The sequence below is a fragment of the Olsenella urininfantis genome, from assembly GCF_900155635.1.
Lineage (GTDB): Bacteria > Actinomycetota > Coriobacteriia > Coriobacteriales > Atopobiaceae > Olsenella_G > Olsenella_G urininfantis.
This window is the reverse complement of sequence record NZ_LT732540.1, coordinates 605,185-662,855: the sequence shown is the minus strand read 5'-3', so window position 1 is coordinate 662,855 and position 57,671 is coordinate 605,185. Positions and strand designations below refer to the sequence as shown.

Below are 57,671 nucleotides of genomic sequence, written 5' to 3'. Positions count from 1 at the left end.
GGTATCAGGGGCTCTCGCGTAGATTGGCCTAGCTGTTGGGACCCTCGCCGATGACCTCATCAAAGTTGACGGCGATGTCGTGCTTGGTAGGCACCCACTCGACCTTCTTGAACAGCGCCGCAACCGTGATGGGAATGTAGGTCATCATGAAGAGCGGGAAGGTGAAGAGGTTGGTGAAGATGCGCCACTTCTTCTTGGCATGTATGTGCTTGCGCTCGCTGATGGTGGTGATGACGGCCAGCAGGAAGAACACCACGTACATGGACGCGAAGGTCATGATAAGGGACCCCACGCACATGGCAAGCTCGCCCTCCGTGGCAATGAAGCCGTGGCTCAGGTATCCGATGATCAGATACGCGGCGTTCACGAAGGCGGAGACCAGCGTCAAGATCATGCCCGGGGCAACCGTCATGAGCATGTCGTAGGAAGAGAAGCGACCCTTGCCGATCCCTGTGAGAAGGTTTCTGCAGTAGGAGAAGAACACCTGGTAGAAACCCTTGGTCCAACGCATGCGCTGGATCCAGGACGCCTTGAAGGTAAGGGGCTGCTCGTCGAAGAACTCCGCCGGGGCGTATCCGATCTGTATGCCATGCGCACAGCAGAAGGTTGAGAACTGGATGTCCTCGGTGAGGGTGTGGAAGCGCCAGCCGTGCATTCCGCGGATGATGCTCGCGGCCACAAGCCAGCCCGAGCCAGAGATGGCGCAGCTGGTGCCCAACATCATGCGGGCGTTGTTGAGGAACTTGGCCTCGCGCAGGAACCACAGGGCGTAGGCCGAGCTGATCCAGCTGGAGTCGAAGTTCTTGGAGTTGCGATAGCTCGTGCAGACGAGGTAACCGGCGTCGAAGGCCTGGTTCATGACCTCCACGTAGTCTGGGGCGATGATGTTATCCGCATCCATCACGAAGAAGCCCTCGAACTTGTCGCCGTAGTCGTTGAGGATGCGGTCGAAGGCGTAGTCAAGCACCCAGCTCTTGCCCTTGCGCGCAAGGTCGTTGCGCTCCCAGGTGATGGCGCCCGCCTTCATGGCCTCGGCGGCGGTTGCGTCGGTGCAGGCGTCCGCCACCACGAAGCACTCCACCACGCCATCGTACTTCTGGCTCAGGATCGAGCGCACCAGGTTGCCGATGACGGGCTCTTCGTTGTGAGCGGCAATGACGAAGGCAAAGGAGTGGTTCCTCTTTGCCTTGGGCAGGACCACCGTGCCCCGCAGGGCCACGCGCACGATGTACACCAGCTGGTAGAAGTAGGCCAACGTGAAGAACAGCCAGATGACGCCGTTGAAGATAACGATGGGCGTGATGCCCAGCCTGGAAAGATCCAAAGCTCAACCCCCCACTTTGCACGGAGGCATCAGGAGGGGTCATCCATACCAAGCTGGGGGCAGATGCGCTCCCCCACCTCGCTACGACCCATCGAGCTGCCTTTCAACTCCTCCAGTATACCGAGAAGATCGTCCGGCAGCCTGTCGGCGCGCACTATATGCTCACCCGTCCGCGGATGGTCGAAGGCAATGCGCCAGGAGTGCAGGAACTGCCTTTTGAGGCCGAGGTTTCGCTGGTCGTCCCCACGGCCGTAGAGCTGGTCGCCCACCAGGTGGTGTCCCACATGGCGCATGTGCACGCGAATCTGGTGGGTGCGACCGGTGTAGAGGTGGCACTCGAGGAGGCTGTAGCCCTCGTCCCTGCGGCCCGCCTCGAAGCGCTCCAGGGTGGTGAAGGTGGTTATTGCCTCACGAGCGAGAGGGTCGTCTGAGACCGCCATGCGCAGGCGGTCCCTTGACGAGCGCGCGATGCCCGTGGTGATGGTTCCTGAGCCTGGTGCCACATAGCCCTGCACCAGGGTGATGTAGCGGCGGTCAAGCACCCGCAGGCGGATGAGGTCCTGAAGGTCCTTCTGGGTCTGGTCGTCCTTGGCCGCAACCATGAGCCCCGAGGTGTCCATGTCAAGGCGGTGCACTATCCCGGGGCGGTCCTCCCCCTGGAGCAGGCCCAGGTGGGCGTACCCGCAATGGGCGACCAAGGCGTTTGCCAGCGTGTCGTCCACGTGTCCCGGGCTGGGATGGCAGACCAGGCCCGCCTGCTTGGAGAGGACCAGGAGGTGCTCGTCCTCGAAGCGTATGTCCAGGGGGATGTGCGGGTTGGCCGGCAGCTGGCCGGGCGCGGGCTTTGGCTCGGGCACGCTGGCCGCCACACGGTCCCCCAGCACGACGCGCTCGGACTTGCTCTTGGCCGGCGTGCCGTTTATGGTCACGCGCCCACCCTCGATGAGCTGGGCGCAGGCGGAGCGAGAGGGCAGGCCCTCCTGCTGGGCCAGGAAGCTGTCCAGGCGCAGCCCGTCCGTGTCTGGCCCAACCAGAAAGTTACGCAGCAGCGCCATGGCCCCTCCCCTCGCGCCAGCAGGCGAGGGTGGCGCCCGCAGGCGCCACCCCTTCGAGACTAATGTGTCGGCTTGCCCTCTCGGTGGCCGTCCCACGACCACCAGAGGACGATGCTCACCGCGATGCCCAGTGTCACGAAGATGTCCGCGACGTTGAACACGGGGAAGCTGATGAAGCTCGTGGCGAGGAAATCCGTGACGGACCCCTGCCAGAGTCGGTCGATCATGTTGCCCATGCCGCCCCCCGCCACGCAGGCGGCGGACGCCACCAGGGCCATGGGAAGGTCCTCTCGCCAGACCAGGACACAGGCCAGGACCAGCACGAGGAGGGCGATGAGCACGAAGAGGGGCGCCGCGCCCTCCCCCATGCTGAAGGCCGCGCCGATATTCTCCACGTGCGTGAGATCCATGACGTGCGGTATGAGCACGAGGCGCTCGCCCAGGCCCACCACCGTGCGCACGGCCGCCTTGGTCGCCTGATCGAGCAGGACGGAGGTGCACACCACAAGCCAGAAGAGCAGCTCGCGCATGCCGCGCTCGGATGCGGTCCTGTCTCCCACGGCGCCGCCCTAGCCCTCTGAGCCCAGGCCGGTCATGACGTCGTGGCAACGCTCGCAGAGGCCATCTGCGCCCAGCTCGCGCCAGTTCCAGCAGCGCGGGCACTTCTCGCCGTTCGCGGGCAGCACCTCGCAGGAGAGAGCGTCGCCCTCGTGGACGCAGACGTCGGAGCAGACGAAGGCCTCCGCAAGGTTAATCGGGGCCTCCCCCGCCAGCAGCGCGAACGACTCGGCGGGCAGCATGAGCTCCGCCCTGGTCGCCTGCGTGGTCTTCTCGCTCACGACGCCGCTTGCCAGGGCGCTATCGTAGGCCTTGGTGTAGGATGCGCGGGCCTCCACCAGGGCGGCGTAGGCAGGGAGCAGGGCCTCGTACTCCTCGGCCGCCATGGGCGACTCGTACCAGTCCAGCAGGGCCGCGTACCTCTGGCCGTCACGCAGGGACTCGGGCAGGTAGGCCATGACCTCGTCGGTGGTGTAGGCGAGGATGGGCTGGAAGTCGTGCACCAGCATGGAGAGGACCTGGGACCAGACGGTGAGCGCGCTGCGGCGGGCGAGGCTGTCCTTGCCGTCGCAGTAGGTGCGGTCCTTGGTGGCGTTGAGGTAGTCGTTGGAGAGCTCGGTGATGATGTAGTCGTACAGCGTGCGGTAGACCACGTTGAAGCGGTACTCCGAGTATGCCTTGGCCACCTCGTCGTGCACCTGGCACATGCACGCCAGCGCCAGCCTGTCGTAGGGCAGGAGCTCGTCTGTGGGCAGGCCGTCACGGGCGAGGTCGAACTGGCCCTCCAGCTCTCCCAGGAGGAAGCGGAAGGTGTTGCGGATCTTTCGGTAGGCGTCGCCCACGTGCGAGAGGATCTGGTCGTCGCAGGGCACGTCGGTGGAGGTGTCCACGGAGGCGACCCAGAGGCGCAGGATGTCGGCGCCACGGGCGTCGCACTCCTTGTTGGGGTCGATGACGTTGCCCAGGGACTTGCTCATCTTGCGACCCTGGCCGTCAAGGGTGAATCCCTGGGAGACGACCGCCTTGTAGGGAGCCACGCCATAGGCGCCCACGGAGGTCATGAGCGAGCTCATGAACCAGCCGCGGTGCTGGTCGGAGCCCTCGAGGTACATGTCTGCTGGGAACTGCAGGCTCTCTCGGTGCTTGCACACGGCGGTGTGGCTCACGCCGGAGTCCCACCAGACGTCCAGGATGTCTGGGTTGGGCCTGAGGTGATGGCCTCCGCAGCTGGGGCAGACGCAGGCCTCACCCAGGTAGCTGGCAGGATCGTCCGTGAACCAGGCGTCCGAGCCCCTCTCGCGGAAGAGCTCTATGACCTTGTCCAGCGTGGCGTCGTTCATGACCGTCTCGTCACAGTCCTGGCAGGTGAAGGCCGGAATGGGCACGCCCCAGTTGCGCTGGCGAGAGATGCACCAGTCCGGGCGACCCTCCACCATGGAGCCGATGCGCTTGACGGCGTGCGCCGGATAGAAGCTCACGCGAGAGAGCTCCTCCTGAGCCTGCTGGCGCAGGCCCGTCTTGTCCATGGAGACGAACCACTGGCTGGTGGCCCGGAAGATGACCGGGTTCTTGCAGCGCCAGCAGTGAGGGTAGCTGTGGCTGATGTCCTCGTGCAGGATGAGGGCACCGCGCCCGTCGAGCCACTCGATGATCTTGGGGTTGGCCTCGTTGACCTCCATGCCGCCCCAGGGGCCACCGGTACCCATGCCCTCGCCCTTGTAGAAGCGTCCGTCATCGTCCACGGGCATGACCACGGGAATGCCGAACCTCATGCCGGCGAGGTAGTCGTCCACGCCGTGGCCGGGGGCGCTGTGCACGATGCCCGTGCCGTCGTCCAGCGTGACGTAGTCCGCGTAGATGAACTCGCCCGTCTCGCCCTGGTCGCCGAAGATGGGCTGCTTGTAACGGTTATGGGCAAGCTCGACGCCATTCATGCGCCAAGGCTCGCCGTCCTGGCCGCGCACGAGCTCCACGCCCTGGTAGCCAAACTTCTCGCAGCACCTCTCCCGCAGGGCCTCCGCCATGATCTCTGCGCGGCCATCCACCAGAACGGCAACGTAGCTGGCCTCGGGATGCAAGATGACCGCGTCGTCGGCGGGCAGGGTCCAGGGGGTGGTGGTCCAGATGTCCACGAAGAGCCTGCCGGCAAATGCCTCGAGGCCCGCGGGCACTGTGGTCATCTCGAAGCGCACGAAGATGGCGGGAGAGACCTCGTCGCCGTACTCGATCTCTGCCTCGGCGAGGGCCGTGTGGCAGTGGCTGCACCAGTGCACGGGCTTGCGGCCGCGATAGATGGCCCCCTTGTCGAAGATGGCCTTGAAGATCTCCACGTCGGTGGCGTCGTAGTCGTTCACGTAGGTGAGGTAGGGGTTGTCCCACTCGGCCAGCACGCCCAGGCGCTTGAAGCCCTGGCGCTGGGTGTCAACCTGCTCGACGGCCATCTTGCGGCAGAGCTCGCGGATCTTCTCGGTGGGAAGCTGGTTGAATTTCTCGGTGCCGAGCATCTCCTCGACCTTGTGCTCAATGGGCTGGCCGTGACAGTCCCAGCCGGGCACGTAGGGAGTCTGGTACCCGCGCATGGACCAATAGCGGTTGATGATGTCCTTCGAGATCTTGTTCTGGGCGTGCCCCAGGTGGATGGGCCCGTTGGCGTAGGGGGGGCCGTCGTGGAGGACGAACTTCTCGTGACCCTCGTTCTTCTTCATCATGAGGCCGTAGACGTCGTTGGCCTCCCACTCCGCAAGCCTCTTGGGCTCGTTCTGCGCGAGGCCTGCCCTCATGGGGAAGCCTGTCTGCGGGAGGTTGGTCGTCTTCTTGTACTCGTTTGCCACCCTTGCGCCTTCCTTTCGTGTCGCCGTGCGCCCGCCATGCGGGGCACCCCTCGGACGCAAAAAAGCGCCCGTCCCTCCTGCTGGGACGAAGCGCTTGCACGACACTTCGCTTGTGACCACCCAGCGAGCGGAAATCCGCCAAACTCGGCTGGCCTGTGACGGCGGCCACTCCGACGACGCCTACTTGCAGGCGCACGCCGGCGCTGCGTTGGGGCCGCGGCTCCGGGGTGATCTTCTCCAGGACACGGCCGCGGGCTCTCAGCTCCCCCGCTCTCTGTTGACCGCGCTGCCCCGGGTACTCGTCCCCTTCACAGCCTTTGTTGGGGCGATGATAGCACGCCAGCGGCAGCCTTTGGGACGCAGGCGGCAGTTTGGGCGGGACGCACACGTTGTGCACGCGCCGATGCGGCCGTGGGCTTCGCCCCGACCGCCAGTCAGCCGCAGATGCCCTCGGGTCGCGGTGTCCCGGAGAGCCTCAGGCTGCCGGGACGCGGCTTATCTTGTCTCTTGCCGCAGAGTTGGGCCGAATTGCCCGCAAAAGTGGGGCGAGAGACAAGATGACCGACTCTGCGGGAGCTGGGCTCAGGATGGCTGGACCCAGGATGGCTGGACCGACAGGGGCGTCGATCAAGAGAGGGTGGGGCCAGCGGTCCCAATGCGGCAGGAGGCCTTCCTGGCAGACTGCTCTTCGGGCCGGCTGCGGGCCTTTGGACGCCCGCGAACGCAAGACGGGTCGGCGCGCTGACTGGCAATCTCCTTCACGGGGTATCTACCGACCCACAGAGCCTGGAGCCAAAAGATGAGGTGGTGCGGTGTCTCGCGAGGCGAACCAGAGGATTAGCACCCTCCTTGAGGAGGACGAGGCAGCGCGCATGCTCACGCACGCCCGCACGAAAGCCGACGCAAGCAAGCTCCAAAGACTCAAATGCGCCGGCAGGCTCATCTCCCCCCACCGCGGCCTTTACGTACGGCCCGAGGCATGGAGCGCGCTGGGCGAGCGAGACAGGGCCCTCCATCTGATGAGGACGCTCTCTCGCAGGCATCCAGGTTGGGTGTTCTGCGATATATCTGCCGGCGCGGCGCACGGCCTGTCCGTTCCACTGAAGTCGCTTTCCCGCCTCCACATCCTCACCCCTGCGCACGCCCCAACGAGAAGCACGGACGAGATCTGCCGGCATGCCTCAAGCGCCCGCGCAAGCGTGATGGTGGACGGCATTCGCATGACCACCCTGGAGGAGACCACGTTCGACTGCCTGAGGCGCATGGGCCTCCGGGACGGCCTGGCGCTTGCGGACTCGGCGTTGCGAAGGCTGGGCCTTGACGACTGGGAGCGCCTGGCAGATCGGGTCGTCGTGCGCCACCGCGAGGAAACGGGCCTGCGAAAGGCGCTGGCCGTGCTGCAGCTTGCGGATGCGCGGGCGGAGAGCGGAGGCGAGTCCATAGCTCGCGCGACCATGCTTGAGCTTGGCTTTCAGGCTCCGCGACTACAGGTGGAGATAGAAGACCCCCTGAACGCAGGCCGAAGCTATCGCGTCGACTTCCTGTGGACCCTTCCCGACGGACGCAGGGTGGTCGGCGAGCTCGATGGGCACGAGAAGTACCAGAATCCCGCAATGATGAGCGGCCGCAGCGTGGTGGAGGTACTCGCCGCAGAGCGCCTGCGCGAGAGCCGCCTGAGCGCCGCGGGGCTCACGGTCATGCGCTTCTCATACGCCGACGTATGCAACCTGCGCTTCTTCGAGCGGCTGCTGGAACAGTACGGCATCCCGAGGCCAGGGCGCCCCTCTCGCCTGCGCAAGCCCTACCGCGAGGGATGGCGCGCGCTGCGCCTTGGCAAACGTACGCTTCGCTGGAAGAGGGATTGGCCAAGCCCGCACCCAGGGAGCCGTGCTACCAGCAGTCGCGCCAGGGCCGCGGGCTAATCTTGCCTCTCGCCGCACTTTTTTAGCAATTAGGCTCATATTCTGCGGCAAGAGACAAGATAAGGCCAGCGGAGAGTCCGGCGGGAGCTTTGACGGAGGCCCGCAGGCACTTTCGGCGGAGGCCCCAACTGAGGCCTGGCCAAGAGAAGAGGCGTCCGGAAAGGCGCAATCGTCTGCGGGCTACTACCGCGTGCGGAAATCCACAGCTTGCGCATTGAGCCGAAGCGTGCCGTCTGCGACAAGTAGAGGGGACACGCACCTCAAATGCCAAGGAGGACCACATGTCGCAGCATCTGCGGCCCAACGATGCCGAGCAGCTCAAGTACCTGCGCCTGCTCTCGCAGAGCTTTCCCACCACGCAGTCGGCCTTCACCGAGATCATCAACCTCGAGGCGATCCTCAACCTGCCCAAGGGCACCGAGCACTTCATGAGCGACGTCCACGGCGAGTACGAGGCGTTCGTGCACATACTCAACAACTGCTCCGGCGTCATACGCGAGCAGGTTGACCGCATGTTTACCGACGAGCTGGGCCTCTCGCAGCGCGCGGACCTCTGCACCCTCATCTACTACCCGCGCGAGAAGCTCAAGCGCCTGAGGCGGCAGCAGGTAACCACCCCCGCCTGGTACGACACCACCCTCATGCAGCTGGTGCGCCTGGCGCGCTGGCTCTCGGGCAGCTACACCCGATCAAAGGTCCGCCGCGCCATGCCCGTGGCCTACGCCTACATCATCGACGAGCTCCTGCACGCCTCCGCGCAGGGCGAGACGAGCCGCCACGAGTACCATGTGCGCATCATCTCCTCCATCATCGACACGGGCAGCGCGGATGACTTCATCTGCTCCCTTGCCTCGCTGATCAAGCGCCTGGCGGTTGACCACCTGCACATCGTGGGAGACTTCTTCGACCGCGGCTCGCATGCGGACCGCATCATCGAGCACCTCATGGGCTATCCCTCCCTGGACGTCCAGTGGGGCAACCACGACATCTGCTGGATGGGGGCTGCGGCTGGGTCTGAGGCGTGCGTGGCGACCGTGGTGAGGTCAAGCGTACGCTACAACTCCCTTGACGTGCTCGAGAGCGCCTATGGCATCAGCCTGCGCGAGCTGGCGCTCTTCGCCGAGAAGACCTATGTGGGCTATGATGTCATCAGCCCCATGGAGAAGGCCATCGACGTCATCCTCTTCAAGCTCGAGGGCCAGGTCATCATGCGCAACCCGGACTTCCAGATGGAGTCGCGACTGCTGCTTGACAAGACGGACGTGGACGACGTCAGCGTGCGCATAGGAGAGACCGACCACCGCCTGCGCACCCAGGACTTCCCCACCCTGAACACCGCGCGCCCCTTCGAGCTCTCGGACGAGGAGCGCCAGGTTATGGACGGGCTCACGAGCGCCTTCCGCGAGTCCGACCGGCTCAGGCGCCACGTGGGCTTCCTCTTCGAGAAGGGCTCGATCTACCTGGTGCGCAACGGGAACCTGCTCTTCCATGGCTGCATCCCGCTTGAGGAGGACGGCAGCTTCAGCCCCGTGCTCTGCGAGGGCGTTGCCTACAGGGGCCGTGCGTACCTGGACTTCTGCGACCGCATCGCCCGGCGCGCCTGGCACCAGGCGGACCAGGTGAGCCTGGACTGGATGTGGTACCTCTGGTGCGGCAGGCACTCCCCCCTCTCGGGGCGCGTGGTGAAGACCTTCGAGCGCGCCTTCGTGAAGGACCGCAAGACCTGGGTGGAGCCAGAGGACCCCTACTACCGCCTCACGCACGACCCCGCGGTCTGCGACCGCGTGCTGGCGGAGTTTGGCCTTTCGGGAAGCCACTCCCACATCATCAACGGCCACACCCCCGTAAAGGCCAAGAGCGGCGAGAGCCCCATGCGGGCAGGCGGGAAGCTGCTCATCATCGACGGGGGATTCTGCTCCGCCTACCACAGGAAGACCGGCATCGCAGGCTACACGCTCATCTCTGGCGCGACGGGCATGCGCATCAAGGCTCACCGCCCCTTCCAGAGCGTGGAGGCCGCCCTGGACGAGAACGCAGACATAGAGAGCGAGGTCACGGTCATCGAGCACGAGCCTCGGCTGCTGCGCATAGACGACACCGACACCGGGGCCGACATACGCGAGCAGATCCTGGAGCTGAGGGCGCTGCTGGAGGCATACCGCAGCGGCGTGCTGCCCGAGAGGGGCTAGCCTGCTTTTTGAGGAGGTATCCGGGAGACGCCGCGCGTTTCCTCTCGCCAGAGATCGAAGGGCACCCGCATGGGTATCAGGGGCATACGGAGCCAGGCAACCCATCGGCGCACGGCAATCGTGGCGCCAGGAGATGACGAGAGATGGAAATGGACAACAAGAAGAAGAGGCAGTCGATGATCTTGTACCTGATCATCGCCGCTGCCGCAGTCATTGCGCTGAGGACCTTCCTGTTCCCCAGCATCATGAACGGGCAGATCCAGGAGACCAGCTACAGCGAGTTTTTGGGCATGGTCGACAAGAAGGAGGTCAAGCAGGTCAAGCTTGACACCAGCACGGGCGACATCACCTTCACCACCGGCTCGGGCATGGACAGCAAGGAGTTCCACACGACGCTCTGGCCAAACGACGACAGCCTGGTGAAGCGCCTGCAGGACTCAGGCGCCACCTTCTCGGCGCAGATTCCCAGCCAAAGCGCGAACATGCTGCTCTACCTGCTCATCAACCTGCTGCCGCTCATCATGATCTTTGGCGGCGCGTGGCTGCTCAACCGCCGTCTCAAGAAGGCCATGGGAGAGGATGGGCCCTCCATGAACTTTGGCGGGGGCTTTGGCCTGGGAGCCGGTGGCCTTGGCCGCTCGGGCGCCAAGGAGGTCAAGGGCGAGGAGACCGGCATCACCTTCTCTGACGTGGCCGGCCAGGACGAGGCCAAGGAGTCTCTCGAGGAGATCGTGAGCTTCCTCGAGCACCCCGAGAAGTACGCCGCCATCGGTGCGAGGTGCCCTCGCGGCGCCCTGCTCGTCGGCCCTCCGGGCACGGGCAAGACCCTTTTGGCCAAGGCCGTCGCCGGCGAGGCGAAGGTCCCGTTCTTCTCGATCAGCGGGTCTGAGTTCGTGGAGATGTTCGTGGGCCGCGGCGCCGCCAAGGTGCGAGACCTCTTCAAGCAGGCCAAGGAGAAGGCCCCCTGCATCATCTTCATCGACGAGATCGACACCGTGGGCAAGAAGCGCGATGCGGGGCTCAACACCAACGACGAGCGGGAGCAGACCCTCAACCAGCTGCTGGCCGAGATGGACGGCTTCGACAACCACAAGGGCATCGTGGTGCTCGCCGCGACCAACCGCCCCGACTCCCTCGACGCGGCGCTGCTGCGCCCTGGCCGCTTCGACCGTCGCATCCCCGTGGAGCTGCCTGACCTCACCGGCCGCGAGGCCATCCTCAAGCTGCACGCGGGCGACGTGAAGATGGAGGGCGGGGTGGACTTCGCCGCCGTGGCGCGCCAGACCCCGGGGGCGTCGGGGGCGGACCTCGCCAACATGATCAACGAGGCCGCGCTGCGTGCCGTGCGCATGGGTCGCACCCGCGTGACGCAGACCGACATAGAGGAGTCGGTGGACACCGTCATCGCCGGCGAGAAGAAGAAGTCCACGGTCCTCTCGGAGCACGAGAAGGAGGTAGTGGCCTACCACGAGACGGGACACGCCATCGTGGCGGCGGTACAGGACGGCAAGGCGCCCGTCTCCAAGATCACCATCGTGCCGCGCACCTCGGGCGCCCTGGGATTCACCATGCAGGCCGAGGAGGACGAGCGCTACCTCACCACCCGCGAGGAGTACAAGCAGCGCATCGCCGTTCTCTGCGGCGGGCGTGCGGCGGAGGAGCTGATCTTCGGCCACATGACCTCTGGCGCCGCCAACGACATAGAGAAGGCGACCAAGATCGCCCGAGCCATGGTCACCCAGCTGGGCATGTCCGAGAGGTTCGGCATGATGGCCCTGGGCGAGAGTCGCAACCGCTACCTGGGAGGCGGCTCAGAGCTCACCTGCTCCGAGGGCACGGCGCGCGACGTTGACGAGGAGGTCAAGACTCTTGTCGAGGAGGGGCACTCCACCGCTCTCAAGACCTTGCGGGAGAACCGCTTCAAGTTGCACGAGATCGCCCACTACCTCCAGAAGAAGGAGACCATCACCGGCGAGGAGTTCATGAACATCCTCAACCGCGACGACGGCTTCGCCCCCAGGTATCCGCAGGAGTAGCGTCAGGCAATGGGGCGGCTCCCTCCCCCATCGGTCGATGCCTTCCTGCGGGAACACGTGCAGGCGGCGCGCGGGCGGAGGATGCGGGGCCGCTAGCGGCCCTTGCGGCAGAGCTCCCAGAAGGCCACGGCGCTCGAGGCGGCGACGTTCAGGGAGTCTACTCCCGCAGACATGGGGATGACGGCGCTGCAATCGCAGGACGAGAGCGTCTCGCTCGAGAGGCCCCAGCCCTCGCTCCCAAAGAAGAGCGCGAGGCGCTCGACAGAGGCAAGGCTCGGGTCGTCAAGGGGGAGGGCCCTCTCGTCCAGTGCCAGGGCAACGCTCTTGAAGCCACGGGAGCGGAGCTGGTCGAAAAGCGACTCCGGCCAGGGTCCCGACGCCACGGCCCAGGGGATCTGGAAGACCGTTCCCATGGAGACGCGGACAGACCGCCTGTTGAGGGGGTCTGCGCAGTCCGGGGCCAGGACGATCGCGTCCACCCCCAGGGCCGCAGCAGAGCGGAAGAGCGCGCCCACGTTAGAGATGTCCGTCAGCCCCTCCAGCACGGCAACGCGCCTGGCGCGCTGGAGCAGGGAGGAGAGGTCCTTCGATGCGGGCCGCCTGGCCGCGGCAAGGTAGCCCCGGGTAACGTGAAAGCCCGTCATGTCCGAGAGGAGCCCCCTCTCGGCGACATAGAGGGGGACATCCAGGTCATGCAGCTCGGGGATGGTCTCGAGCAGGGTTTGGAGGTGCCTCTCGTCCACAAGGACAGACCTCAGGTCGAGGCCGGCACGAACCGCAGAGCCAATCACCAGGAGGCTCTCGAGGATCACCAACGCTTCCTGAGGGTCGTCGGCACGTCGCAGCTGACGGTCGCTGAGGCGGACGTAGGGGCTGACCCTCTCGTCTGACAACTCGGCGATACGTGTGATTGGCATCAAGTGAGCAACCATTCGTCGAAAGGTACTTGCAAGGGCTAGAATGGCACATACTGCGTAAAAGTACAGCCTTTTGGCTGCTAATTGATAGCTTTTCGGAGATTCACCCATGAGCGATACCAAGCAGTTCGAAATCCTGACAGGCGACGAGTCTCCGCACGAGCAGGCCTTTGCCGCGCTCGCCTCCCCTGCGGCGCCAGCCACCCCGTCGGGGGGCCGTGGCAGGCATTTCAGGACCGAGGCCGCGCCAGGGGATGGCGGAGGCGATGCCGGCGAGACGACGGGGGGCCTGCCTGCGGGGGCGGCAGGCGTCATCCCCTGCAGGGGCAGGCGCGTGGGCACGCACCGCACGGCCAAGTTCGTCGTGGGCAGCCTGGGCGGCCTTGCCCTGCTCTACCTTGGCGGAGTCGTCGCATGGTCGAGCGTCTACATGCCCAACACCACCCTTAACGGTCGCAACGTCTCGCTGCAGAGCGCGAAGAGCGTTGCCAGGAGCTACGAGAGGGAGCTTGGCAGCTACGAGCTCGCCGTGAGCGGTGACGGCACGAGCTTCAGCGTGAAGGCGTCGGAGATCGGGCTGGACTCCAGCTGGCCGGCCGCCGTTGACAACGCTACCAAGCAGGAGAACGTCTGGGCGTGGCCCTACCTGATCGTCTCGGGCAACAGGCTCGAGGCGAAGCTCACTCCCCGCTTCGACGAGGCCAAGCTCGACGCCATCATAGAGAGCGGAATAGCCGAGACCAATAAGGGTGCCACGCAGCCCACGAACGCCAGCCTGAGCTACAGCGCCGAGAGCAAGCGCTTCGAGATGATGCCCGAGAAGCCTGGGACTGCCATAGATCCCCGCCTGGTGAAGGAGCGCCTGGTCGAGGCCTTCGCCCATTCCAAGTCGTCGGTGACCCTGGACAAGGACGTGCTCGTTCAGCCGAGCATCACGAGCTCCACCAAGCAGCTGGTCGACGCGCAGCAGCAGGCAAACAAGATGCTGTCCGCCACGCAGACCCTTACCTCCAACGGGCAAAGCCCCGAGGTGCTGGGCACGGACACCGTGTCTGCCTGGGTCAAGGTGGCAGACGACCTCTCCGTAAGCCTGGACAAGGATGCCATGGTCACCTGGGCGCGTGGGGACTTCTCGAAGGCACATGACAGCGTTGGCGCAGCACGCAGCTACACCAGGGCCGACGGCAAGCAGGTGAGCGTCTCGGGCGGCTGCTACGGTTGGTGCGTGGACGGCCAGGCGCTGGCAGACACCCTCTACAACAACATTTCCTCCGGGAGCGCCGCGAACGTCGAGATTCCTTACAGCTCGACTGCCGCCACCGTCAACCCCGGCGGTGCCGACTGGGGAAATCGATACATCGACTGCGACCTGAGCGAGCAGTATGCGCGCATGTACGATGGGAGCGGGTCCCTCATCTGGGAGTCTTCCCTGGTGTCAGGCGATCCCAGCGAGGACCGTGGCACCCCTGAGGGCGTCTGGGCCATCAACTCCAACATGTCAACCGACCAGACCCTGCTCGGGCTGGACGAGAACCACGACGGTGAGCCCGACTACAAGAGCCATGTCAATTACTGGATGCCGTTCAAGGACAACCTCATAGCGTTTCACGACGCGGGCTGGCGCGGAAGCTTTGGCGGCAGCATCTACTGGGGCAACGGCAGTCACGGCTGCGTCAACCTGCCGCCCGCGGCTGCGGCCGAGCTCTTCGAGCTCGTCGAGGTTGGTGACGTGGTGGTTGTCCACAGCTAGGCTCGACGGCCGAGATACCCGCACCGCAGGCGTGTGGTTTGGTTCACCCATCGAGAGAGTCCCGGTGGGCGAATTTGCCATGTGGGGAGTTTTCTGAGCGGTCGGGGCACGTCTGCCCACCCGTGGGGCCTCTGGGGGTGGGCGAATACACCGATTGCGCCTCTCTCGGCCGAGAGTGACGCGTTGGCCCACCTGCAGGGCACCTAGATGTGGTTAGACACGTAAAAAAGCGCCTCTCTCGGCCGAGAGAGGCGCTTTGGAGCACTTTAGCGCGCTGGCCCGCGTCGCCTAGAACGGAAGCTTGCCTGCGCCCATGCCGCCCAGGCCGCCCATTCCTCCCATGCCCATGTTGCGCATCATGCCGCGCATCTGGCGCATGGACTTCTTGGACGAGCCTCCCTTGGCGAACTGCCGCATCTTGCCCATCATCTTGTTCATCTCGCCCCACTGCTTGAGGACCTGGTTGACCTCCTGCACGCTGCGTCCGGAGCCTGCGGCGATGCGCTTGCGCCTCTGCCCGTTGATCTTCTTGGGCTTGAGGCGCTCCTCGGTGGTCATGGAGCGGATGATGGACTCTATGCGCACCAGCTGGTCCTCGTCGGCCATGTCAGAGCCACCTTGCCTCAGCATGCGTTCGCCCCCGGGCAGCATCCCAATCATCTTCTGGAGGCCGCCCATCTTGCGGATCTGCTGCAGCTGGTCGAGATAGTCGTTCATGTTAAAGCCCTCGAGCAGCATGCGTTCGGCGTCGGCGAGCTGCTGCTCGTCGGCCACCTTCTGCGCCTGCTCGATGATGCCGTAGACATCGCCCATGCCCAGGATGCGCTTTGCCATGCGGTCGGGATGGAACACCTCGAGGGAGTCGGGCTTCTCGCCCATGGACACGAACTTGATGGGCTTGCCCGTCACCTCGCGCACCGAGAGGGCGCCGCCGCCGCGGGCGTCACCGTCCATCTTGGACATGATCACGCCGTCAAAATCCACGCGCTCCGCAAAAGTGGAGACCACGTTCACGATGTCCTGGCCACCCATGGCGTCCACCACCATGAGGATCTGGTCCGGCCTGACCGCGTCCTTGATGGCCACCGCCTCGGCCATCATCTCCTCGTCTATCTGCAGGCGGCCGGCCGTGTCCACGATCACGATGTCGTTGAGGTGATCGACCGCCTCCTGGATGGCCTCGGAGGCCACCCTGACGGCATCCTTGCCGTCGCCGCGCCACACGCGCACGCCGATCTCGCCGCCAAGGGTGGCAAGCTGGTCGGCGGCGGCAGGTCGGTGTGTGTCGCAGGCAGCCAGAAGCGGGCTGTGGCCCTGCGCCTTGAGCAGGTAGGCCAGCTTGGCCGAGGCCGTGGTCTTGCCCGAGCCCTGCAGGCCCACCATCATGATCACGTTGGGGGTGCGGTTCTGCGCCAGCACCAGCTTTGACTCGCTGGAGCCCAAAAGCTGCGTGAGCTGGTCCAGGACGACGCGCACCACGTTCTGCGCGGGCGTCAGCGAGGAGAGGACCTCGGCGGTCATGCACTTCTCCTTGCACGCCGCCACGAAGCCCTTCACCACGCGATAGTTGACGTCCGCCTCGAGCAGGGCCATGCGGATCTCTCTCATGGCGGAGCTGATGTCGTCCTCGGTCAGGCGTCCCTTGCCCCTGAGGGCGTCAAAGGTGGATTGGAGTCTGTCTGAGAGGCTGTCGAACATGCGCTACTTCCCTTCGCCAGCGCCCACGAGCGCGCGGCAGAACTCGAGCGCGTCGAAGGCCTGGAGGTCGTCTATGCCCTCTCCCACGCCAATGCGGAAGATGGGGAGCTTGAGCTTGTCTGCGATTCCCACGGCGATGCCGCCCTTGGCGGTGCCGTCGAGCTTGGTGACGATGAGGCCGTCAAGGTCCAGGGCGTCGTTGAACTCCTTGGCCTGCGCAAGGCCGTTCTGCCCGGTGGTGGCGTCGATCACGAGGACCACGCACACGGGCATCTGGGCGCGCCTGCGGGTGACGCTGACCACCTTGGCCAGCTCTCGCATGAGCTCGGGACTGGTGTGCAGGCGACCTGCCGTGTCAACCAGCACGAGGTCGGCACCCGTGTCCTCGGCGCGGGCCACCACGTCGTAGCAGACGCTCGCGGGGTCTGCGCCGCGCTCGCGGGTGACCACCTCGCAGCCGGAGCGCTCTCCCCAGACCTGCAGCTGCTCGATTGCTGCGGCACGGAAGGTGTCCGCCCCGCCAATGACGCAGCCAAGCCCGGCCTGATGGGCGGCGCCCGCGAGCTTCCCCACCGTGGTGGTCTTGCCGGCACCGTTTATGCCCACGAAGAGCACGCAGGACGGGACGTCCGAGAAGGGGTCGCGCGCGGCAGCGGGAAAGAGCTCCGAGAGGCGCCTGGCGAGCGCCTCCTTGAGCTGGCCCGCGCTGCGAAGGTTCTCTCGCGCCGCCTGCTCGCGAAGGTCGTCCGAGACCTTGAGCGCAACCTCGGCACCCATGTCACCCATGACGAGACGGTCCTCGAGCTCCTCCCAGAACTCCTCGTCCACCTCGCCACCCATGTAGAAGATCTCGCTCAGGGCCTCGCGCGAGCGCGTCAGGCCCTGCAGAAGCCTATCCCTCAGGCCCATCAGGCATCGACCACCTTTCCGCTTGCCTTGTCCAGGCGCTGGCTGACCACATGGCTCACGCCGTCGGCCTGCATGGACACACCATACAGGACGTCCGCCTGCTCCATCGTGCGCCTCTGGTGGGAGATGACGATGAGCTGGGTGGACTCCTTGAGCCGCTCGATGGCGTCGAGCAGCTTGGAGAGGTTGGAGTCGTCAAGGGCGGCCTCAACCTCGTCGAACACATAGAACGGCACCGTTCGGGTCTTGTAGACGGCAAAGAGCAGGGCCAGCGCCGTGAGAGACTTCTCCCCGCCGCTCATGAGGGTCATCTTCTGTATCCTCTTGCCGCGCGGCTGCGCCACGATCTCCACGCCGGTCTCGTCCAGGTGGTCTGGGTCGAGAAGCTCCAGATGGGCCTGGCCGCCAGGGAAGAGCAGGGAGAAGATCTCTGCGAAGTTGCCGTTGACGGCATCGAAGATGACCAGGAACTGTCGGCGCATCTTGCGCTCGATGGCAGCCGTGATCTTCTGGAGGGACTTGCGGGCGCGCTCGAGGTCCTCCACCTGCTCGCGGATGTAGTCCGCACGGGCCTTGAGCTGCTCGAACTCGTCCATGGCGACCTCGTTGACGGGCCCAATGTGCTCGAGGTCTCGCCTGAGGCGAGAGAGCTCGCCCTCCAAGGCGCCTCGGTCCTCGGGCTCGGGGAGCTCCAGGGCATCCTCCAGGGGGAAGCCGTCCGCGGTGATGGCATGTATCGCCCCCTCGACCTGCACCTCGAGCCTTCCCTTCTCCACCTTGACATCGCCTTCGGACGCGCGGGCGCGCTCGAGCTCTCCCGCTGCGGCAGACACGGCCTCGCGCGCGTCCGAGATGGTCTTCTTCAGGGAGTCGGAGTCCGCCTCCGCCAGGGAGGCGCGGTCCTTCAGGCGAGCCGCCCACGCGAGGGCGCGCTCCCGGATTGCGTCATAGCGCCCGTGCAGGGGCTCCACGCGCAGGCGCAGCACCTCCAGGGCATCTGCGGTGGCAAGCGTCCTCTCACGCCTGGCGTCGAGGTCCTTGAGCTGACGGGCGAGCTGCTCCTCGCTCACGGCAAGGTGGTTGCGCCTCTCGGCGACCGTGGCAAGCTTGAGCCTTGCCTCGGAGAGCCTGCCCTCGGTGTCCCCCTCCTCGCGCGAGGCCTGCGAGCGCTGCCCCGAGACCTCTTCCAGCTCCTCGGCAAGCTCCTTCGCACGTGCGGCTGCGGAAGCCGCCAGGGACTTGTGGCGCTCCACCTCCTCGCGTGCCCTCGACGCCCGCTCCCCCGCGGCGGCGCGGCCCTTGATGACCTGCTCCTTCTCGGAGCTGGCCTGACGCAGCTGGGACTCGAGGCGGGCGAGCTCGGAGCCCACGGACGAGAGCTCACCCGCCAGGCGTGCCTCCTCGCCCTTGGCCTGGGCGCTCTCGTCGAGTGCGGAGGCAAGCTCCGCCTCGGCCCGAGCGACTGCCGCGGACGCCTCGGAAAGGGCCGTCTCAAGGGCGGGCATGCCCTCACGCACCGAGCGCATGCGACGCTTGCGCTCGAGGGCCCCCTGCTCTGATCCGAAGGAGAGCCCGACTATGGTCCTGCCGTCGGGGAGGGCGCACACGCCATCGAGGCTCACGTAGGTGAGCGCGGGGCAGCTCTCGTGGGCAAGAACCGCCTCGCGAGCCCCCTCCACCAGGCGGACGTCACCCAGAAGGCTCTCCACCAAGGAGCGCGCATCCTCTCGTATCGTCAGCTCCGCGGCAAGGCTCCTGCCGGGAAGGCCGTCCTCGACCTTGCGGCCATGCGGCCCCTCGGAAAGGCTCACCAGGGCGGCGCGGCCCCGCACGCCCAGGGAAAGGCCCTTCTCGGCAAGTCCGATCACGGACTCGCCGCTGCCGACGACCAGGGCCGAGAGGTCCTCCCCAAGAAGGGACTCGATGATCTTCTCAAGCTCCGCCGGGGCCTCCACCAGATCGGCCAGGCGACAGCCGACCTCGTCTCCCGCCTCCCGGGAGAGGGCGGCGACCAGCGCGCTCGCGTTCTCTGCCTGGGAGTCGACCGCCTCGAGGGCAGAGAGCGTGGCCCGGCTGCGCGAGAGCCTGTCTCGTGAGCTGGACTCGCCGGCGCGCGCCTGCCTCAGGGTCTCCTTGCATCCGCCGACGCGAGAGGCGCTTTCCTCCCCCGCCTTGCGGGCGGCCGAGAGCCGCTCCTCGAGCTCGCGCCTGCGCTTGCCACGCTCATCGACGGCGGCCTGGGCAAGGTCCAGCGCGTCCGCGATCTGCGCCAGGCGGCTGGCGAACATCTGGTCCTCTACCTCGGCGCTGGAGATCTGGTCACGGAGCTTCGCATACGCCAGCGTCTCTTGGTCCGCCTCGCGCTGCGCCGCCCTCTGGTCTGCGGTGAGCTGCGCCACACGGCTCCCCAGCTGCCTCCTGCGCTCCTTTGCCTCGCGGGCCGCGGGAGCCAGCTCGCTCACGCGCCCCTGCAGCTCCTCCGCCTGCACGCGCACCTCCGAGAGCTCCCTCGCGGCGCTCTCGTGCGACAGGGCGGCCTCGGAGCGCTGGCGCTCCATGGCGGACAGGCTCATGCGCATCTCCGAGAGGCGCGAGACCATGTTCTTACCCTTCTCCTCCAGGAGGCGCATGTCGGAGTCCATGCGACCCAGCACGTCCTGCATGCGGCGGCGCTGCTCGCCCAGATCACCCACGAAGATGCCCTTCTGCTCGAGAAGGGACTGGTAGCGCTCGAGGTCGGCGGTCTTGCCGTCCAAGCGGTACTGCGCAAGCTCTATGGCGGCCTCGGCCTCGCGGCCACGCTCCTCGAGCCGCTGATAGCGCCTCTGGAGCTGGCGCAGGTCGTCCACGGCAAGGATCCTCGTAAGCTCCGAGGCGCGAGCGGTCAGGGCCTTGTGGCGCTGGGCCTTGTCCACCTGCCTCTCGAGGGGCTTGAGCTGGCGGGCGATCTCGCGCTCTATGTCCTTGGCGCGCAGCAGGTTCTCCTGCATGGCAGCGATCTTGCGCTCGGAGCGCTCCTTGCGCCGACGATGCTTGGAGATGCCCGCGGCCTCCTCGATGAGCTCGCGCCTCTCCTCTGGCCGGCTCGCCAGTATGGAGTCGAGCTTGCCCTGGGAGATGATGGAGTGCGTGTCCTTGCCAAGGCCGGAGTCGTGCAGGATGTCCGTGATGTCCCTCAGGCGGCTTGGGGCGCCGTTGATGAGGTACTCGGACTCTCCGGAGCGGTACATGCGTCTGGTGAGGGCGATCTCCGAGAAGTCTATGGGCAGGGCATGGTCGGTGTTGTCCAAGGTGAGCGTGACCTCGGCCAGACCCACGGCCGAGCGTCCCGAGGAGCCCGAGAAGATGACGTCCTCCATGGCCTGGCCGCGCAGCATCTTCGCGCTCTGCTCGCCCAGGACCCAGAGTATCGCGTCCGAGATGTTGGACTTGCCGCTGCCGTTGGGACCCACCACCACGGTGAGGCCCGGGTCGAACACCATGGTCGTCTTGTCCGCAAAGGACTTGAAACCCTTGAGCGCAAGAGATTTGAGATACACGTTGACCGGGCCCTTCCCTGCCTAGGAGCTCTGCGAGGAGCGAGCGGCGCCCGATCCTGCGTCCACGGCGGGCACGTAGCCCAGGCGCTCGAGCGCGTCGAGGGCGGCGCGGGACTCGGACTCCTTCTTCGAGGAACCCACGCCCCTGCCCACGCGGCGGCCGTCCACCAGGACCGCCGTGGTGAAGGTGGGGTCGTGCGCAGGCCCCTCCTCCGCCTCAAGCTTGTACTCGGGCGCGCACCGCCAGTCGCGCTGGGTGACCTCCTGCAGGCGAGACTTCGGCGAGAGGGGACGCTCGGCGAGCTTGGGCGAGACGTGTGGGGCCAGGGTGGCGCTCACGAACTCGTGCGTGGTCTCGAAGCCGGCGTCCAGGTAGAGGGCACCCACGATGGCCTCGTAGACGTTTTCCAGCGCGGAGTTGAGGCCTCGTGCACCAGTGCCCTTCTCGGACTCGCCGAAGATGATGTGGTCGGCCAGGCCAAGGTCCGCGGCGACCTTGCTGAGCGTGACGCCCGAGACGAGGGAGATCTTGAGTCGCGTGAGCTCTCCCTCGTCCATGCCCGGGAAGCGCTCGAAAAGGTCCGTGGCGACCATGGCCCCCAGAATCGAGTCTCCCAGGAACTCGAGGCGCTCGTAGGAGGCGGAGACCGGATGATTCTCCACCGCAGAGGGATGGGTTATCGCCGAGGTGATGAGTGCCTGGTCGTCGAAGTGGTAGTCCAAGATCTGCTCGACGGCGACGACATGCTTGTGTGCCTTCAACTGATACGCCCCTAGCCCCTGCAGCACTCGATGGCGCGCACGGCATCACCGATGGTGGCGATGGAGTTGAGCTCCTCGTCCTCGAGCGTCGCGGCAAACTCGTCCTCGAAGCTGGTGACCAGCTCGAGCAGGTCGAAGGAGTCTGCGCCAAGGTCCTTGAACGCCGTGTCCTCGCCGAGCCCTGCCGCATCGACCTCAAGCTCCTCGGATGTGAGCAAGATCACTTTTTCGAGAATGCCGTCGTGGTCCATGGAAACCTCCTCGTAGCGTCGTGAGACATCGAGTTCATTGTACCGTGCGCCGGCACGCTAGCTGGCAAGGGAGATCTCCTCGGCTATTTTGTCCACAAGACCGGAGCGGACGGCAGAGGCGCAGGCAAGCGTTCCGTTCTTCACGGCGGACACGGACGTGGCGCCATGGCCGATGATGACGGGCGACTTGAGGCCGAGCAGCATGGCTCCGCCGTACTCGTCTCCCGAGAGGCCTGCCGCGATCTCCTTGAGGGCGGGCTTCAGGAGAAGAGCCCCCGCGGCGGCGCGCCTGGAGTCCCCCACGGCACGCCTGAGCTCGCCCAGGATGAACTTGGCGGTGCCCTCCAAGGTCTTCAGGGCAACGTTTCCCGTGAAGCCATCCGTGACGATGACGTCAAAGCGGCCCGCGAGCAGGTCGCCTCCCTCGCAGTTGCCCACGAACCACGTGGGGCCGGCGGCAACGAGGGCCGCATGGGCGGCCAGGGTGGCCTCCGACCCCTTCGTCTCCTCGGACCCGTTGGAGAGCAGGGCCACCTTGGGGTCCTCGACGCCCAGGGCGAGCCTGGCATAGGCACGGCCCATCTGGGCGAACTGGACCAGCATCTCCGGGCGGGCGTCCGCGTTGGCACCCATGTCCAGAAACACGCTGCGGCGCCCGGTGGAACCAGGGATGGAGCTTGCGATGCAGGGGCGCTTGACGGAGCGCACGCGCCCCACCCCCGTGCTCGCGGCGGCGAAGATGGCACCGGTGGAGCCTGCGGAGAAGAACCCCTCGGCATCCCCCTTGCGCACGGCGGCGCAGCCCAGGACGATGCTTGAGCCCCTCTTGGAGCGCACAGCCTCGGCGGGGTGCTCCTCCATGCCGATGACCTCGGTGCTCACCAGGGCCCGGGCGCGCTCGTGGGCCGCGGCGAAGGGAACCACCAGCGCCTCGTCACCCGCGACGAGGACGCTGAGCTCGCTGTCTTCAAGAAGCGCCTCCTCGACCCCCTTGAGGACGAACTCAGGGCTCTCGTCGCCACCCATGGCGTCAACGCAGATGCATGTCATGATGCCTCCCTGCGGGCGCGCAGGGGCGCCCGATATGAAAAGGAGACCGACCCCCTTGGGGCCGGCCTCCCAGGCCACGTCATTCGAAGAGACTACTCGGTGACAACGACCTCACGGTCCTTGTAGTAGCCACAGTTGGGGCACACGTGGTGCGGAAGCTTGGGAGCGCCGCACTGGGGGCACACGGAGCGTGCCGGAGCGGCGAGCTTGCTGTTGGCCGAACGACGAGTGTGCGTGGCGCCACGGCCCTTTTTCTGCTTGGGAACTGCCATCTTGAACCTCTCTTAGACTCACCTAACGCCCGCGCGCTATACCCGAGCGGTCTTTCCTGCAAACACACGAGAAGAGACTATACCATGCCCGCAGCATCTGCGGGGACAAACAGCAATTCTTCATCGCAGAAACTGCCCCGGGGCGGACGCTACGAGTCCGCACCGTCCGAGAGCTCCAGGCCCTTGAGCACCGCGAAGGGGTTGGACTCCATGCGCTCGCGCTGCGCCTCCCTCTCGAGCTGGACGGCGTGACCACAGTCCTCGTGGTTGAGGTTTGCCCCGCAGACCGGGCAGAGGCCCGCGCAGTCCTCGCGGCAGAGCACCACGTAAGGAGTCTCCATGAGGACGGCCGAGGAGAGCGCATCGGTCAGGTCTATGCTGTGGTCCGGCAGGACCAGGGAGTAGTCGACCTCGTCCTCTTCGTCTGCGCCCTGGACCTCTCCGGGGTCATGGAAGAGATAGTACTCGTCAACCTCCCCCACGACGTCGAACTCGGCCATGTCCAGACAGCGGTCGCAGCTGCCCTGCACGTGCCCCCGCACGATGCCCGTGACGAGGATGCCCTCGCCGGCATTGGTGAGCACGAGGTCGAAGTCGAGGCCAAAGGGAAGGGCGAAGTCATGCTCGCCCAGGCGGTAGCCCTCGTCGTCCATGTGACCGGCGAAGGGAAGGCTGTCGCCTGGGTTGGCGAGGCGCTCGTCCAGCGTGAGGATCTGCGGCTTCATGGCTTACCAGGGAACGTTGTTGGTCTGGTTGCGAGGGCCGGAGTTCTCGTCGAGCGTCTGGCGCACGCGGCCGACCGAGTTGGTGAGCGACTTGAGGTTGTCCTCGAGGTGCGCGAGGACGGTGTCCGCGTACTCCTCGGCGTTATAGCGGGTGTCGCGCTCGTACTGCGAGGCACGGTCGCGGATGTCGTCCGCCTGCTGCTGGGCGAGGCGCACGACCTCTTGGTCGCCGGCCAAGATCATGGCCTGCTGCTGGGCGTCCGCAATGATGGCGTCCGCCTGCTGCTGGGCGCGCTCGAGGGTCTCGGACTCCTCCTTGACGATGCGACGGGCGTCGGCAAACTCCTGGGGGAAGACCCTGCGGATCTCATCCAGAATCTCATAGACGTCCTGCGCGTCGACGATCTTCTTCTGACCGCCGGCCGCAAAGGGCGTCTTGCCCTCGCTCACGATCTGCTCGAGCTCGCCGACCAGGCTCTCTATTTCCTCACCCGGCTGCATACGGGACTCCTTTCGATTCTGCCTGCGACCCGGTGCCGCATCCGTGCCTGCGATACAGGCCGCGCCGATGCCATGTTAGCAGATTGCCCAAACGGTCATGCAGCTAGGACCTGAAGTGATCCCGCAGATGGCGCTCGACGCAGGACGGGACGAGAAAGCCCACGTCCGTGCCCAGCGAGGCGAGCTCGCGGACGATGGACGAGGAGACGTAGCCATACTTGGGGTTGCTCATGACGAAGACGGACTCGAGGCCTGGCGCCATGTAGCTGTTGAGGTCTGCCTGCTGCAGCTCGTACTCGAAGTCGGTCATGGCCCGCAGGCCCTTGACCACTCCCCCCGCGCCAAGCTCGCGGCAGAACTCGACGAGCAGCCCCGAGAAGGGCAGCACGCTCACCCCGTCCTCGAGGCCCTGCTCGCAGAGGGCCTCCCTGAGCATGCCCACGCGCTCGTCCAGGGCAAAGATCGGACCCGAGCCGTTCTTGCCGACCGAGGCGGCAACGGCGACGCTCACCTGCGGGAAGAGCCTGCGGGCACGCCTGATGACGTCCAGGTGCCCAAAGGTCACCGGGTCGAAGGTGCCGGGGACCACCACGTGGCCGATGGTGCTCTCGCTCATGCTTTGTCTCCCATGCGATAGAGGCTCACGGCTGTGGCGGCGCGAGACTTCTCCTTGACGAGGCGCGCGGCGGGCAGGCCGAGGCCGGGCGACTTCCTGTCATGCTCGTAGAGGACGAGCGCCGACGGCTCAAGCTGACCGGACGAGGCGAGGGTCTCCACCAGCGCACTCACCTGACCTGCGCCCAAGGCGTACGGCGGGTCAAGAACCACCAGCGAGAAGGGGCCTCCGGGAAGACGCCCGCCCGCCAGGCGCATGACGTCTCCCGTCAGGACGCTGCAGAGGCCCTCGGCACCCAGGGCGCGCGCGTTTCTGCGCACGCGGCCCGCGGACTGGCGGTCTCGGTCCACGAAGCAGCAGCTGCTGGCCCCACGCGAGAGCAGCTCCAACCCAATGGCACCGGAGCCCGCAAACGCGTCCAGGATGCGGACGCCCGAGAGGTCCAGCCCAAAGGCCGAGAGAACCATGGAAGCCATGGCCTCGCGCGTGCGGTCCGTGGTGGGGCGCGTCACGTCCCTGCCTTCGGGCGCCTCGATGGCCCTTCCCCTCCAGGACCCACCGACTATCCTCATGCGGCTCACGCGCGCTCGACCTCCTCGAAGTAGGCCCCGAAACGGTCCCGCAGCTCAAGGGCGAGGGGACGGTGCCTTGGTTCCAAAAGCCCTGGGTCCGCCTCCACGATCCCCAGGGCATCCTCATGGGCAAGCGCCACAAGGTCCCCGTCCACGGCAAGGTCCGAGACCTGCAGGGAGATGCCACCGTGCTGGCGGTATCCCAGCAGCTCCCCCTCATGGCGCAGCCTCAGGTCCATCTCGGCAAGCTCCGCCCCATCCGTGCTGGCCTCAAGGGCCGCAAGCCGCTTGCGGGCCGGCGTCCCTCGCCTGGCCGCGCAGGAAAGGAAGACGCTCCCCTCAAGGTCGCCCCTGCCCACGCGACCGCGCAGCTGGTGAAGGGTCGCAAGGCCGAATCGGTCCGCGTCGTGAACGAGCATCACGGTGGCATTGGGCACGTCCACGCCCACCTCGACCACCGTTGTCGACACGAGGACGTCCACCCTCCCGGCGTGGAAGCCCTCCATGGCCGCGTCCTTTTCCTGGGCAGACATGCGCCCGTGCAGAAGGGAGCATCGCAGCTCGGGAAACACACGCTCCGAGAGCTCGCGAAGGGTGGAGACGGCGGAGTGCAGGCGCTTGGCGCGGGAGAGGCTCGACTCGGGCAGCTCCTCCAGCTGCAACCCGTCATCCGAGTCGTCCACGAGAGGGCAGATCACATAGGCCTGCCGTCCCCTCTCGCAGGCCTCGCGAATGGCCGCATAGGCAAGGTCAAGGGACTCCGGGGCGATGCAGCTCGTCTTAACCCCAGCCCCCGGGCGAGGGCGATGGCGAATGCGGGAGCAGTCGAGGTCACCATAGAGCGAGAGCGCCAGCGTGCGCGGGATGGGCGTGGCCGTCATGGCCAGAAGGTCCGCCCCCGGCCCCTTGCGTCGCAAGGCCGCGCGCTGGTCGACGCCAAAGCGGTGCTGCTCGTCGATGACCGTGAGGCTGAGCGAGGCGAAGTCCAGGTCGTCCGAGAGGAGCGCCGTGGTGCCGAAGGCCACGCAGGTCTCGCCCGAGGCGATGCCCCTTGCCGCGAGCCGGCGCTCTTCCGGGGGCGTGGAGCCCGTGACCAGGGCCCACGAGACATGCGCCGCGGTGAGCCAGGGCCCCATGACCTGCGCGTACTGGCGTGCCAGAACCGAGGTGGGCGCCATCATGGCAGCCTGCAGGCCGCTGTCCGCCACCGCCGCGAGGGCCAGGGCGGCAACGGCCGTCTTGCCCGTTCCCACGTCTCCCAATAGCAGGCGGTTCATGACCCTGGGAGCGGCCATGTCCGAGAGTATCTGGCCTGCCGCCTCGCGCTGCTCCCCAGAGAGGGAGAAGGGCAGGGCGGAGACGAGCGCCTCCAGGCGTGGGCCGTCCGTGCGATGCGCGTGCGGGCGAATGTCACGCAGCTCCATCTGCTGGCGGGCCCTGAGGGTGAGCTGCAGGCAGAGGAGCTCGTCAAAGGCGAGGCGTCGTCGAGCCGCCTCGCGCGCAGCTTGAGAGCTGGGAAAGTGCAGCTCCCGCAGGGCACGGGAGAGGCTCATGAGCCCGCGTTCGGCAACAAGCGAGGAAGGCAGGAAGTCACACACGTCCCCCCTGTCCGCGAGGGCGGCGGCAACGATGCGTCGCATCCAGGAGGCGGAGAGCCCATCCCCCACGGAATGCACGGGCAGGATGCGAGCATAGCCCGAGGATGCCTCCCCCGGCTCCAGGCGCTCGAAGAAGGGCGAGCGCAGCTGCTTGAAGCCGTAGGCAAACTCGACTCTGCCCGAGAGCGCGACAACGTCTCCCGGCTTGAGCTGCTCGGCAATCCAGGGCTGGTGAAAGAAGCTCGCCTGAATGACGCCCGTGGCGTCCAGCGCGAAGACCTCCACGACCTGCATGCGGGGTCGGGGCCGCTTGAGGGTCACCTTGTCCACCGTGGCGACGATGGTGCTGTCCTGCCCCACGTCCGCGTGGGCGATGTCAGTGGTGTGGCTGAAGTCGAGGTAGCGATGGGGGACGCGCAGCAGGAGGTCGCGCACGCGACGAACGCCCAGGCGCAGCAAGGCGTCACGTCTCGCCCCCGAGACATACCTCAGGAGCGAGACGTCATCCGTGAGGGAGCAGCTGCAGGACAGCCGGTCCGCGACCGTCGCTATGGTAGGCTCATGCGCCACGAGACTATGGCAGGCCCTACTCGATGGAGAAGATCACCGGGTAGAGGGGTTGCTCGCCGCGGTGGGAGTCGATCTCGAGGTCCGGCTGGGCCTCCCCGATCGCCTCGAGCAGGTGCTGGAAGGCCTCGTCCGAGAGGTCGCAGCCCGCCAGGATGGTGAGGGTGTCCCCCTCCTCTTCCTCCTGCATGCGAGAGATGACCTCAAGGGTGACCTGCTCCACGTCCTTGCCCACGACCTCGATGGCACCGCCCTCGATGCCCATGACGTCGCCGGCATGGATGGGGGTGCCGTCCGCGGCGGCGGAATCGCGCACGGCAGAGGTCACCTCCCCGTCACGCAGCTCGACGATGGCGGCGCCCATCTCCTCGGCGTTGTCCTCGAGCGAGGCGTCGGGGTCGGCCACGAACATGGCTGCGAAAGCCTGCAGGACGCTCTTGGTGGGAACGACGGCCACCTGGACGTCCTCGCTCGCGCTTGCCGCAGCCTCGGCAGCCATGCGGATGTTGCCGTTGTTGGGCAGCACGATGACCGCGTCGGCGTTGCAGCCCTCGATGGCCGAGAGGATGTCCGCCGTGGAGGGGTTCATGGTCTGGCCGCCCGAGACGATCACGTCAACGCCCAGGGACCTGAGGATCTCTGCCTGGCCCGAGCCGGCGGCGACTGCCACGAAGCCCAAGGCCTTCTTGGGCGCGTCTGCCTTGGGGGCAGCCTGGTCCTCCCTGATGGACTCGGTGCGCTCGTGCGCCTCGAGGTCCATGTTGTGCACGAAGACGTTGAAAATCTGCCCGCGATGCAGCATGTGCCGCAGCACACGGTCGGGGCGGTTGGTGTGGACATGAATCTTGTAGTCCGGGTTGTTGCCCACCAGAAGCTCGCAGTCGCCCATGGTGGAGAGGTACTTGAGGTTGGCCGCCTCGTCGAAGTCGGGGCTGTCGGCATGGAAGAGGAACTCGGTGCAGTAACGGAACTCGGAGCCCTCCCAATCGTCGTTGAGCTCGATGGCAACGACGTCCGCCACGTGGGACTTCGCGCCCTCGGAGTCGACGGTGGTCTTGAAGTCGGTCAGCTCGCCGGCCTTGCCCTCGTAGGCGTTGACGAAGGCCTCGATGAAGGTCGCAAGGCCATAGGCACCAGAGTCCACCACTCCGTTCTCCTTGAGGACGGGCAGCAGGTCCGGGGTGCGAGCCACGGACTCGTATGCCTCGACCACTATGGCGTCAAGCGCCTCCTGGGGGGTTGACCTGGCCTTCTCGAGCTGGTCCGCGCGGGCGGAGATGTCCTTGAGCACCGTGAGGATGGTGCCCTCGACGGGCTTGCGGACGGCCTTGAAGGCAACCTTCACGCCATTGCGCAGGGCGAAGGCGATGTCTGCCGTCGTGGCCTGGGGACCCTTCGCGTTGGTCAGGCCCTCGGCCACGCCACGCAGGATCTGGCTGGTGATGACGCCGGAGTTGCCGCGTGCGCCCATGAGGGATCCATGGGTGATGGCCTTGGCGATGTCATCCATGGAGGCGCCTGCCGGAAGGGCGCCTATCTCCTTGACCACGGTGCCCAGGGTGAGGGACATGTTGGTGCCCGTGTCCCCGTCGGGCACGGGGAAGACGTTGAGCTTGTTGATCTCCTCGGCCTTGTCGGCAACGACCTGGGCGGCAACGGGGAAGCAGCTGCGGATGGAGTTGGCAATCATGGTATCGAGAACCTCGGTTCCTCTTGGCTTGTTGGGAAGGCGCCCTGGCGCTAGCGCGCGGTGGCGATGCGCATGCCGTCTATGTGCACGCGCACGTCCACGTCCTTGAGCTCGGCAATCTGCGCGAGCAGGAACTTCACGGAGCTCACGAGGTTGTCCGAGACCGACGACATGTTGATGCCCATCTCGACCATGACGTGCAGGTCCACAACCACGCGGCCGTCCTGGACGGACACCCCGACGCCCTTGCGCAGACGGTAGGTTGGCAGCAGGCGGACAATGCCCTCCTGCTCGTCGGTGGCGGTCATGCCCACGACGCCATAGCACTCGAGGGCCGCGTAGCCCGCGAGGTCGGCGATGCAGTCGTTTGACACTTTGAGGCTTCCAGGAACGACCCGAGCCATGTCTTCTCCTCTCGTCTGCCGCCTGTGGCGGCCCGAGCATGAATCTAAACCATAGTATCCTAGTTGGGTGGGCGCTGCACGAACGCAGGCGGACAAGGGACGCCGCCCCGCTCCGAGATGGGCGCTTCCCTATGGCAGAGGCAACAAAACCACCACAATAAGTTGTGTCCTTGTCTTGCGCCCTTGGGGCCCTGTGCTATATTTACTCAGCACTTTAGAGATTGCGAGCGCTCGCGCGCCGCCTTTTGGAGGTCGTAAACATGTCGAAGGTCTGTGATATCTGCGGTAAGCACGCCGTTGCTGGTCGCTCAATTAGCCACTCCCACCGCACCGTCAGCCGCGCGTTCAAGCCCAACATCCAGCGAGTCACCATTTTCGAGAACGGCCGTGCCGTGAAGAAGAACGTCTGCACCCGCTGCCTCAAGAAGGGCAACCTCGCCCGCTCCGCAGCTCAGGCCAAGTAGCCATCCCCACCTTCGCTTGATTTGCCAGGGCCCCGCATGGGGCCCTTTTTCATGCCAAATGAAGCCTGGCGGCCGGATGTCAAGGTTGCCCGAGACACCGGCAGGTGTGTCAACGCGCGGTTCTTGACGCTTCTTGGGGTGACGCGGCGGGTTCGCCCACCCCAGAGTTGGAAGCAGGTGGGTCGAAGCGCACGCTTTGGCGAAAAGGGCCTCTAGGCGACGCGTTCACCCACCAAAACCAGGGCAAGAGGTGGGCGAACGCGTTGTTTTTGTCAAGCCTGGGCATCTAAACGCACATTGACCCACCCCATGGACACGTACAGGTGGGCGAACTCGACGCTCATGAGCAAATACGCTCCCTAAGTGCGAGTTGACCCATCTCCGCCCATGAGGAACACCGCCAGGGCGCCCTCATGGCAGCTCACGCGCGCATCATCTGACGTCACCACGTTGGAGATTCCCTCATCTCCCAGCAGGGGGAGCTCACGGTGGCTCAGCTCCCAGCGCACGCCCGTCTCGGAACAGACGCTCTGCGGCAGAAGCGCAACCACGGAAAGCGTGCAGCCCCGTGCCCTCGGGCCCAGATCCCAGGCTCCGGCGCCCCCGGGACTGAGCACGCGGCACTCGAAGTCGTCCTCGACCATCCGAGGAGATGCCTCGCTCAGCCTCAGGAGCTGGCCGATCACGCCCAGGGCATGGTCGGGGCGCCCTCCTGACGCGCAGCTGAGGCAGAGCTCGAGCCTCTTTTCCTGTCGCGCCGCCTCGTGACGGGCGCTCTCCAGGGCAAGGGCGAGGTCGGTGGCGTACTTCTCGCTGGGGAAGTCGAGATTGACGAGAGAGGCCTCGTGCCCCCACGAGGCCCCCTCAGGGCTGGCGGAATCGGAGTCCCCGCAGAACACCTGCGGCGCAACGCCCGCGGCGCGCAGCGTGTCGATCCCGCGATCGGCCGCGACCACGTAATCCGCCTCGCTCGCAAGGCGGGCGACCAGCCCAGGGGAGCTGGGCGCGGGCGAGCCGGCCACCACCAACGCGCGCAGCACCCCGTGCCCCTGAGCCCGTGGCCTCTCGAAATCCTGGAGAATCGGGAGCGAGAGGTCGATGTAGCCGTGCGAGAAGATGTCCGAGAGCCTCCGGCAGAGCTCCCGGTCGCGTCCGTCATGCTCGTTATATACGCAGGCGCAGGGGAACCCCGCCTCTCGCGCGCTCCCCAGGCCCGTCGGGGAGTCCTCGAAGACCCAGGTGCTCTCGAGGGGGGTCCCCAAAAGCTCGAGGGCCGCGAGATAGATGTCCGGATGCTCCTTTCCCCGCGCGATGGTAGAGACGTCCACGATGTGGTCGAAATAGTCGCGTATGCCCCACGCCTCGAGGGCGAAGGTCAGCTCCCGCAGCGTGGTGCAACTGGCCACGCAGAGGGGAATGCCCGCCGCGCGGAGCTGCCTGAGCAGATCCAGGCAGCCATCGATGAGGCTCACCTTGCTACGGTAGCCCTCGCGCGCCATCTGGCCGAACTCCTCGAGGAGCTGCCCGCCCGTCTTCTGCACCCCATAGCGCGCGTGCAGGAGCTCGCACATGGCGTCAAGGGGGACCACCTCCGTCTCCTCGAAGACGCGCTCCGGGTCGGCCACGCCATTCTGCGCGAGGAGCCCGAGGGTGACCTCGCGCCACATGGGCATGGAGTCCATGAGGGTGCCGTCGCAGTCGAAGATCGCTCCGGTGATTGCCATATCTCCCCCATCCGAGGACGCCGGAGGCGACCCCATAGCGCGCACGCGAGTCCATTCGTTGTGGAGCCCGGCCGCTGACCCAAACGAGATGCCCCAAACGGTCGCTCCTTGGGTACAGTATGCAACGTTGGCCGCGGGAACCGTCCGCGGGTGAGCAAGCGTCGGAGGAAGAACATGGCCCGTTACGACTACAAATGCAGCAACTGTGGAACCACCTTTGAGGTCGAGCACCCCATGAGCGCCCGTCCCGAGGTGCGTTGTCCCAGCTGCGGCGAGAGGGCCGAGCGCGTGTTCACCACCTCGGGAATCGTGTTCTCGGGCTCTGGCTTCTACAACACCGACCAGAAGCACTCCAAGTAGGCTTCTCGTCCCTCTGTTCTGCGTTGCGCCGCCTTGTCCTCTTGGGCAGGGCGGCGCCCCTGTCGGGAGGGCTGCCCCACGGCGGTCCTGCGGCAGCGGGCCAACACGCGCCTCTCGGCCGAGAGGCGCGTGTTGGCCCAGCTCGGCGGGTCTGGCGGAAGGCCCGGCTAGAGCCCTCGGCGACGCAGGAGGGCGCAGAAGTGCGCGTCAGGGCCACCCGGGCGCTGGGGAAAGCACAGCATCCCGGAGGAGCCCCCGCCAGGGTGGACGTCTTCCAGCCATGCCTGCAGGGGCTCCGGCTCGAACTCCTCGCCAAGCTCTGTGGAGAGAAACGACGCGACAACGTCCTCGTCCTCCGCGCGCAGGGCCGAGCAGGTGCCATAGAGCAGCGCCCCACCCGCGCGCACGTGGCTCGCCGACGCCTCGAGCAGGCGCAGCTGCAGCGCCGGGAGCTCCCCCTCACCACCGGTGGATACCGACCTCTCCCCCAAGGACCAAGCTATCTCGGGATGACGCCTCAGGGTGCCCACGCCCGAGCAGGGCGCATCGACAAGCACCAGGTCGAAGCCGCGATCGAGCGCGTCGGGAAGGCCCGGGGCATCCAGCAGCGAGCCATCGAGGTTAATCGTGCGGCAATGGCGCGCACAGCCTGCCCTCAGAACCCGGTCGGTGGCAAGCTTGCACTTGAACGGCTCCAGCTCGACAGAGATGACATCGAGCTCGCATCCCGCAGACTGCGCAAACGACTGCATGAGCAGGGTCTTGGTGCCCCTTCCCTGCCCCAGCTCCAGCACGCAGGGAGGCTCGCCTCCCGAGCGGCTTCCCAGCGCGACGCGCGAGGCGAGCAGCGCCACCTTCTGAGCGGACAGGTCCGCGGGCATCAGGTCCACGTTGTCAACCAGGCCGGAGCCCGCAAGGGAAGCCGGGCTTTCCAGCTCGAAGCCCCCTGGGACTACCGTTGGCCTTGGCGCGAGCCCGGCGTCAGAGAGGATCCTCTCCAGGGAGGGCGGGTCGTGGCGAAACGCGTTGGCGGCAACGTAGACCGGGGCGGGGTCTGCAAGGGAGAGGACCAGCTCGCGCGCAAAGCCTGCGCCGCGCGAGTCGACGAGCGCACGGGACATCCAAACGGGAAGGCCCCCCACCAAGGAGAGATCCTCCGCCTGGGTGCCGCCGCCTCGGAGGCGCGCGAGCGCGGACTCGCGGCGTGGCACGTCGCGCTCGGCAACGCGACGCAGCACCGCGTTCGCCAGGCCCGCGCAGCGACGGTTCGCGCGACGCGCGAGCTCCACGCCCTGGCTCACGGCGACAGCCTCGGGCGTGCCAAGAAAGAGCAGCTCGTATGCAGAGATCCTCAACGCGTCGCGCACACGGGGCTCAAGGTGTCCGCCCGGCCTCAGGCAGGCGTCCACAAGGGCGTCAAGCATGCCCCGTGCGGAGACTACCCCCAGCACCAGGCGGGTGGCCAGGGCACGGTCGCGTGCGGCAAGCCCCTCCATGAGCCGAGAGCCACGCAGGAGCTCCCGCGCGCGCGAGTCCCTCAGGCGCTGCTCTCGCAGGAGCGAGAGCGCCACGCGCCTAGCAGGGCTGACGCCGTCCGCCATGCTAGGCAACGCCCCAGCTCAGGCTTCCGCGCAGGCCAGAGGCCCAGGACGACGCGGGCATCTCTCGCTTGCCGTCAGGCTTCACCAGCAGGAGCTCGACGCTCCCGCTCGAGCACCCCAGGAACACCCGCCCCTTGCGCACGAGCACCTGGCCTTGCTCCACCTCCTGGCTTGACACGCGCGCGTCCAGCACGCGAACGCCCTTGCCGCCAAGGCACAGCCGGGCAGGGGCGGCATCCAGCGACGCCTGCACGCGCCTGCGGTTTTCCAGGGCGCCATCCGTGGGGTCCAGCAGCATTTCCGCCTTGTCGATCTTGGCGGCATAGCTCACAAGCTCCGGCTCCTGCTCCCTCCACACCGCACGGCCGGCAGCAATGTCCTCCAGGGCCAGCACCAGTTCGGAGGCGCCCAGCTCGGCAAGCTCCCCCATGAGCTCCGCGCAGGTCTTCTCGGCAAGCTCGACGCTCGCCTGCCTGCACCAGGCACCGGCATCCAGGTCGTGGACGACGCGCATGATGGAAATGCCCACACGCTCGTCCCCCGAGAGCACCGCCCGCTGGATGGGGGCGGCCCCCCTCCAGCGCGGAAGAAGCGACCCGTGCACGTTCACGCAGCCCAGGGGCGCCAGCTCCAGAAGCTCATCCGGAAGGATGCAGCCGAAGGCGGCCACGGCTATCACGTCCGGGCGCGCCTCGGCAACGCGCTCGAGCACCTCGGGAGTCACCCTCTTGGTCTCGAGGACGGGAAGGCCCAGCCCGAGGGCACGCTCCTTGACGGGAGACGGCACCAGCGCCCGCCCTCGGCCACGGACCGCGTCGGGACGCGTGACCACCAGCAAAGGCTCGTGAGCCTGGGCGAGCCGGGAGAGGGAGGGGACCGCGAACGAAGGCGTTCCCATGAAGACGACGCGCATCCTGGCCTCCTAGCCTATGGCCGTCTCGCCCGGAAGGGCACCGGCGGCAACGGCCTCCTGGTAGCTGCGCATGGCCGCAAGGCGACGCGATGGGCTCAGGTGGTCGATCATGGTCACGCCATGCAGGTGGTCGATCTCGTGCTGCAGGCAGACGGCCAGCAGGTTGTCCCGAGCCTCGTAGCGCATGAGGTCGCCATCCAGGTTGAGGGCCTCGACCACCACATGGCTGGGACGCGAGACGGACACGCTGATGCCAGGGAAGGACAGGCAGCCCTCGCTGAAGTCACGCTCAGGCCCGTCCGCCACGACGATCATCGGGTTGACCAGGACGTAGGGGTTGCGGTCGCTCTCGTCGGTGTAGTCGACGTCGATGACCACCACCTGGACGGTCTCCCCAAGCTGTGGCGCGGCAAGCCCGCAGCCGCTGGCGGCGTACATGTCCTTGAGCATGCGCCCCGCAAGGGCCTTGACCTCGTCGTCAATCGCATCGATGGGAGCGCACTCCGTCTTGAGGCGCCCATCCGGTGCGGTGACGATCTCCTGAAGCTCGCTCATTCTTCTCCTCCATGAATCTCGATGCGCCTCGGCAAGGCGGCGCGAAAGGTATGTCTGAACTGAGCTAAGACTACCCAAACTGCGACCGCGAGAACAGTTGTCTGGCACAGACCCGAAGCCTACATGGTGTCAAAGGCATCCACGTCCAAGGCAACGCTCACGCCCCTGGGCACAGGCACCTCTGCCATGCAGGACGAGAGCAGCGGGCCCAAGTCGCTCTCCATGGGCGCCTTGACCAGGATGTGACGCCTGGCGCGGTCCTTGACCCGGGCCTTGAGGCAATCCGTCGGCCCCAGCACCTCCCAGCCGTCATGACCCTCCACGCGCACCCTCAGCTCCCGGGCGATATCATCGCAACAGGAGCGGACGTCGGTGGCGCTCCTGCCCCAGACCAGCACGTTTGCCAGGCGGGCGAAGGGTGGGTACCCGCCCTCCCTGCGGTCGGCGAGCTCGCTCTCGAGGAAGAGCTCGCGCCGGTGTTGGACCACCGCCTGAATGGCGGGGTGAGACGCCCAATAGGACTGGATGATGACCTCTCCAGCCCTCCCGCCCCTGCCCGCACGACCCGCGACCTGCTCGAGAAGGTCGAAGCTGCGCTCTGCAGCTCGGAAGTCGGGAAGCTTGAGCGTGGTGTCCGCGTTTATCACGCCGACGAGCGTGACCTCGGGAAAGTCCAGCCCCTTGGCGATCATCTGGGTGCCCACGAGCACCGCGCAGTCGGCGGCGTCGAAGCGCTCGAGCAGGCTCTGGTGGGAACCCTTCGCCCGGGTGCTGTCCGCGTCCATGCGAACCACCTCGACGTCTGCGGGCAGGAGCATCCTGAGCTCGTCCTCCACCCTCTGGGTACCCACGCCGTAGGCGCCCAGGTAGCGGCTTCCGCAGTTGGGGCAGCGCGTCGAGGGGTCAGGGAAGGCCCTCTGGGGCCAGCTGCGCCCGCAGCTGTGACAGACCAGGGCGTGCCCCCGCTCGTGGTAGGTGAGCGCAGTCGAGCAGTGCGGGCACTCGGGAACGCAGCCGCACTCCCGGCACATGAGGAAGTTGGCAAAGCCACGCCTGTTGAGCAGCAGCACGGCCTTCTCGCGGCGTTGGGCCACCCCCTCGAGGGCGCTCATCAGGGGCGCCGAGAAGAGGGAGCGGCGGCCCGTGGCGAACTGCTGCGTCATGTCCACCACGCTCACCCGTGGGAGAAGGGCCTTGCCCGGGCGCTCGGGCATGACGGCACGCGTCCAGCGGCTGCCCCCAAACCCACCCAGGTCGCAGCGCAGGAGGCTCTCCAGCGAGGGAGTGGCAGACCCCAGCACCAGGGCGCACCCGCGCAGGCGGGCAAGGCGCGCCGCGACCTCCCGGGCATGGTAGCGCGGAGAGCTGTCCTGCTTGTAGGAGGACTCATGCTCCTCGTCGATGATGACGAGCCCCAGGTCCAAGAGGGGTGCGAAGAGGGCCGAGCGCGCGCCAACCACCACGCGCGCAACGCCTTGGCGGACCAGGTCCCACTGGTCGAAGCGCTCGCCCGCAGAGAGGCGCGAGTGCAGCACCGCCACGAGGTCGCCGAAGCGCGAGCGGAAGCGGCCCAGCGTCTGGGGGGTGAGCGATATCTCGGGCACAAGCACGATGGCACCCTTGCCCGCGGCGAGGGCGGACTCGATGGCGGCAAGGTACACCTCGGTCTTTCCCGAACCCGTCACCCCGTCCACGAGGACCACGTCTCCCGAGCGCGCCTTGCGGGCGCGCTCGATGGCAGCGAGCGCGCCCTGCTGGCCGCTCGTCAAGCGCTCCGGGCGGACGGCCGCAGCCGAGGAGAGCGTGGTCTGTTCGGCCGCGCGCAGGCGGCGACGCTCCTCGACCAGCACCACCCCACGCCTCTCCAGGGCGCTCACCGCGGCGGAGGCTCCGGGAAGGGTGGCAGAGAGCTCCGCCATGCGCAGCGCCCCGTCCCGGAGGGCCTCGATGACCATGCGCTGCCTGCTGGCATTGGCCCGCGGGACAAAACCTTCGGCGCCCTCGGCCAGACGCACCCACCGCTCATCCACAGGCCCGCTCTTCTCGCAGACCAGCACCCAGGGGCCGTCGGGGCTGTCCCGGCGGACGTGCAGGGTCTGGCCAGGCGCCAGGAAGGGTCGCACCGCCTCGGAGAGAGGGCAGGCGTACTCCCGGGCCATCCAGCGGGCAAGGTCAGCCCCCGCCTCGTCGAAGGCGGGGGCTGCCAGCACGCGCGCGACGGGCAGGACGCGCGCAAGGTCAACCCCCTCGGGCGGCTCGTCCGAGACCGCCAGCACGTAGCCCACCACGTCGCGATGCGAGAAGGGGACCAGCACCGTCGAGCCCACCTCGATCTGGCCCGCAAGCCCTTCCGGAACGAGATAGTCGAAGCTGCGACCCAGCGCCCGCGCGGGGATGTCCGGCACGACGGATGCAAAGCGCACGAAAGCCCTCCCCTCCTGCCGCGGCATTCGCTGCGGAAAGCGCCCCTGGACAGGCCGGGTGCCTGCCCCTAGTCTTGTGATTGTAGTTGAGACGCAACGGCTGGGAGCGCCATGGGACTCTTTGGATTCGGCTTCATGGAACCTGACATCAATGCCGAGGTCCAGACCTGCAGGGCCACCGAGGGCAGCCTGCTGGTGGACGTGCGTGACGAAGGCGAGTTTGCCGAGGGCCACATTCCTGGCGCGATCAACCTCCCCCTGCCCCAGGTCCTCGCTGCGCAGGGGCTGCCTCCTCGCAAGGACGTCCCCCTCTGCGTCTACTGCAGGAGCGGGGCCCGGAGCGCCCGGGCCGTGCAGGCCCTGAGGCAGCTTGGGTACGCAGGCGCCCGCAACATCGGCGGCATAACGGCCTGGCGGGGAGAGCTGGAGCCCTAGCCGCCCGCGCGCCCTGCGCCTTGATTCGACGCGTGCCGGGGGCAGAAGCCGCCTCGAGCGGGGCGCCCAGTCCCCCGGAGCACCGTGCCTAAGCCGTCAGCTCTGCCACCGCTGCCCTGAGCTCGCCCGCCCGATCCGTGGCCTCCCAGGTGAAGTCCGGGTCGTTGCGACCGAAATGGCCGTAGGCGGCCGTCTTCTCGAAGATGGGACGACGCAGGTCGAGGTCGCGGATGATGGCGCCGGGGCGCAGGTCGAAGACCTTCTCGACGGCCTGCTCGATCACGTCGTCGGCGATGACGCCGGTGTCGTGGGTGTCCACCATGACGGACAGCGGGTGGGCGACGCCGATGGCGTAGGCCAGCTCGACCTCGCACTTGTGCGCCAGGCCCGCGGCCACGACGTTCTTGGCCACCCAGCGGGCGGCGTAGGCGGCGGAGCGATCGACCTTGGTGCAGTCCTTGCCGCTGAAGGCGCCGCCGCCGTGACGGCCCATGCCTCCGTAGGTGTCGACGATGATCTTGCGACCGGTGAGGCCGGTATCGCCCATGGGGCCGCCGACCACAAAGCGGCCGGTGGGGTTGACGTAGATGTCGGCGCCGTCCCACTTGATGCCCTGGGCGTCCAGGACGGGGGCGATAACGTGCTCGACCATGTCGGCCTTGACCTGGGTCATGTCGGTCACGGAGTCGGCATGCTGGGTGGAGACCACGACGGCCGTGACCTCGACGGGGCGGTCGTCCTCGTAGCGGACGGTGACCTGGGTCTTGCCGTCCGGGCGCAGGTAGGGCACGGTAGCGTCCTTGCGGACGGCGGCCAGGCGCTCGGACATGCGCTGGGCCAGGTAGGCGGGCATGGGCATGAGGACGTCGGTCTCGTCGGAGGCGTAGCCGAACATCATGCCCTGGTCGCCGGCGCCCACCTCGTCGATGGGATCGGTCGTGCGGCCGGCCTGCGCGTCAAAGGACTCGTCGACGCCCTGGGCGATGTCGGGGCTCTGCTCGTGGATGAGGTTGAGGACGCCGCAGGTCTCGCAGTCAAAGCCGAACTTTGCGCGGTCGTAGCCAATGCGGCGGATGGTGTCTCGGGCAATCTTCTGGACGTCCACGTAGGCCTCGGTGCGCACCTCTCCCGCCACGATGACGGTTCCGGTGGTGACGAAGGTCTCGCAGGCGCAGCGGACGTTCTCGACGTTGGCGGGCACGCCGTCGGGAGAGACGTAGCCCTTCTCCTGCAGCTCCGCCTCCTTGGCCAGGATGGCGTCAAGGATGGCGTCGGAGACCTGGTCGCAGATCTTGTCGGGGTGACCCTCGGTTACGCTCTCGGAGGTGAAGTAGTAGCTCTTGTGTGACATGCGGATGCTTCCTTTCTGCTTGCTGTCACCATGTTGGAGCCGGGCAGGTCAGACACCCGGCAGCGTTGCCTTGGTTGGCAAGGGTTTGTTGGGCCGCCAGGCGAGAAGGCCTGCGCAGCCGCAACGCTAACTCGCGCGGTCCAGCCCCAGGCGCTCCTGGGCCTTGGGCGTGCCCATGCCCTCGAAGGCCAGGCGCACGAGCTGCGCGGAGAACTCGTCTGAGTCGGACAGGTCGTTCTCCTCGGGCTGCTCCAGGACGGCGAAGGTGAAGGCGCCGGCGATGGCGATGGCCCCCAGGCGGCTGCTCACCTCCGGGCGCACGAGCCCCTCCTCCTTGGCGCGGTCGAACTGCGCCGAGAAGATGGAGACGATGCGCGCCAGGCGCGTCTCCACGGAGGGCAGGACGGACTTCTCGGTGTTGGAGACCTCCCGGCCCATGGCCAGGGCCAGCGGGCTTCTGGGCCTCATGCCGCACGCGAGCACGCGGGCGATGCCCTCGATGGACTCCATGGCCGAGCTCGCCTTGGCCACGGCGCCCTCGATCTGGTCCACGAGGTCGTCGATGGAGGCGTCAAAGATCGCCTGGACCAGCGCGCCCTTGTCGGCAAAGTAGTAGTAGAGGGCGCCCTTGGACATCTGGCAGCGGGCGGAGACCTCGCTCATCTGGAAGTCGGTGTTGCCACGCTCCACCATGAGCTCGGTGGCGGCTGCCATGATCTTCTCGCGCGTGGCCGCGCTCTTGCGAGTCTTGACACCGCTCCTCAGGCGCGTGGCGCCACGGGCCGCGACAGTCTCTATGCCGTCCTTGGCCGCCTCGTGCACGGTGCGGATGCCGCGCGCTATGTCCTCGGTCACGTCCTTGTCTAGAAGGCTCATGAGACTCTCCTCCACCATCGTTTGACTTGGACCAGTCTAGCATTCCGTCTTCATTTTTGAGCTTATTTCAAAAAACTGGACACAGGCGTTTAGAAATGCCTGCACCTTGGTAAATTGAGATGCGGTCGAATACGTACCAAAGCAACTGCAAGGCAGGTGGGGCGCGCCCCCACATACATATTAGAGGGAGAGCGAGGCCGGTGAGAAAGGCATTCCAGATATTCAAGAGGGACCTCAGGAGGCTCCTCAAGAACCCCGTGGCCGTCATAGTCACCATTGGCGTGGCAATCATCCCGTCCCTGTACGCGTGGTTCAACATCCTCGCAAACTGGGACCCCTACGAGAACACCTCCACGGTGCCCATCGCCGTCGTCATAGACGACGAGGGCGCAAAGGTCGGGGACATGGGCCAGATCAACGCCGGTGACATGATTCGCGAGCAGCTGGAGGAGAACACCCAACTGGGCTGGACCTTCCTCGACTCCGAGGACGAGGCCGTGGAGGGCGTGCGCAGCGGCAGGTACTACGCCGCCTTCGTCGTGCCGTCCGACTTCACCGCCTCCCTGGGAGACATCGTCGACGGCGACGTCAGCCCCGCCCACATCTCGTACTACGTCAACGAGAAGGCCAACGCCGTGGCCCCCAAGGTCACCGACACCGGCTCCACCACCCTGGACAACGAGATCACCGGCCAGTTCCTGGAGGTGGCGGGCAAGACCGTCATCGAGAAGCTCCAGGACGCCATGGGCGGCGCCGCCACCAAGGCCGACGAGACGCGCGACACCGTCGTCACTGACCTGCGCGACGTCTCCGGCACCCTGGCCGGCCTGGCCGACGGCCTCGACGGTGCCCAGGGCACCCTCGCCGACGCCCGCGTCACCGTGGCCCAGGCCCGCGCCACCCTGCAGGACCTCTCCGGCAGCGCCACGCGCGTCTCCGGCAGCCTGACGGACGCACTCGGCACCCTCTCCGACACCCGGGCCAAGGCCACGAGCCTGGCCGCCCAGCTCTCCGGCGCCCTCGGCAGCGGAGCCGGCTCCCTCTCCGGCATCTCCGCCGACGCCAACCACGCCATCGGCCAGGTCACCGGCAGCATCGGCTGGGCCCAGGGCAAGCTCGACGGCGCAATCTCGCAGGCGGGCCGCGTCTCCGACGACACGCTCGGCAGCCTCGCCACCTCGCTCGGCCGCGTCTACAACAAGGTAAGCGCCCTTCCCGACGGCACCCCGGACAAGGCCGACGTCCTGGCCGGCCTGGACGACGCCATCGCCCAGGTCAGGGCCACCCAGGCCGACCTCGCCGGCAAGGTGGACGCACTGAAGCAGGTCTCCTCCGACATCAAGGATGCAAACGACACCGTGGGCGGCCTCGCCGACGGCGTGAACAACGCCATCCAGGGCGGCGCCTCCAGCCTCTCTGGCCTGCAGCAGCAGGTCTCCGGCACCACCATGCCCGCCCTCTCCGCCGTCCTTGACGACGTGTCCGCCGGCGCCGGTCAGCTCGCCGGCGGCGCGGCCGCCCTCTCCCCCATGCTCGACCAGGTCGACGCCACCCTCTCCCAGCTGGACGGCATTCTCGCCCAGTGCGCGAGCTCCGTCGCAGGCGCCGCCGCCTCCGTCAGGGACGCCGGCCAGAAGGTGGGGTCCCTCGCGAACGACGTGGCCGCCATCGAGGGCCTGCAGACCGTGGGCGCCGTGAGCACGGTCCTGGACCTTGACCCCGAGGACGTGGGCACCTTCCTGGGCTCTCCCGCCCAGCTCGTCACCGAGTCTGTCTTCCCCGTCGCCAACTACGGCAGCAACGTCACGCCGTTCTACACCAACCTGGCCCTGTGGGTGGGCGGCTTCGTGCTCGTGGCCATCTACAAGCTCGAGGTCGACGACGAGGGCGTGGGCGACTTCAAGCCCTGGCAGGGCTTCTTCGGCCGCTGGCTGCTGCTCAACCTCATCGGCCAGCTCCAGGCCATCATCTGCTGCGTGGGCGACCTCTGCCTGGGCATCCAGTGCGTCTCTCCGGTGGCCTTCGTCTTCGCCGGCATGGTGGAGTCCTTCGTCTACGTCTTCTTCATCTACGCGCTCTCCGTGGCGCTCAAGCACATCGGCAAGGCGCTGGGCGTCCTTCTCGTCGTGCTGCAGATCCCGGGCGCCTCGGGCCTCTACCCCATCGAGATGCAGCCCGAGTTCTTCCAGGCCCTCAAGCCCTGGCTGCCCTTCACCTACGGCATCAACGCCATGCGCGAGTCCGTCGCCGGCTTCTACGGCTGCTACTACGCCCAGAACCTCGGCATGCTGCTGGTCTTCCTCATCCCAGCGCTTCTGGTCGGCGTGGCGGCCCGCAGGCACCTGCTCAACATCAACGCGCTCTTTGACCGCCGCCTTGCCGAGACGGACCTCATGATCTCCGAGCGCACCGACATGGAGGGCGCGCGCTTCCGCCTCTCCACCATCGTCAAGGCCCTTATGGACTCCGGCGGCTACAAGCGCACCTTTATGGCCCGCGTGGCCCACTTCGAGCTGCGCTACCCCGTCTACGTCAAACGCGGCTTTGCGGCGCTCATCATCGTGCCGCTGGCCCTCACGGCGCTCATGTTCGTGCTGCCGGCCAAGTTCGGCCTCATGATCGTCTGGGTCATCTCACTGGTGGTCATCTGCACCTTCCTTATCGTGGTGGAGTACCTCCACAGTCGCGTGGGCCAGAAGACCACGCTTGCCGACATGTCCCGCGAGGAGCTCTACGGCCTGCTGGACACCGAGCTCAAGGAGGAGTTCATGGCCTTCGCGCCCCTGGAGAAGATCAGGCTCGACCGCGAGGCCGAGCGGGACAGCACGCCCGGCCCGGCAGACCCGCTGCCCGACGCCCCCACCATGGCCGGAAGGGCCGCGGCCGACAAGGGCGCAAGCGCCCAAGACGGCGACGGCCAGAAGGGCGGTGAGGACCGATGAGGAAGATCTGGGAGCTCATCCGCTATGACGCCAGGCGCGTCTTCACCAACGTGATCAGCCTCGTGGTCTGTGTCGGCATGATCGTGGTGCCCTGCTTCTACGCGTGGTTCAACATCGCGGGCAGCTGGGACCCCTACGGAAACACCAAGAACCTCAAGGTGGCCGTCGCCAACTCCGACGACGGGTACGCGAGCGAGCTCATCCCCGTGAGCCTCAACATGGGCGAGCGCATGACCTCAGAGCTGCGCGAGTCCGCCTCCATCGGCTACACCGTGACGAGCGAGGAGGACGCCGTCGAGGGCGTGCGCAGCGGCAAGTACTACGCCGCCGTGGTCTTCCCCGAGAACTTCACGCGCAACCTTCTCTCCGGCTTTGCCGACAGTGCCAGCGCGCCGCGCGTCTCCTTCTACCAGAACGACAAGGAGAGCGCCATCGGCAAAATCGTGACCGGCAAGGCCTCCACCGCCATCCAGCAGGACATTGACGAGTCCTTCGCGCACGCGCTCACCACCGTGGGCGGCGGCGTGCTGGACGAGCTGGTGGACTACCTGGACGACGAGCACATGACCGAGCTTGCCGGCAGGCTCGACGGCGCCATCGACGAGGCCCAGCGCGGCCTCCAGGACACCGCCTCGAGCGTGCGCGGCTTCGAGGACATCCTGGCCTCCACCCAGACCCTGCTGGGCAGCGGCGCCGACGCCTCCACCGGTTCCCTCTCCGCCACGCTGGCGGCCGGAAACGGCCTGCGCCAGAGCGCCGGCGACGTCCGCGGCCTGGGCACCTCCGTCGACGGGACCGTGGACGCCGTGAACTCCGCCCTCTCGGACGGCGCAGCCGGCCTCTCGGGCGTCTCCGACCAGATCGAACACGCCTTCGAGCTGGCCGGCACCCAGACCGACAAGATGGCCGACGGCCTTCGCCAGGCCGCCGGCGCCGTGGACGCCAACGTCTCCGGCCTGAACGAGCTTCGTGACAAGCTAGCTAGCGTGGACGACAAGCTGCGCAGCGCCGACGAGAGCCTGCCCGAGGACAGCTACCTGCACGACGTACTGCAGCCCCTCATCTCCTCCGTGGGCGCCCTGAAAGACAGCGTGTGCGACGCCATCGACGGTCAGACCGAGCTCTCCGCCCAGCTGACCAAGACCGCCGACGACCTGGTTGCCGGCAAGGCCACCGCCGAGGCCGCGCGCGCCCAGCTCCAGGGCTCCGTCCAGGCGGCCAAGGACGCCCTAGGCAGCGTCCAGGACGCCTACGAGAAGGACGTCCGCGGCAGCCTCGGCAACCTGGCCAACACCCTGGAGTCCGCCGCGGGCGAGGCCGACGGCGTCTCCGCCAGCATCTCCGCCACGCTGAGCTCCCTGCGCGGCACCGCCAACTCCGCCGCCTCCAGCGTGGCCGAGGCCGCCTCCGGCGTTGCCAGCGGCGCCCAGTCCCTGGACGAGGCCGCGGCCATGCTGGGCGAGCTCCACGGCAGGCTCTCCGCCGCCCTGGCCTCAGACGACGTGGCCCAGGTGAGGAACATCCTCGCAAGCGGCCCCGACAGCCTGGCCGAGTTCATCTCGGCCCCCGTCACCGTGGACCGCACGGCCGTCTACCAACTGGACAACAACGGCAGCGGCATGGCGCCCTTCTACACCACCCTGGCCATCTGGATCGGCGGCGTGGTGCTGTGCGCCCTGGTCAAGGCCAACCCCAGCGAGAGGTGCATGGAGCTCCTGGGCCTCAAGCCCAGCCAGGCCTACCTGGGACGCCTCGTCTTCTTCGTGGTCCTGGCGCTCATGCAGTCCACGCTGATCCTGCTGGGCGACCTCTACTTCCTGCAGGTCCAGTGCGCCAACCCACTGCTGTTCCTGCTGGCCGGCTGGGCGGCGTCCTTCGTCTTCGTCAACATCATCTACGCCCTGACGGCCTCCTTCGGCGACGTGGGCAAGGCCGTCTCCGTGCTGCTCATGGTCATCCAGGTGGCCGGCTCCGGCGGCAGCTTCCCGGTGCAAATGCTGCCGGAGGGCTTCCAGGCAATCTATCCCTTCCTGCCCTTCGTGCACTCCGAGAACGCCATGCGCGCGGCCATGTTCGGCCTCTACGGCAACGACTTCTGGATGGAGCTGGGGCTGCTGCTCTCCTACGTGGTGGTCTCGCTCGTCATCGGCCTAGGGCTGAGGAGACCCGCGCTCACGCTCACCGAGTGGATGGAGCGCAAGCTCGAGTCAACGAAAGTGATGTAGGGACGCCGGCGTGGGGCGCAACGACCCCGCGACAACGGCCTGACCGCGGGAGGCCCCCTTTTCGCCTGCAAGCTACGCTTCGCAAAGAGCTTGCCGGGCGAGAAGGGGGCCTCCCGCTCTGTTGGCTTTGTCACGCAACCGCAGCACCGCCGCCGGCTCGGGCATCGGGGGTGCCTTTATTAGGGTCGGGAGGACGTTGAGCCGAGAAATGCGGGCGTTGGCAGCGATTCCCCGCCAATGCCCGCATTTCTCGGCTCGGGACGTCAATTGTGCCATTAGCCCCATCCCCAATGGCACGTCAGGGCGGGAGGCACTTCTCGCCTCGCTATACTTATGAACCGTATGAAGATAGGAACCCAACGAGGAGGAGACTCCATGGCAGACAAGCCCGTGCGCGTTCGCTTTGCGCCGTCCCCCACCGGCAAGCTCCACGTGGGCGGCGCCCGCACCGCCATCTACAACTGGGCCTTTGCCCGCGCCAACGGCGGCACGTTCATCCTGCGCATCGATGACACCGACCCCACCCGCTCCACTGACGAGAACACCCAGATCATCTTGCGCGCCATGCGCTGGCTGGGCCTTGACTGGGACGAGGGTCCCGAGGTCGGCGGCGACTTTGGCCCCTACGCCCAGACCGAGCGCCTCGACCTCTACAAGCAGGCCGCCCAGCGCCTCTGGGACGAGGGCAAGGCCTACCCCTGCTTCTGCACGCCCGAGAAGCTCGCGGCCGACCGCGCCGCCGCCCAGGAGCGCAAGGACCCCTTCCAGGGCTACCAGCGCACCTGCCGCGACATGGACCCCGCAGAGGCCCAGCGCCGCATCGACGCTGGCGAGCCCTACGTCCTGCGCATCAAGGTACCCCTCGACCGCAGCGACGTCATCGTCCACGACGCCGTCCACGGCGACGTGACCTTCAACGCCCGCGAGCTGGACGACTTCATCATCTTCCGCTCCGACGGCACCCCCACCTACAACTTCGCAACCGTGGTGGACGACGCCATGATGGGCATCACCCACATCATTCGCGGAGACGACCACCTCTCCAACACCCCCCGCCAGGTGATGGTCTACGAGGCGCTGGGCGCTCCCACCCCCACCTTCGCCCACATCTCCATGATCTTGGGCCCCGATGGCAAGAAGCTCTCCAAGCGCCACGGCGCGACCTCCGTGGAGGAGTACCGCGAGCAGGGCTACGACGCGGATGCCTTCGTGAACTACCTGGCCCTGCTTGGCTGGGCGCTTGACGGCGAGACCACCATCGTCCCGCGCGACGTGCTTGCCAGCCGCTTCTCGCTGGACCATGTGAGCAAGAACCCCGCGACCTTCGACTTCAAGAAGCTCGACTGGATCCAGGGCCAGTACCTGCAGGCGATGAGCGACTCGGAGTTCGCCCAGAGGCTGCTCCTTCCCCAGTTGCATCAGGCAGGCCTTGTCAAGGACGACCCCGAGGCCGCCTACATGGTCAGCAGCCACTGGTTCGACCTCCTCGCCAGCATCCTCAAGCCCCGCACCACGCTCGCACCCGAGGTGGTGGAGAAGTCTCGCTTCCTCTTTGCGGGAGAGGGGCTCGAGTTCGACGAGAAGTCCGTCGAGAAGAACCTGGCCAAGGACTATGCCGCCACGGCGCTGGCTGCGGCCTGCGAGGCTCTCGAGCAGATCGGCGAGGACGAGTGGACCAGCGCCGCCATCGACGCCGCGCTGGAGGTGCTTCCCGAGAGGCTCGAGATCAACAAGCGCAAGTTCTACGGGGCCGTGCGCGTCGCCGAATGCGGCAATCAGGTCTCTCCCCCCCTGGGCGAGTCGCTCGAGCTCCTGGGGCGCAACATGACCCTGGCTCGCCTTGAGCGCGCGATGCCGCTCTGCTCCCAGGGCGCCTGATCTGCCGACAAGACCGCTCATTGCATGAGCAGTGGGGCCTCTCCGCTCGCAGGGAGAGGTCCCACTTTCGTTTTGCCCGCTCGCGGGAGGGGAAGCATCGACGTATCATCATCTGGGAACATCACGCTCAAGCCGCGCCGGCGCCACGCCTACGCGGGATGGGAGACATATGCAGACCTCCGCCTTCGAGATACTGGGCCCCGTCATGGTGGGCCCCTCCTCGTCGCACACTGCCGGCGCTCTGAGGATCGCCCTCGTCGCCCGCTCCCTCGGGCCCGAGAAGGTCAGCCACGTTGACTTCACGCTGTTCAACTCGTTCTCGCACACCTACAGGGGCCATGGCAGCGACCGAGCGCTCCTCGCCGGCATCCTGGGGCTCTCCCCCGAGGACACGCGGGTGCCGCGCTCCTTCGAGCTCGCGCGCGAGGAGGGGCTCAGCTGGTCCTTCGTCGAGGGGCCTGATGACGCGGGGCTGCACCCCAACACGGTGCGCGTGACCATGCGCGGCGAGGGCGGGCAGGAGACCTCGGTCACCGGCGAGTCGCTGGGCGGAGGCCGCATCCGCGTGAGCTCCATCGACGGCGTCCACGTGGAGATGAGCGGCGACTACCCCACGCTCTTCGTCTCGCACCGCGACCTCCCGGGCGTGCTGGCCTCCCTCACGGGGGCCCTCTCGCGCGAGAGGGTCAACATAGCGACCATCCGCACCTACCGCAAGCAGCGCGGGGGTCGCGCGTCCACCGTGTTCGAGCTGGACGAGACCATAGGTCCCGAGCTCCTGGCGCAGCTGAGGGCCGCGAGCAACATCTACAGCGCAAGCGTGGTGGACATCCCCGGGGCGGCAAAGGCCACCCCCGACACTCAGCTCGGGTGCGGCTTCGACAATGGCGCCGAGCTGCTCGCGCGCTGCGACGAGACGGGCCTCTCCATAGGCGCGCTCATGCGCCGGCGAGAGCTCGAGCTCGAGCCCGGGACGAACGTGGACGCGGGCATGGCGCGCGTGCTCGAGGTCATGCGAGCGGAGACCAAAGAGCCCCTGGAGACGCCCGTTGCCTCTTTGGGAGGTCTCCTCGGCGGGCAGGCGCGCGACGTGGACCAGGCGGCGGCCCGTTGGGCATCACTGCTCATGGGGATGACCCTCACGAGGGCCGTGTCCTATGCCATGGCCGTCCTCGAGCGCTCCGCGGCCATGGGCGTGATCGTTGCCTCCCCCACCGCGGGCTCGGCGGGCGTGGTGCCCGGCGCCGTGCTCGCCGTTGCGGAGGAGGTTGGTGCTACGGACGAGCAGGTGCAGGAGGCGCTCTGGTGTGCCTGCGCGGTGGGGGCCATCGTGGCACGCAACGCCTCCGTCGCGGGGGCCGAGGGCGGCTGCCAGGCGGAGGTGGGATCGGCCGCGGCCATGGCCGCGGCGGCCGTGACCCAGATGCTGGGAGGAGGCCCCAGGCTGGCTCTCTCCGCAGCCTCGACGGCCATCGCAAACCTCCTGGGCCTCGTGTGCGACCCGGTGCGCGGGCTGGTGGAGTACCCCTGCCAGAACCGAAACGCCATCGGCGTGGCGGACGCCATCAGCGCCGCACAGCTGGCCCTCTCGGGCGTGCTTGACCCCCTCCCCTTCGACGAGGTTGTCGGGGCCATGAAGTCCGTGGGAGACAGCCTTCCCTCCACGCTGCGCGAGACCGCGCTAGGAGGGCTTGCGGCGGCGCCTTCCGCCTGCAAGATCTGTGGCCGCTGCGGCTAGCTGCGCAAGGGCTTGGGACAAAACGCTTGGAAAACGCTTGGAAAGGACGCTGACTTGAAGGACATACTCGTTGTGGTAGACATGCAGAACGACTTCATCGACGGCGCGCTGGGCACGCCCGAGGCGCAGGGGATAGTCGAGCGCGTGAAGGAGAAGATACGCCTCTACCAGCCCGAGGACGTCTTCGCCACACGTGACACGCACGAGGCCGACTACCTCGAGACCAGGGAGGGAAGGCTGCTTCCCGTCGAGCACTGCATCCGTGGCAGCGAGGGCTGGCAGATCAGACCTGACGTGACGGAGCTCCTTGACGAGAGCCATGTGGTGGACAAGCCCAGCTTCGGGTCGCTCGAGCTTGCACGGATGCTGGGCAGGCTGGGCGAGAAGGAGCCGCTGCGCATAGAGCTGGTGGGGCTCTGCACGGACATCTGCGTGGTGTCCAATGCCCTCCTGCTGCACGCGACGCTTCCCGAGGCCGACATTGTGGTGGACAGCCGCTGCTGCGCGGGCGTGACGCCCCAGAGGCATGAGGCCGCGCTGGAGACGCTCAGGTCCTGCCAGGTAGAGGTGCTCTAGGGCTGACCCGGGCGGGCCCTGCCGCAAAGTGCGGGTTCGGAGTGTTTCTCGAGGTAGACTTGGCGAGAAAACACCCCGATCTTCCCTGGGGCGTCGCCTCGGCCACCCCGACCTCCCCTCTCGCTGCCAGGGAATCAACGCTCGGTCATGGGCAGGAAATGTGAAGCAAAGTTCTTTGGCGTTTCCACTTGCATCCCCCTTTTGTTTCCCTTATAGTTCATTCTCGCGCTGAAGCGCACAACACTGTGATTGGGACGTCGTCTAACGGTAGGACAGCGGATTCTGGTTCCGTCAGTGGGAGTTCGATTCTCTCCGTCCCAGCCATGTGTTGCCTGGCACAGAGCATGGCCCGTTCGTCTAGCGGTTAGGACGCCGCCCTCTCAAGGCGGAGATCACCAGTTCGAATCTGGTACGGGCTACCATCTGTTCCCTTCAGGCGCCTTTGGCCCGTTCGTCTAGCGGTTAGGACGCCGCCCTCTCAAGGCGGAGATCACCAGTTCGAATCTGGTACGGGCTACCAAAAACTTCGCAGGTCATCGGTACAATCCGGTGGCCTGTTTGTTTTTATGTAGGCCATCTCTCCTCCCCTCTAGGACACAATCAGGACACAACGGAAACCAGGACACAATTGAGGACACAATACGGCTTCTAAGCCGCCATCCTCAGTGGATCTTTCTCAACCAGTTTACCGGCGGGTGGCTGGGAGAGCAGGTTTCCGATGAGCAGAGCTGCCTGCTCGTCATTCTCGGGCACAATGTAATCGCCCTTGTCAGAGCAGCAGACCGGCGTCTCGCGCTTCTGCTCCTTGCAAAGCAGGTCGAACTCCTTGCGATGGAGCTTCTTCCGCGCCTTCAGGTGCTCGACCGTCTTGGCATCGATGTTGAGCTGACACTGGGGGCGTCTGGGACGCTGCTGGGCTTCTGGGCCGTGCGGCGCGCGTGAGAGCTGCTGCGTGTGCAGCCGAGATAGGCTGGCTGGTGGCTTGCAGTGGCTGCCGCCGTGACCGTTGCCGTGAGGTCTATGCCGCCCACGCTGGACGATGGACCGGTTGTGCGCGACGGAGTGAGTGACGGTAGCAGACCGGACGGGCACGCGTAGGGTGTACGCCGCTGGGCGGGCGTGACGCATGACGGACATGACGCTAAACGACTCGCAGTAGGCCCCGCTGGGCATGGACGGCCGGGCTGCGGACTACCCGCAACAACGTAGCGCGCAACCGGGCCGGCGGCCAAGGTTGGTGGCATAGAAATCTTCAAACGTCACAATGGCGAAAACGATGCGCGTGAGCCAATCTCATCTTTCAGCCCAGCTGTCCTTCTCGTGGTACAAGCTTGGGAAATGAAGCGGTTAATATTTCTGTCCGGGATGAAGTACATACTCGCAGGCGCTCTTCTCTCCTGGCCGTGATTCCGGGAGATTGAGCGTTGACGGCAAAGGGTGTGGCAAGCAACGTGCGGCAACTGGTGTCATAGTTAGCTTGCAGGAGAAGGTATAGGTGGGTATTTTGTGCAGCTATGCAAACGGAACTGGGGGGGTAGTGGCGCTGAGCGCTGGCGGGGAGCATAGCGTTCGCATGGCAGCCGTTGATCTGTTCTCAGGTTGCGGCGGTATGTCTCTTGGCTTCAAGAATGCGGGGTTTAAGCTACTCGCCGCATACGACAACTGGAAACCTGCGCTTGACGTCTACAACCGCAACTTCGATAGCGCGTACCTCGCTCGGCGGCTGCGAGCTCGTGCGCGACCTCATGGAGCGCGGCGTGACGGTGCGGGTGCTCAACATGGGCACCGTCGAGGACACCCCCATGGGGCGCATGATGCTGACCGTCATGTTCGCCATGGCCGAGTTCGACCGCGACATGATCGTCCAGAGGCTCGCCGAGGGCATGGAGGTCGCGCGGGCCAACAACCCCGACTTCCGCATTGGCCGCAAGCCCGTGGAGTACGACGAGCAACAATTTCGCGACCTCACGAAAATGGTCGATAGCGGGGAAATCACGGCCAAGGAGGCTTGGGAGACGTTGGGAGTCGGCAAGACCACGTGGTACAAGCTCAGGAAGGCAGCTTGAGATGCGACTCAGCCAAGACGGCCTCTTCGACAGGCCGGTTACGAACCCCTACTTCCGCTCCATGGCGAGGCAGGTCAGGCTTTGCCCCCGTTGCGGGCACAAGACACGGCTCGCGGGCACGCTCAACCCCGATGCCGCCTACGAGGCGTGCGACGACTGCGGCCTCTTCACCACGCTCGTAGCGCCCGAGTGGGCGAGCGACAAGAGCCAGCCCAAGCCGACGTTCACCGTAGTGGAGGGCGGCAGGACAGACCAGCCGACAGGCTAATTCGATTAGTTCTAGTCTGTGGATTACACTAGCCCGGTCTGGGGAGGCGGGACCCTGCCCCGCCTCCAGCGGCGCGGCGCGCGGGCCGGAACATGCGCGCGACTGGCCCCGTGGCTTCGGCTGAGGGACTTTTTTGTTGCAGAGAGCAAACGAGCGCCAACTGAGACGGACTGGGGGCACATCCACCGGACACGCCCTCGCACCCCTCCCGGCTCATGCGCCTGTGCCGCGAGCTGCAATGGTTCGAGACCAGCGCCGAGGCCGAGTTCCTCAGCGTCTCGATGCCCCCGCGCACGGCGAAGAGCTCCACCGTCTCGATGGCCTCGATATGGCACATGGGGCGAAACCCCAAGCCGCAGAACCTCGTGACGGCGCACTCCGACGCGCTGACGCAGCACTTCTACGAGCAACTGCTGGAGTTCGCGAGCGACCGGCGATACCGCTTCCGCGAGATATTCCCGGGCTCGCCGCTCGTGTGGCAGTCGGCGGAGTACGAGTCGTTCTCCCTCAAGGAGAGGAACAGCTACCAATCGTGTGGCATATCTCTTCCAGCCGTTCACGCGGGAGCTGATACTTGATTACCAAGGGCATGTGAACATATTCGCGAAATGACACTTCTTTGAGTTACACAGGAGTTACCTTCCGAGATATCCAAAGACATTTTTTGCGGATGGAGTCCACGGACATTTGCCCGAGCCCCTACCCCCTCAGGCGGATGGCGGCGAGCAGCTGCTCGCGCTCGTTGGGCAGGTCCCCGTTTACCACGGACGAGAGCAGCCCGTCCAGGATGATACCCACGCCGGGACCTGGGGCAATGCCCGTCTCGGCCATGACGTCAGCCCCGCTCACGGTAAGGTCGCGCAGCTTCCAGACCGCGCCCGACGCCAGCTCGCGCCTGAGCGCCATGGTGACCTGATCGACCTCCACCGCATACCGCGCCGCAGCGGGGGTCTTGGAAACCGCGTCCGCGCGCTTGAGGTCTATGAGCGCGAAGCAGAGCTCTCTCGCGCGGCCCGGGCAGGCCTTCTCGAACTTGAGCAGGGTGCGCCTGATGGAGCGCCCCGATGCCATCACCATGTGGTCATGCAACCTCACCAGCGTGCGCACGGGAAGGACCAGGCTGTTGGGCAGAGAAAGCCTGCGCATGATGCGCTCGGCCATTTTGGCGCCCTGCTGGGGATGCCCGTAGAAGTGGCCCCTCCCCTCCTGGTCGAGCGTGAAGCAGAGCGGCTTCGCGACGTCATGCAGAAGTGCCGCCCAGCGCAGCTCGTCGGAGGCAAGCCCCCCTGTGAACTCCTCCACCGCCTTGCACACGCACGCCGTGTGCTCGAGCACGTCGTAGCTGTGGTAGGGACTTCGCTGGTCGAACCCTCGCATTGCGCGCAGCTCGGGAATCGCATGGAAGAGGGGCTCGCCCGCGTTGAGCAGCGCCCATCCCACGCGGCCGCTGGAGACTATGCCCTCCATCTCCTGCCCCACGCGCTCCTGGGCTATGTCATCGAGCCCGGACGCCGACGCGACGAGCGCCGCATGCGTCGCGGGCTCTATGTCAAAGCCCAGCCTGCAGGCGAAGCGCACGGCCCTCAGCACGCGAAGGGCGTCCTCCTCGAAGCGGAGCCTCGGGTCGCCCACCGCCCGTATCACGCCTCGCGCGAGGTCCGCCCTTCCCCCGAAGGGGTCGAGGAGGCCACGCCGGGGATGGAAGGCCATGGCGTTGATCGTGAAGTCGCGCCGCGCCAGGTCATCTCGCACGTCCGTCACGAAGTGCACCTCGTCGGGATGGCGATGGTCGGAGTAGCTCCCCTCAACGCGATAGGTGGTGACCTCTATGGGACGGGCGTCCACCACAGCGGTCACGGTCCCATGGGCGGTGCCCGTCTCGCGCACGGCGATTCCCGCGGCCTCGAGGCAGGACTTCGCCTGCTGCCAGGGGGCAGAGCTGGTCACGTCCACGTCTTGTGGTTCGACCCCCCTGAGCGCGTCTCGCACCCACCCGCCCACAACCCAGGCATCGAACCCTGCCGACTCAAGGGCATGGATCACCCTGAGAGCGTGGTCGGGCAACTCGTAGAGAGGGGCTTCGGGCGCGAGCAGGCTCATCTTCACGGGACCCTTTCAGGGCGACGTTGCCGGCAATCCTTCGCGGCCGGCGTTTCCAGCAGTATATGCCGTACACGCGCTGTCGTGCCCTCTCGCGCACGACTCGTAGTCAGGGTGTGTGGGTGAAGGCGACGCGTTCGGCCTCCAGACATTGCGAAATGCGCATTCACCCACCCCGAGAGGCGACATTGGTGGACAGACGCGACGTATGCGAGGCCGCACATTCGAAAAGCACGCGTTGGCCCACCTGGGGAGGCCCTTTTGGTGGGCCAACGCGGCATCTGAGGGCCTCCCCAGTGGAAAAGTGCGTATTGGCCCACCCGCAGGCGGGAGGAAGGTGGGTCAGCACGACATCGCAGTCGTCTCTCGGCCGAAGGACGCGCGTTGGCCCACCTGCAGAGCGGTCGCACCGGACAGACGCGCCGGCGCTCAGCTCACGTAACCAACACATGATGTGATGCCTCGCAAGCCAAGAAGTCGCAGCTAGCGTGCTATCCTCGAGGGGCTGAACAACGACAGGACCCCTAAGGAGGGACCACCATGGACGAGAAGAGAAGCGTCACTGTCGATGACCTCGCGAACTCTCGCGAGAACTTCCTCGCCGAGCGTGCCAACATCGTCGCGAAGAACGCCGTGACCTCGGCGGGCCTGCGCAAGGCCGCCCGCGTGCCCGAGGGCGTGGCCAACAACGGCCTGCAGTTCGACATCGACCTCACGCAGGGCGAGCGCTGCGACCAGAAGCACTCGGGTCGCTGCTGGATGTTCGCCAGCCTGAACACCATGCGCTACCGCATCATGAGGAAGTACGGCCTCAAGACCTTCGAGCTGAGCCAGACCTACCCCCTCTTCTTCGACAAGCTGGAAAAGAGCAACTGGTTCCTTGAGAACGTCCTGGACACCCTGGACGAGCCCCTCTCTGGTCGCCTGCTCGCCTTCCTGCTGGCAGACCCCATTGGCGACGGTGGGCAGTGGGACATGTTCAAGAGCCTGGTGCGCAAGTACGGCGTGGTGCCCAAGGAGGCCATGCCCGAGACCGCCTGCTCCGAGAGCACGCGCGAGATGGACAAGTACCTCACGCGCTACCTGCGCTCCTGTGCGAAGCGCCTGCGCGAGAGCGCCGGTGCGGGCTGCTGCGAGGAGGACCTCCTCGCCATGAAGAAGGAGATGCTCGACGACGTCTACCACCTGCTGGTGACCTGCCTGGGCGAGCCTCCCGTGCGCTTTGACGTGCGTCTGCGCGACAAGGACGACAAGCTGGTCCTCTCGGGCAGCTTCACGCCCCAGGAGTTCTTCAAAGAGGCCGTCGCCATGGAGCTCGACGACTACGTCTCCCTCATCAGCGCCCCCACCGCCGACAAGCCCTTCGGCCGTAGCTACACCGTGAGCCGCCTGGGCAACGTGGTTGAGGACGGTACCGTGCGCTACCTCAACCTGGAGCCCGCAGAGCTCAAGCGCGTGGCCATCGCCCAGCTGAAGGACGAGCTTCCCGTCTGGTTTGGCTGCGACGTGGACCAGAGCTACCTCGGCGACGAGGGCATCATGGACACCGCGGCGCTGGACGTGGACACCCTCATGGGCTTTGCCATCGAGGGCAGCATGGACAAGGCCGAGAGGCTCGACTTCGGCGAGTCCGTCATGACCCACGCCATGGTCATCGAGGGCGTCAGGCTAGGCGAGGACGGATCGCCCGAGCTCTGGAAGATAGAGAACAGCTGGGGCAAGGACCATGGCCGCAACGGCTTTGACACCCTCTCCGACGCCTGGTTTGACGAGTACGTCTACCAGGTGGTCGTGGACAGGAAGTACCTGAGCGAGGATCAGAGGGCGGCCCTCGACAGCGAGCCCATCGTGCTCGAGCCCTGGGACCCCATGGGAACGCTCGCCCACTAGGGCAGGCCGAGATTTCATCTCGCACCGCATACCGCAGACGAAAGGAATCACATGTCCGAAGAGGCAATCACCCCCGACTGGAGTCGTGAGCAACACGAGGCCTTCGCCAACTGCCGTGCCAGCCGCATCGCCCGCAACGCCACGACCTCCATGGGCGTCATGGCCGCCGCGCGCGACTACAGCATCATGAGCACCTACACCGACACCTACGGCATCGCCATCCCCAAGGTGGGGGACATCACCAACCAGCGCCAGAGCGGCCGCTGCTGGATGTTCTCCGCCTTCAATGTGCTGCGACAGGAGGCCATGCGCATCCTGGACGTCGACAGCTTCGAGCTGAGCCAGGCCTATGGCATGTTCTACGACAAGCTCGAGAAGGCAAACTCCACCCTCGAGTACGCGATCCAGACCGCCGAGCTCTCCACCGAGTCCCGCGAGGTGGAGTACCTCATGGAGTTTGGCGTGAGCGACGGTGGCTACTACCCCTCCGCCATGAACCTGGTCGCGAAGTACGGCCTGGTGCCCAAGTCCGTCATGCCGGAGACCGCCAGCTCCAAGAACTCCTCCGAGATGAACGACCAGCTCTGGCGTGTGGTGCGCAAGGGCACCATGGCCCTCAGGAAGGCCCATGCGGCCGGCAGGGGCGCAGGCGAGCTGCGGGAGCTCAAGCAGGAGATCATGGCGGACGTCTGGAAGGTGCTTGCGACCTGCCTGGGCGAGCCCCCCATCACCTTCGACTTCGAGCTCAAGGTGGGCAAGGACGCCAAGGTCGATCAGGCTAAGCTCTCCCCCGTCGAGCCCGCCCCCAAGAAGGGCGAGGGCGACGAGGACGAGAAGCCCTCTCTGATCCTTCGCGACTTTGGCATCACGCCCCAGCAGTTTGCCGAGCGCTACGTGCAGGTTGACCCCAAGGGCTTCGTGAGCCTGGTCTCCATCCCTGGCACGCTGCTTCCCTTCGGCAAGGTCTACCACCTCACCCTCACCGATCCCGTGATGGGCGGCATGCCCGGCCTCTTCCTCAACGTCGAGCCCGAGGTGCTGGAGGACGCCGCCGTGGCGTCGCTGCGCGCAGGCTACCCGCTTGCCATGGCCTGCGACGTCATGCAGAAGTTCCCCCGTCACGTCGAGGACTTCAGGTACGTTCTCTCCACCGACGCCATGGACCTCGACGGCCTCTTCGGCGTGGACCTCTCCATGTCGCGCCAGGACATGGTCGACATCCACGAGACCTGCCTCACCCACGCCATGACCTTCCAGGGAGTGGAGCTGGGCGAGGACGGACGCCCCAAGGCGTGGCGCGTGGAGAACAGCTGGGGCAAGGACCAGGGCAAGGACGGCTTCCTCGTCATGAGCGCCGACTGGTTCAACCTCTACGGGGGCGAGGTGGACGTGAGGCGCGAGTTCGTGCCCGCAGAGCTTCTCAAGCTCTGGGACGAGTCCGAGCCCGTGGAAGTTGGGCCCTGGAGCGGCATGGGCCGGGCTCTTGGCAGGCCCCGCTCGTAGCCACGCCGTCCCAAACCGCCTGTGACAAGGGCACCCGCCTTGGCGGG

The 57,671-nt window shown here is 66.5% G+C and carries 45 protein-coding genes, 3 tRNA genes and 1 pseudogene; 21 read left to right on the top strand and 28 right to left on the bottom strand.

What is annotated here, in order from left to right; all coding sequences use genetic code 11:
* Window positions 1–28: 28 nt before the first annotated feature.
* From CZ375_RS02950 to ileS, 4 genes are read right to left on the bottom strand one after another with little or no spacing between them, the layout of a single operon-like run.
* The gene (locus CZ375_RS02950; protein ID WP_077597816.1) at window positions 29–1,324 is read right to left on the bottom strand and encodes a glycosyltransferase family 2 protein; all 1,296 of its coding nucleotides are present in this window, start codon (window positions 1,322–1,324) and stop codon (window positions 29–31) included.
* Window positions 1,325–1,353: 29 nt separating this feature from the next.
* Window positions 1,354–2,379: an RluA family pseudouridine synthase gene (locus CZ375_RS02945; RefSeq protein ID WP_077597815.1), complete on the bottom strand. Its 1,026-nt coding sequence runs from the start codon at window positions 2,377–2,379 to the stop codon at window positions 1,354–1,356.
* 59 nt (window positions 2,380–2,438) lie between these two features.
* Window positions 2,439–2,939, bottom strand: coding sequence for a signal peptidase II (gene lspA, locus CZ375_RS02940; RefSeq protein WP_234966826.1), 501 nt, complete (start codon window positions 2,937–2,939; stop codon window positions 2,439–2,441).
* Window positions 2,940–2,948: 9 nt separating this feature from the next.
* Complete coding sequence (gene ileS / locus CZ375_RS02935; protein ID WP_077597814.1) at window positions 2,949–5,768, bottom strand: isoleucine--tRNA ligase; 2,820 nt, start codon at window positions 5,766–5,768, stop codon at window positions 2,949–2,951.
* Window positions 5,769–6,580: 812 nt separating this feature from the next.
* Between ileS and CZ375_RS02930 the strand changes: the two genes are divergently transcribed.
* From CZ375_RS02930 to ftsH, 3 genes are all read left to right on the top strand, one after another.
* Window positions 6,581–7,690 carry a type IV toxin-antitoxin system AbiEi family antitoxin domain-containing protein gene (locus CZ375_RS02930; RefSeq protein ID WP_077597813.1) on the top strand — a complete coding sequence of 370 codons (1,110 nt, stop codon included), beginning with the start codon at window positions 6,581–6,583 and terminating at the stop codon, window positions 7,688–7,690.
* Window positions 7,691–7,971: 281 nt separating this feature from the next.
* Window positions 7,972–9,879 carry a fructose-1,6-bisphosphatase gene (locus tag CZ375_RS02925; protein ID WP_077597812.1) on the top strand — a complete coding sequence of 636 codons (1,908 nt, stop codon included), beginning with the start codon at window positions 7,972–7,974 and terminating at the stop codon, window positions 9,877–9,879.
* 143 nt (window positions 9,880–10,022) lie between these two features.
* Window positions 10,023–11,915: an ATP-dependent zinc metalloprotease FtsH gene (gene ftsH, locus CZ375_RS02920; RefSeq protein ID WP_077597811.1), complete on the top strand. Its 1,893-nt coding sequence runs from the start codon at window positions 10,023–10,025 to the stop codon at window positions 11,913–11,915.
* Between the two features lie 92 nt (window positions 11,916–12,007).
* On the opposite strand, the gene CZ375_RS02915 is transcribed toward ftsH, so the two are convergent.
* The gene (locus CZ375_RS02915; protein ID WP_200799680.1) at window positions 12,008–12,832 is read right to left on the bottom strand and encodes a TrmH family RNA methyltransferase; all 825 of its coding nucleotides are present in this window, start codon (window positions 12,830–12,832) and stop codon (window positions 12,008–12,010) included.
* Window positions 12,833–12,941: 109 nt separating this feature from the next.
* Here CZ375_RS02915 and CZ375_RS02910 point away from each other — a divergent pair, with 109 nt between their 5' ends.
* The gene (locus tag CZ375_RS02910; RefSeq protein WP_077597809.1) at window positions 12,942–14,582 is read left to right on the top strand and encodes a L,D-transpeptidase family protein; all 1,641 of its coding nucleotides are present in this window, start codon (window positions 12,942–12,944) and stop codon (window positions 14,580–14,582) included.
* 288 nt (window positions 14,583–14,870) lie between these two features.
* Here CZ375_RS02910 and ffh read toward each other — a convergent pair whose 3' ends face one another.
* The 14 genes from ffh to CZ375_RS02840 form a co-directional block, all read right to left on the bottom strand.
* The gene (gene ffh / locus CZ375_RS02905; protein WP_077597808.1) at window positions 14,871–16,280 is read right to left on the bottom strand and encodes a signal recognition particle protein; all 1,410 of its coding nucleotides are present in this window, start codon (window positions 16,278–16,280) and stop codon (window positions 14,871–14,873) included.
* 3 nt (window positions 16,281–16,283) lie between these two features.
* On the bottom strand, window positions 16,284–17,189 hold the full coding sequence (gene ftsY / locus CZ375_RS02900; RefSeq protein WP_077597807.1) for a signal recognition particle-docking protein FtsY: 906 nt from the start codon (window positions 17,187–17,189) through the stop codon (window positions 16,284–16,286).
* The gene (gene smc / locus CZ375_RS02895) at window positions 17,189–20,728 is read right to left on the bottom strand and encodes a chromosome segregation protein SMC (RefSeq protein ID WP_077597806.1); all 3,540 of its coding nucleotides are present in this window, start codon (window positions 20,726–20,728) and stop codon (window positions 17,189–17,191) included. The genes ftsY and smc overlap by 1 nt, the downstream gene beginning before the upstream one ends.
* A 21-nt stretch (window positions 20,729–20,749) precedes the next feature.
* Window positions 20,750–21,490 carry a ribonuclease III gene (gene rnc / locus CZ375_RS02890; protein ID WP_077597805.1) on the bottom strand — a complete coding sequence of 247 codons (741 nt, stop codon included), beginning with the start codon at window positions 21,488–21,490 and terminating at the stop codon, window positions 20,750–20,752.
* A gap of 11 nt (window positions 21,491–21,501) precedes the next feature.
* Window positions 21,502–21,741, bottom strand: a complete 240-nt coding sequence (locus CZ375_RS02885; protein ID WP_077597804.1) for an acyl carrier protein — start codon at window positions 21,739–21,741, stop codon at window positions 21,502–21,504.
* A 57-nt stretch (window positions 21,742–21,798) separates the two neighbouring features.
* Entirely contained in the window at window positions 21,799–22,791 is a 993-nt protein-coding gene (gene plsX, locus CZ375_RS02880; protein WP_077597803.1) for a phosphate acyltransferase PlsX, read from the bottom strand.
* Window positions 22,792–22,883: 92 nt separating this feature from the next.
* The gene (rpmF, locus tag CZ375_RS02875; RefSeq protein WP_009279317.1) at window positions 22,884–23,063 is read right to left on the bottom strand and encodes a 50S ribosomal protein L32; all 180 of its coding nucleotides are present in this window, start codon (window positions 23,061–23,063) and stop codon (window positions 22,884–22,886) included.
* A gap of 149 nt (window positions 23,064–23,212) precedes the next feature.
* A complete protein-coding gene (locus CZ375_RS02870; RefSeq protein WP_077597802.1) occupies window positions 23,213–23,788 on the bottom strand; it encodes a YceD family protein in 576 nt (191 codons plus the stop codon).
* Window positions 23,789–23,791: 3 nt separating this feature from the next.
* Window positions 23,792–24,289 carry an ATPase gene (locus tag CZ375_RS02865; RefSeq protein ID WP_077597801.1) on the bottom strand — a complete coding sequence of 166 codons (498 nt, stop codon included), beginning with the start codon at window positions 24,287–24,289 and terminating at the stop codon, window positions 23,792–23,794.
* 103 nt (window positions 24,290–24,392) lie between these two features.
* Window positions 24,393–24,905, bottom strand: coding sequence for a pantetheine-phosphate adenylyltransferase (gene coaD / locus CZ375_RS02860; protein WP_077597800.1), 513 nt, complete (start codon window positions 24,903–24,905; stop codon window positions 24,393–24,395).
* Window positions 24,902–25,477 (bottom strand): RsmD family RNA methyltransferase, encoded by a 576-nt coding sequence (locus tag CZ375_RS02855; protein ID WP_077598736.1) that lies wholly within the window; start codon window positions 25,475–25,477, stop codon window positions 24,902–24,904. Before CZ375_RS02855 ends, coaD begins: the two co-directional genes overlap by 4 nt.
* A gap of 5 nt (window positions 25,478–25,482) precedes the next feature.
* On the bottom strand, window positions 25,483–27,645 hold the full coding sequence (gene recG, locus CZ375_RS02850) for an ATP-dependent DNA helicase RecG (protein ID WP_077597799.1): 2,163 nt from the start codon (window positions 27,643–27,645) through the stop codon (window positions 25,483–25,485).
* Between the two features lie 16 nt (window positions 27,646–27,661).
* Entirely contained in the window at window positions 27,662–29,332 is a 1,671-nt protein-coding gene (locus tag CZ375_RS02845; RefSeq protein ID WP_077597798.1) for a DAK2 domain-containing protein, read from the bottom strand.
* Between the two features lie 50 nt (window positions 29,333–29,382).
* Window positions 29,383–29,736, bottom strand: a complete 354-nt coding sequence (locus CZ375_RS02840; RefSeq protein WP_077597797.1) for an Asp23/Gls24 family envelope stress response protein — start codon at window positions 29,734–29,736, stop codon at window positions 29,383–29,385.
* A gap of 260 nt (window positions 29,737–29,996) precedes the next feature.
* Here CZ375_RS02840 and rpmB point away from each other — a divergent pair, with 260 nt between their 5' ends.
* A complete protein-coding gene (rpmB, locus tag CZ375_RS02835; RefSeq protein WP_077597796.1) occupies window positions 29,997–30,200 on the top strand; it encodes a 50S ribosomal protein L28 in 204 nt (67 codons plus the stop codon).
* A gap of 359 nt (window positions 30,201–30,559) precedes the next feature.
* Here the strand turns inward: rpmB and CZ375_RS02830 are convergent, their stop codons facing one another.
* Entirely contained in the window at window positions 30,560–31,924 is a 1,365-nt protein-coding gene (locus tag CZ375_RS02830; RefSeq protein WP_159438350.1) for a thiamine diphosphokinase, read from the bottom strand.
* 174 nt (window positions 31,925–32,098) lie between these two features.
* Here CZ375_RS02830 and CZ375_RS02825 point away from each other — a divergent pair, with 174 nt between their 5' ends.
* On the top strand, window positions 32,099–32,284 hold the full coding sequence (locus CZ375_RS02825) for an FmdB family zinc ribbon protein (RefSeq protein WP_077597794.1): 186 nt from the start codon (window positions 32,099–32,101) through the stop codon (window positions 32,282–32,284).
* A gap of 167 nt (window positions 32,285–32,451) precedes the next feature.
* On the opposite strand, the gene CZ375_RS02820 is transcribed toward CZ375_RS02825, so the two are convergent.
* The 4 genes from CZ375_RS02820 to priA form a co-directional block, all read right to left on the bottom strand.
* Window positions 32,452–33,885, bottom strand: coding sequence for an RsmB/NOP family class I SAM-dependent RNA methyltransferase (locus tag CZ375_RS02820; RefSeq protein ID WP_077597793.1), 1,434 nt, complete (start codon window positions 33,883–33,885; stop codon window positions 32,452–32,454).
* A 1-nt stretch (window position 33,886) separates the two neighbouring features.
* A complete protein-coding gene (gene fmt / locus CZ375_RS02815; protein WP_077597792.1) occupies window positions 33,887–34,798 on the bottom strand; it encodes a methionyl-tRNA formyltransferase in 912 nt (303 codons plus the stop codon).
* A gap of 9 nt (window positions 34,799–34,807) precedes the next feature.
* Window positions 34,808–35,353 (bottom strand): peptide deformylase, encoded by a 546-nt coding sequence (def, locus tag CZ375_RS02810; protein WP_077597791.1) that lies wholly within the window; start codon window positions 35,351–35,353, stop codon window positions 34,808–34,810.
* 119 nt (window positions 35,354–35,472) lie between these two features.
* Window positions 35,473–37,776: a replication restart helicase PriA gene (priA, locus tag CZ375_RS02805; RefSeq protein ID WP_200799679.1), complete on the bottom strand. Its 2,304-nt coding sequence runs from the start codon at window positions 37,774–37,776 to the stop codon at window positions 35,473–35,475.
* A 111-nt stretch (window positions 37,777–37,887) separates the two neighbouring features.
* Between priA and CZ375_RS02800 the strand changes: the two genes are divergently transcribed.
* The gene (locus CZ375_RS02800; RefSeq protein ID WP_077597789.1) at window positions 37,888–38,211 is read left to right on the top strand and encodes a rhodanese-like domain-containing protein; all 324 of its coding nucleotides are present in this window, start codon (window positions 37,888–37,890) and stop codon (window positions 38,209–38,211) included.
* Window positions 38,212–38,299: 88 nt separating this feature from the next.
* Here the strand turns inward: CZ375_RS02800 and metK are convergent, their stop codons facing one another.
* Entirely contained in the window at window positions 38,300–39,562 is a 1,263-nt protein-coding gene (gene metK / locus CZ375_RS02795; protein ID WP_077597788.1) for a methionine adenosyltransferase, read from the bottom strand.
* A 126-nt stretch (window positions 39,563–39,688) separates the two neighbouring features.
* Window positions 39,689–40,438, bottom strand: a complete 750-nt coding sequence (locus CZ375_RS02790; RefSeq protein ID WP_159438349.1) for a TetR/AcrR family transcriptional regulator — start codon at window positions 40,436–40,438, stop codon at window positions 39,689–39,691.
* Between the two features lie 200 nt (window positions 40,439–40,638).
* Between CZ375_RS02790 and CZ375_RS02785 the strand changes: the two genes are divergently transcribed.
* The 8 genes from CZ375_RS02785 (at window position 40,639) to CZ375_RS02750 (ending at window position 50,317) form a co-directional block, all read left to right on the top strand.
* On the top strand, window positions 40,639–43,380 hold the full coding sequence (locus CZ375_RS02785; RefSeq protein ID WP_077597786.1) for a YhgE/Pip domain-containing protein: 2,742 nt from the start codon (window positions 40,639–40,641) through the stop codon (window positions 43,378–43,380).
* Window positions 43,377–45,605: a YhgE/Pip domain-containing protein gene (locus CZ375_RS02780; protein ID WP_077597785.1), complete on the top strand. Its 2,229-nt coding sequence runs from the start codon at window positions 43,377–43,379 to the stop codon at window positions 45,603–45,605. The genes CZ375_RS02785 and CZ375_RS02780 overlap by 4 nt, the downstream gene beginning before the upstream one ends.
* A 375-nt stretch (window positions 45,606–45,980) precedes the next feature.
* The gene (gene gltX, locus CZ375_RS02775; protein WP_077597784.1) at window positions 45,981–47,483 is read left to right on the top strand and encodes a glutamate--tRNA ligase; all 1,503 of its coding nucleotides are present in this window, start codon (window positions 45,981–45,983) and stop codon (window positions 47,481–47,483) included.
* A 169-nt stretch (window positions 47,484–47,652) separates the two neighbouring features.
* On the top strand, window positions 47,653–49,221 hold the full coding sequence (gene sdaAA, locus CZ375_RS02770) for an L-serine ammonia-lyase, iron-sulfur-dependent, subunit alpha (protein ID WP_077597783.1): 1,569 nt from the start codon (window positions 47,653–47,655) through the stop codon (window positions 49,219–49,221).
* 54 nt (window positions 49,222–49,275) lie between these two features.
* Entirely contained in the window at window positions 49,276–49,797 is a 522-nt protein-coding gene (locus tag CZ375_RS02765; RefSeq protein ID WP_077597782.1) for a cysteine hydrolase family protein, read from the top strand.
* A gap of 250 nt (window positions 49,798–50,047) precedes the next feature.
* Window positions 50,048–50,121 (top strand) — tRNA-Gln (locus CZ375_RS02760).
* Between the two features lie 22 nt (window positions 50,122–50,143).
* Window positions 50,144–50,219, top strand: a tRNA-Glu gene (locus tag CZ375_RS02755).
* A gap of 22 nt (window positions 50,220–50,241) precedes the next feature.
* A tRNA-Glu gene (locus tag CZ375_RS02750) sits at window positions 50,242–50,317 on the top strand.
* Window positions 50,318–50,445: 128 nt separating this feature from the next.
* Here CZ375_RS02750 and CZ375_RS02745 read toward each other — a convergent pair.
* The gene (locus tag CZ375_RS02745) at window positions 50,446–50,970 is read right to left on the bottom strand and encodes a hypothetical protein (protein WP_159438348.1); all 525 of its coding nucleotides are present in this window, start codon (window positions 50,968–50,970) and stop codon (window positions 50,446–50,448) included.
* Window positions 50,971–51,370: 400 nt separating this feature from the next.
* Here CZ375_RS02745 and CZ375_RS08465 point away from each other — a divergent pair.
* From CZ375_RS08465 to CZ375_RS02730, 4 genes and pseudogenes are all read left to right on the top strand, one after another.
* Window positions 51,371–51,439, top strand: a pseudogene (locus CZ375_RS08465) (DNA cytosine methyltransferase); the annotation flags it as partial.
* 34 nt (window positions 51,440–51,473) lie between these two features.
* Window positions 51,474–51,863, top strand: a complete 390-nt coding sequence (locus tag CZ375_RS02740) for a recombinase family protein (protein WP_159438347.1) — start codon at window positions 51,474–51,476, stop codon at window positions 51,861–51,863.
* Between the two features lies 1 nt (window position 51,864).
* Window positions 51,865–52,131, top strand: a complete 267-nt coding sequence (locus CZ375_RS02735; protein ID WP_077597780.1) for a hypothetical protein — start codon at window positions 51,865–51,867, stop codon at window positions 52,129–52,131.
* Between the two features lie 215 nt (window positions 52,132–52,346).
* The gene (locus CZ375_RS02730) at window positions 52,347–52,709 is read left to right on the top strand and encodes a hypothetical protein (protein ID WP_077597779.1); all 363 of its coding nucleotides are present in this window, start codon (window positions 52,347–52,349) and stop codon (window positions 52,707–52,709) included.
* 121 nt (window positions 52,710–52,830) lie between these two features.
* On the opposite strand, the gene CZ375_RS02725 is transcribed toward CZ375_RS02730, so the two are convergent.
* Window positions 52,831–54,231 carry a CCA tRNA nucleotidyltransferase gene (locus tag CZ375_RS02725; RefSeq protein ID WP_077597778.1) on the bottom strand — a complete coding sequence of 467 codons (1,401 nt, stop codon included), beginning with the start codon at window positions 54,229–54,231 and terminating at the stop codon, window positions 52,831–52,833.
* 540 nt (window positions 54,232–54,771) lie between these two features.
* On the opposite strand from CZ375_RS02725, the gene CZ375_RS02720 reads away from it, so the two are divergent.
* On the top strand, window positions 54,772–56,121 hold the full coding sequence (locus CZ375_RS02720; RefSeq protein WP_077597777.1) for a C1 family peptidase: 1,350 nt from the start codon (window positions 54,772–54,774) through the stop codon (window positions 56,119–56,121).
* Between the two features lie 51 nt (window positions 56,122–56,172).
* Entirely contained in the window at window positions 56,173–57,624 is a 1,452-nt protein-coding gene (locus CZ375_RS02715) for a C1 family peptidase (protein WP_077597776.1), read from the top strand.
* The last annotated feature ends 47 nt before the right edge of the window (window positions 57,625–57,671 follow it).

Bases quoted from the DNA above. Each gene is read 5' to 3' on its own strand.
- CZ375_RS02715 (WP_077597776.1), top strand. From the start codon at position 56,173: ATGTCCGAAGAGGCAATCACCCCCGACTGGAGTCGTGAGCAACACGAG.
- CZ375_RS02725 (WP_077597778.1), bottom strand. From the start codon at position 54,231: ATGAGCCTGCTCGCGCCCGAAGCCCCTCTCTACGAGTTGCCCGACCAC.
- CZ375_RS02730 (WP_077597779.1), top strand. From the start codon at position 52,347: ATGCGCCTGTGCCGCGAGCTGCAATGGTTCGAGACCAGCGCCGAGGCC.
- ftsH (WP_077597811.1), top strand. From the start codon at position 10,023: ATGGAAATGGACAACAAGAAGAAGAGGCAGTCGATGATCTTGTACCTG.
- CZ375_RS02780 (WP_077597785.1), top strand. From the start codon at position 43,377: ATGAGGAAGATCTGGGAGCTCATCCGCTATGACGCCAGGCGCGTCTTC.
- fmt (WP_077597792.1), bottom strand. From the start codon at position 34,798: ATGCGCGTCGTCTTCATGGGAACGCCTTCGTTCGCGGTCCCCTCCCTC.
- coaD (WP_077597800.1), bottom strand. From the start codon at position 24,905: ATGAGCGAGAGCACCATCGGCCACGTGGTGGTCCCCGGCACCTTCGAC.
- CZ375_RS02830 (WP_159438350.1), bottom strand. From the start codon at position 31,924: ATGGCAATCACCGGAGCGATCTTCGACTGCGACGGCACCCTCATGGAC.
- CZ375_RS02910 (WP_077597809.1), top strand. From the start codon at position 12,942: ATGAGCGATACCAAGCAGTTCGAAATCCTGACAGGCGACGAGTCTCCG.
- CZ375_RS02885 (WP_077597804.1), bottom strand. From the start codon at position 21,741: ATGGACCACGACGGCATTCTCGAAAAAGTGATCTTGCTCACATCCGAG.
- CZ375_RS02915 (WP_200799680.1), bottom strand. From the start codon at position 12,832: ATGCCAATCACACGTATCGCCGAGTTGTCAGACGAGAGGGTCAGCCCC.
- CZ375_RS02820 (WP_077597793.1), bottom strand. From the start codon at position 33,885: ATGGCGGACGGCGTCAGCCCTGCTAGGCGCGTGGCGCTCTCGCTCCTG.
- CZ375_RS02845 (WP_077597798.1), bottom strand. From the start codon at position 29,332: ATGATTGCCAACTCCATCCGCAGCTGCTTCCCCGTTGCCGCCCAGGTC.
- CZ375_RS02735 (WP_077597780.1), top strand. From the start codon at position 51,865: ATGCGACTCAGCCAAGACGGCCTCTTCGACAGGCCGGTTACGAACCCC.
- metK (WP_077597788.1), bottom strand. From the start codon at position 39,562: ATGTCACACAAGAGCTACTACTTCACCTCCGAGAGCGTAACCGAGGGT.
- CZ375_RS02825 (WP_077597794.1), top strand. From the start codon at position 32,099: ATGGCCCGTTACGACTACAAATGCAGCAACTGTGGAACCACCTTTGAG.
- CZ375_RS02800 (WP_077597789.1), top strand. From the start codon at position 37,888: ATGGGACTCTTTGGATTCGGCTTCATGGAACCTGACATCAATGCCGAG.
- CZ375_RS02720 (WP_077597777.1), top strand. From the start codon at position 54,772: ATGGACGAGAAGAGAAGCGTCACTGTCGATGACCTCGCGAACTCTCGC.
- rpmB (WP_077597796.1), top strand. From the start codon at position 29,997: ATGTCGAAGGTCTGTGATATCTGCGGTAAGCACGCCGTTGCTGGTCGC.
- rpmF (WP_009279317.1), bottom strand. From the start codon at position 23,063: ATGGCAGTTCCCAAGCAGAAAAAGGGCCGTGGCGCCACGCACACTCGT.
- sdaAA (WP_077597783.1), top strand. From the start codon at position 47,653: ATGCAGACCTCCGCCTTCGAGATACTGGGCCCCGTCATGGTGGGCCCC.
- plsX (WP_077597803.1), bottom strand. From the start codon at position 22,791: ATGACATGCATCTGCGTTGACGCCATGGGTGGCGACGAGAGCCCTGAG.
- CZ375_RS02925 (WP_077597812.1), top strand. From the start codon at position 7,972: ATGTCGCAGCATCTGCGGCCCAACGATGCCGAGCAGCTCAAGTACCTG.
- CZ375_RS02945 (WP_077597815.1), bottom strand. From the start codon at position 2,379: ATGGCGCTGCTGCGTAACTTTCTGGTTGGGCCAGACACGGACGGGCTG.
- CZ375_RS02840 (WP_077597797.1), bottom strand. From the start codon at position 29,736: ATGGCTCGGGTCGTTCCTGGAAGCCTCAAAGTGTCAAACGACTGCATC.
- CZ375_RS02870 (WP_077597802.1), bottom strand. From the start codon at position 23,788: ATGAAGCCGCAGATCCTCACGCTGGACGAGCGCCTCGCCAACCCAGGC.
- ftsY (WP_077597807.1), bottom strand. From the start codon at position 17,189: ATGGGCCTGAGGGATAGGCTTCTGCAGGGCCTGACGCGCTCGCGCGAG.
- def (WP_077597791.1), bottom strand. From the start codon at position 35,353: ATGAGCGAGCTTCAGGAGATCGTCACCGCACCGGATGGGCGCCTCAAG.
- CZ375_RS02790 (WP_159438349.1), bottom strand. From the start codon at position 40,438: ATGAGCCTTCTAGACAAGGACGTGACCGAGGACATAGCGCGCGGCATC.
- CZ375_RS02745 (WP_159438348.1), bottom strand. From the start codon at position 50,970: ATGCCCAGCGGGGCCTACTGCGAGTCGTTTAGCGTCATGTCCGTCATG.
- CZ375_RS02855 (WP_077598736.1), bottom strand. From the start codon at position 25,477: ATGAGGATAGTCGGTGGGTCCTGGAGGGGAAGGGCCATCGAGGCGCCC.
- CZ375_RS02865 (WP_077597801.1), bottom strand. From the start codon at position 24,289: ATGCAGCCGGGTGAGGAAATAGAGAGCCTGGTCGGCGAGCTCGAGCAG.
- ffh (WP_077597808.1), bottom strand. From the start codon at position 16,280: ATGTTCGACAGCCTCTCAGACAGACTCCAATCCACCTTTGACGCCCTC.
- gltX (WP_077597784.1), top strand. From the start codon at position 45,981: ATGGCAGACAAGCCCGTGCGCGTTCGCTTTGCGCCGTCCCCCACCGGC.